Source organism: Streptosporangium sp. NPDC049248 (assembly GCF_040678965.1).
GTDB lineage: Bacteria > Actinomycetota > Actinomycetes > Streptosporangiales > Streptosporangiaceae > Streptosporangium > Streptosporangium fukuiense.
Genome location: NZ_JBFAQY010000029.1, coordinates 57672 through 115342 on the forward strand (window position 1 = coordinate 57672; position 57671 = coordinate 115342).

The 57671-nt window shown below is 69.0% G+C and carries 45 protein-coding genes (2 of these 45 cut by a window edge); 21 read left to right on the top strand and 24 right to left on the bottom strand.

Annotated features, from left to right (window positions below):
* The 3 genes from AB0K21_RS36005 to AB0K21_RS36015 form a co-directional block, all read left to right on the top strand.
* Positions 1 to 645, top strand: the end of a protein-coding gene (locus AB0K21_RS36005; protein WP_343973161.1) for a sugar ABC transporter ATP-binding protein. 849 nt of this gene lie to the left of the window's left edge; 645 of the gene's 1494 nt are visible here — the last part of the coding sequence; its start codon lies off the left edge, out of view; its stop codon occupies positions 643 to 645.
* Positions 645 to 1658: an ABC transporter permease gene (locus AB0K21_RS36010; protein ID WP_343973158.1), complete on the top strand. Its 1014-nt coding sequence runs from the start codon at positions 645 to 647 to the stop codon at positions 1656 to 1658. Before AB0K21_RS36005 ends, AB0K21_RS36010 begins: the two co-directional genes overlap by 1 nt.
* Before the next feature lie 151 nt (positions 1659 to 1809).
* Positions 1810 to 2739, top strand: a complete 930-nt coding sequence (locus tag AB0K21_RS36015; protein ID WP_364156289.1) for an aldo/keto reductase — start codon at positions 1810 to 1812, stop codon at positions 2737 to 2739.
* A 261-nt stretch (positions 2740 to 3000) separates the two neighbouring features.
* Here the strand turns inward: AB0K21_RS36015 and AB0K21_RS36020 are convergent, their stop codons facing one another.
* From AB0K21_RS36020 to AB0K21_RS36035, 4 genes are all read right to left on the bottom strand, one after another.
* Complete coding sequence (locus tag AB0K21_RS36020; protein WP_343973149.1) at positions 3001 to 3675, bottom strand: FadR/GntR family transcriptional regulator; 675 nt, start codon at positions 3673 to 3675, stop codon at positions 3001 to 3003.
* 37 nt (positions 3676 to 3712) lie between these two features.
* The gene (locus AB0K21_RS36025) at positions 3713 to 4729 is read right to left on the bottom strand and encodes an MBL fold metallo-hydrolase (RefSeq protein WP_364156292.1); all 1017 of its coding nucleotides are present in this window, start codon (positions 4727 to 4729) and stop codon (positions 3713 to 3715) included.
* Between the two features lie 25 nt (positions 4730 to 4754).
* On the bottom strand, positions 4755 to 5912 hold the full coding sequence (locus tag AB0K21_RS36030) for a steroid 3-ketoacyl-CoA thiolase (RefSeq protein WP_343973143.1): 1158 nt from the start codon (positions 5910 to 5912) through the stop codon (positions 4755 to 4757).
* Positions 5913 to 6039: 127 nt separating this feature from the next.
* Positions 6040 to 6648, bottom strand: coding sequence for a TetR family transcriptional regulator (locus AB0K21_RS36035; RefSeq protein WP_343973295.1), 609 nt, complete (start codon positions 6646 to 6648; stop codon positions 6040 to 6042).
* A 296-nt stretch (positions 6649 to 6944) separates the two neighbouring features.
* Between AB0K21_RS36035 and AB0K21_RS36040 the strand changes: the two genes are divergently transcribed.
* Genes AB0K21_RS36040 through AB0K21_RS36065 form a run of 6 tightly spaced genes read left to right on the top strand, consistent with a single transcriptional unit; the run spans position 6945 to position 13522 of the window.
* Entirely contained in the window at positions 6945 to 8555 is a 1611-nt protein-coding gene (locus AB0K21_RS36040) for a long-chain-fatty-acid--CoA ligase (RefSeq protein WP_364156297.1), read from the top strand.
* Complete coding sequence (locus AB0K21_RS36045) at positions 8539 to 9624, top strand: acyl-CoA dehydrogenase family protein (RefSeq protein ID WP_343973137.1); 1086 nt, start codon at positions 8539 to 8541, stop codon at positions 9622 to 9624. Before AB0K21_RS36040 ends, AB0K21_RS36045 begins: the two co-directional genes overlap by 17 nt.
* Entirely contained in the window at positions 9624 to 10778 is a 1155-nt protein-coding gene (locus AB0K21_RS36050; protein ID WP_343973133.1) for an acyl-CoA dehydrogenase family protein, read from the top strand. Before AB0K21_RS36045 ends, AB0K21_RS36050 begins: the two co-directional genes overlap by 1 nt.
* Positions 10775 to 11929 (top strand): OB-fold domain-containing protein, encoded by a 1155-nt coding sequence (locus AB0K21_RS36055; RefSeq protein WP_364156302.1) that lies wholly within the window; start codon positions 10775 to 10777, stop codon positions 11927 to 11929. The genes AB0K21_RS36050 and AB0K21_RS36055 overlap by 4 nt, the downstream gene beginning before the upstream one ends.
* On the top strand, positions 11929 to 12333 hold the full coding sequence (locus tag AB0K21_RS36060) for a MaoC/PaaZ C-terminal domain-containing protein (protein ID WP_343973127.1): 405 nt from the start codon (positions 11929 to 11931) through the stop codon (positions 12331 to 12333). The genes AB0K21_RS36055 and AB0K21_RS36060 overlap by 1 nt, the downstream gene beginning before the upstream one ends.
* A 16-nt stretch (positions 12334 to 12349) precedes the next feature.
* A complete protein-coding gene (locus AB0K21_RS36065) occupies positions 12350 to 13522 on the top strand; it encodes a lipid-transfer protein (protein WP_343973124.1) in 1173 nt (390 codons plus the stop codon).
* A gap of 127 nt (positions 13523 to 13649) precedes the next feature.
* Here the strand turns inward: AB0K21_RS36065 and AB0K21_RS36070 are convergent, their stop codons facing one another.
* Positions 13650 to 14711 (bottom strand): glycoside hydrolase family 19 protein, encoded by a 1062-nt coding sequence (locus AB0K21_RS36070; protein WP_364156305.1) that lies wholly within the window; start codon positions 14709 to 14711, stop codon positions 13650 to 13652.
* A 359-nt stretch (positions 14712 to 15070) separates the two neighbouring features.
* Between AB0K21_RS36070 and AB0K21_RS36075 the strand changes: the two genes are divergently transcribed.
* On the top strand, positions 15071 to 16054 hold the full coding sequence (locus tag AB0K21_RS36075; protein WP_364156308.1) for a helix-turn-helix domain-containing protein: 984 nt from the start codon (positions 15071 to 15073) through the stop codon (positions 16052 to 16054).
* A gap of 375 nt (positions 16055 to 16429) precedes the next feature.
* Here the strand turns inward: AB0K21_RS36075 and AB0K21_RS36080 are convergent, their stop codons facing one another.
* Positions 16430 to 18382: a hypothetical protein gene (locus AB0K21_RS36080; protein WP_364156311.1), complete on the bottom strand. Its 1953-nt coding sequence runs from the start codon at positions 18380 to 18382 to the stop codon at positions 16430 to 16432.
* Positions 18383 to 18671: 289 nt separating this feature from the next.
* On the opposite strand from AB0K21_RS36080, the gene AB0K21_RS36085 reads away from it, so the two are divergent.
* The 5 genes from AB0K21_RS36085 (at position 18672) to lgt (ending at position 23403) form a co-directional block, all read left to right on the top strand.
* Positions 18672 to 19889 carry an ABC transporter ATP-binding protein gene (locus tag AB0K21_RS36085; RefSeq protein ID WP_364156314.1) on the top strand — a complete coding sequence of 406 codons (1218 nt, stop codon included), beginning with the start codon at positions 18672 to 18674 and terminating at the stop codon, positions 19887 to 19889.
* Positions 19882 to 20544, top strand: coding sequence for an ABC transporter permease subunit (locus AB0K21_RS36090; RefSeq protein WP_343973111.1), 663 nt, complete (start codon positions 19882 to 19884; stop codon positions 20542 to 20544). The genes AB0K21_RS36085 and AB0K21_RS36090 overlap by 8 nt, the downstream gene beginning before the upstream one ends.
* Before the next feature lie 184 nt (positions 20545 to 20728).
* Complete coding sequence (locus AB0K21_RS36095) at positions 20729 to 21400, top strand: ABC transporter permease subunit (protein WP_343973108.1); 672 nt, start codon at positions 20729 to 20731, stop codon at positions 21398 to 21400.
* A gap of 36 nt (positions 21401 to 21436) precedes the next feature.
* Positions 21437 to 22357 carry an ABC transporter substrate-binding protein gene (locus AB0K21_RS36100; RefSeq protein ID WP_364156318.1) on the top strand — a complete coding sequence of 307 codons (921 nt, stop codon included), beginning with the start codon at positions 21437 to 21439 and terminating at the stop codon, positions 22355 to 22357.
* A gap of 143 nt (positions 22358 to 22500) precedes the next feature.
* Positions 22501 to 23403, top strand: a complete 903-nt coding sequence (lgt, locus tag AB0K21_RS36105) for a prolipoprotein diacylglyceryl transferase (protein ID WP_364156321.1) — start codon at positions 22501 to 22503, stop codon at positions 23401 to 23403.
* Positions 23404 to 23531: 128 nt separating this feature from the next.
* Here the strand turns inward: lgt and AB0K21_RS36110 are convergent, their stop codons facing one another.
* From AB0K21_RS36110 to AB0K21_RS36135, 6 genes are all read right to left on the bottom strand, one after another.
* A complete protein-coding gene (locus AB0K21_RS36110) occupies positions 23532 to 24164 on the bottom strand; it encodes a hypothetical protein (protein WP_364156324.1) in 633 nt (210 codons plus the stop codon).
* A gap of 194 nt (positions 24165 to 24358) precedes the next feature.
* Positions 24359 to 25093 carry an alpha/beta hydrolase gene (locus AB0K21_RS36115; RefSeq protein WP_364156327.1) on the bottom strand — a complete coding sequence of 245 codons (735 nt, stop codon included), beginning with the start codon at positions 25091 to 25093 and terminating at the stop codon, positions 24359 to 24361.
* Positions 25094 to 25281: 188 nt separating this feature from the next.
* Positions 25282 to 25983: a hypothetical protein gene (locus AB0K21_RS36120; RefSeq protein WP_364156330.1), complete on the bottom strand. Its 702-nt coding sequence runs from the start codon at positions 25981 to 25983 to the stop codon at positions 25282 to 25284.
* Positions 25980 to 26519: a hypothetical protein gene (locus AB0K21_RS36125; protein WP_364156333.1), complete on the bottom strand. Its 540-nt coding sequence runs from the start codon at positions 26517 to 26519 to the stop codon at positions 25980 to 25982. Before AB0K21_RS36125 ends, AB0K21_RS36120 begins: the two co-directional genes overlap by 4 nt.
* Positions 26520 to 26707: 188 nt before the next feature.
* Positions 26708 to 27268: an ATP-binding protein gene (locus AB0K21_RS36130; RefSeq protein WP_364156336.1), complete on the bottom strand. Its 561-nt coding sequence runs from the start codon at positions 27266 to 27268 to the stop codon at positions 26708 to 26710.
* Complete coding sequence (locus AB0K21_RS36135) at positions 27225 to 27665, bottom strand: hypothetical protein (RefSeq protein ID WP_343973083.1); 441 nt, start codon at positions 27663 to 27665, stop codon at positions 27225 to 27227. The genes AB0K21_RS36130 and AB0K21_RS36135 overlap by 44 nt, the downstream gene beginning before the upstream one ends.
* 175 nt (positions 27666 to 27840) lie before the next feature.
* On the opposite strand from AB0K21_RS36135, the gene AB0K21_RS36140 reads away from it, so the two are divergent.
* The gene (locus tag AB0K21_RS36140) at positions 27841 to 29190 is read left to right on the top strand and encodes a helix-turn-helix transcriptional regulator (RefSeq protein WP_364156340.1); all 1350 of its coding nucleotides are present in this window, start codon (positions 27841 to 27843) and stop codon (positions 29188 to 29190) included.
* Positions 29191 to 29674: 484 nt separating this feature from the next.
* Positions 29675 to 30256: a transposase gene (locus tag AB0K21_RS36145; protein ID WP_364156343.1), complete on the top strand. Its 582-nt coding sequence runs from the start codon at positions 29675 to 29677 to the stop codon at positions 30254 to 30256.
* A 230-nt stretch (positions 30257 to 30486) separates the two neighbouring features.
* Here the strand turns inward: AB0K21_RS36145 and AB0K21_RS36150 are convergent, their stop codons facing one another.
* The 3 genes from AB0K21_RS36150 to AB0K21_RS36160 all read right to left on the bottom strand — a co-directional run bounded on the left by AB0K21_RS36150 (position 30487) and on the right by AB0K21_RS36160 (position 40024).
* On the bottom strand, positions 30487 to 30960 hold the full coding sequence (locus AB0K21_RS36150) for a hypothetical protein (protein WP_364156346.1): 474 nt from the start codon (positions 30958 to 30960) through the stop codon (positions 30487 to 30489).
* 364 nt (positions 30961 to 31324) lie between these two features.
* Positions 31325 to 32713: an ISAs1 family transposase gene (locus tag AB0K21_RS36155; protein WP_364156349.1), complete on the bottom strand. Its 1389-nt coding sequence runs from the start codon at positions 32711 to 32713 to the stop codon at positions 31325 to 31327.
* A 141-nt stretch (positions 32714 to 32854) separates the two neighbouring features.
* Positions 32855 to 40024, bottom strand: coding sequence for a LamG-like jellyroll fold domain-containing protein (locus tag AB0K21_RS36160; RefSeq protein WP_364156352.1), 7170 nt, complete (start codon positions 40022 to 40024; stop codon positions 32855 to 32857).
* 951 nt (positions 40025 to 40975) lie between these two features.
* On the opposite strand from AB0K21_RS36160, the gene AB0K21_RS36165 reads away from it, so the two are divergent.
* Entirely contained in the window at positions 40976 to 41446 is a 471-nt protein-coding gene (locus tag AB0K21_RS36165) for a flavin reductase family protein (protein WP_364156355.1), read from the top strand.
* 266 nt (positions 41447 to 41712) lie between these two features.
* On the opposite strand, the gene sppA is transcribed toward AB0K21_RS36165, so the two are convergent.
* Positions 41713 to 43413, bottom strand: coding sequence for a signal peptide peptidase SppA (gene sppA / locus AB0K21_RS36170; RefSeq protein WP_364156358.1), 1701 nt, complete (start codon positions 43411 to 43413; stop codon positions 41713 to 41715).
* 257 nt (positions 43414 to 43670) lie between these two features.
* On the opposite strand from sppA, the gene AB0K21_RS36175 reads away from it, so the two are divergent.
* Complete coding sequence (locus AB0K21_RS36175) at positions 43671 to 43991, top strand: metalloregulator ArsR/SmtB family transcription factor (RefSeq protein ID WP_343973043.1); 321 nt, start codon at positions 43671 to 43673, stop codon at positions 43989 to 43991.
* Entirely contained in the window at positions 43988 to 44338 is a 351-nt protein-coding gene (locus tag AB0K21_RS36180; protein WP_364156361.1) for a VOC family protein, read from the top strand. Before AB0K21_RS36175 ends, AB0K21_RS36180 begins: the two co-directional genes overlap by 4 nt.
* A 77-nt stretch (positions 44339 to 44415) precedes the next feature.
* On the opposite strand, the gene AB0K21_RS36185 is transcribed toward AB0K21_RS36180, so the two are convergent.
* The 8 genes from AB0K21_RS36185 to AB0K21_RS36220 form a co-directional block, all read right to left on the bottom strand.
* A complete protein-coding gene (locus AB0K21_RS36185) occupies positions 44416 to 46455 on the bottom strand; it encodes a S8 family serine peptidase (protein WP_343973037.1) in 2040 nt (679 codons plus the stop codon).
* Positions 46456 to 46603: 148 nt separating this feature from the next.
* A complete protein-coding gene (locus AB0K21_RS36190; protein WP_343973034.1) occupies positions 46604 to 48199 on the bottom strand; it encodes a glycosyl hydrolase family 18 protein in 1596 nt (531 codons plus the stop codon).
* A 228-nt stretch (positions 48200 to 48427) separates the two neighbouring features.
* The gene (locus AB0K21_RS36195; RefSeq protein WP_364156365.1) at positions 48428 to 48799 is read right to left on the bottom strand and encodes a DUF1801 domain-containing protein; all 372 of its coding nucleotides are present in this window, start codon (positions 48797 to 48799) and stop codon (positions 48428 to 48430) included.
* A 79-nt stretch (positions 48800 to 48878) separates the two neighbouring features.
* Complete coding sequence (locus AB0K21_RS36200) at positions 48879 to 49268, bottom strand: VOC family protein (RefSeq protein WP_364156368.1); 390 nt, start codon at positions 49266 to 49268, stop codon at positions 48879 to 48881.
* A 107-nt stretch (positions 49269 to 49375) separates the two neighbouring features.
* Positions 49376 to 50119 (bottom strand): YafY family protein, encoded by a 744-nt coding sequence (locus AB0K21_RS36205; protein ID WP_364156371.1) that lies wholly within the window; start codon positions 50117 to 50119, stop codon positions 49376 to 49378.
* A 214-nt stretch (positions 50120 to 50333) separates the two neighbouring features.
* A complete protein-coding gene (glgB, locus tag AB0K21_RS36210) occupies positions 50334 to 52640 on the bottom strand; it encodes a 1,4-alpha-glucan branching protein GlgB (RefSeq protein ID WP_364156374.1) in 2307 nt (768 codons plus the stop codon).
* A gap of 159 nt (positions 52641 to 52799) precedes the next feature.
* The gene (locus AB0K21_RS36215; protein WP_343973025.1) at positions 52800 to 54011 is read right to left on the bottom strand and encodes a copper amine oxidase; all 1212 of its coding nucleotides are present in this window, start codon (positions 54009 to 54011) and stop codon (positions 52800 to 52802) included.
* A gap of 3 nt (positions 54012 to 54014) precedes the next feature.
* Entirely contained in the window at positions 54015 to 54689 is a 675-nt protein-coding gene (locus AB0K21_RS36220) for a hypothetical protein (RefSeq protein ID WP_343973022.1), read from the bottom strand.
* Between the two features lie 538 nt (positions 54690 to 55227).
* Between AB0K21_RS36220 and AB0K21_RS36225 the strand changes: the two genes are divergently transcribed.
* Positions 55228 to 57671, top strand: partial view of a M14 family metallopeptidase gene (locus AB0K21_RS36225; RefSeq protein WP_364156378.1) — the 5' portion only. The gene runs 4 nt beyond the window's last position; only the first 2444 of its 2448 coding nucleotides appear in the window; the start codon lies at positions 55228 to 55230; its stop codon lies beyond the right edge, outside the window.

Consider the following 57671-nt stretch of genomic DNA (forward strand, 5'->3'; position numbering starts at 1 on the left):
ATCGTCGGCCTGGCCGGCTCGGGCAGCAGCGGCAAGGTCGGTCTCGCCGAGACCCTGGTCGGCCTGCAACGGGCCGACACCGGGACGGTGACCGTCAACGGCACCGACATCAAGCAGGGCGACGTGCCCTCCGCACTCCGCGCGGGGCTCGGGTTCGTCCCCCAGGACCGGCACCACCAGGGCTTCGTCCCGCTGCTTTCGATCGCCGAGAACGCGACCATCCCGATCGCCCACAAGCTCGGCCGCTTCGGCGCGGTGTCCCCGGCCCGCCGCCGCGAGCACGGTGCCCGGATGATCGAACAGCTGGACATCAAGACGACGGGGCCCGACCAGCCGGTGGCCGACCTGTCCGGCGGCAACGCCCAGAAGGTGGTGCTGGCCAGGGCGCTCGCCGACGACCCCCGCGCGCTCGTGGTCATCAACCCGACCGCCGGGGTGGATGTCAAGGCCAAGCACTCCCTGCTCGGTGCGGTGGAGGACGCGGCCGACCGGGGTGCGGGGGCCGTGCTGGTCTCCGACGAACTCGACGACCTGCGGATCTGTGACCGCGTCCTCGTCATGTTCCACGGCAGGATCGTCAAGAACGTGCCGCGTGGCTGGACGGACAACGAGCTGGTGGCGGCGATGGAAGGTATCGACCACTGATGACCACGACGAAGACCTCCTCTCCCGTGTCGGCCGCCCCCCTGGGCCGCCGCATACAGCTCGGGCGGTTCCGCGACCTCACCCTGGTCCCGGTGATCGTCGTGCTGCTGATCGCCGGCTCCTTCGTGGACCCGATCTTCCTCACCCCGGGCAACCTGACCAACGTGCTTCAGCAGCAGTCGGCCCTGGCGCTGGTGGTGCTCGCCGAGGCGATGATCCTGATCTCCGGGAAGTTCGACCTGTCCCTGGAGTCCACGGTCGGCATGGCTCCCGCCGTCGGCGTGATGCTGGTCATCCCGGTGGCGGCCGGCGGGTTCGGCCTGGAGCTGCCCGGCATCCTGGCGATCCCGCTCTGCCTGCTGGTCGGCGGCCTGGTCGGCGCCTTCAACGGCTTCCTGATCATGCGGTTCCAGCTGTCGGCGTTCATCGTCACGCTGGCCATGATGATCGTCGTGCACGGACTCCATCTGGGGCTCACCCAGGGCAAGAGCCTGTTCGAGCTGCCCGAGTCGTTCCTCTACCTGGGCAGCGCCACCTGGCTCGGCCTGCCGGCGGCCATCTGGATCGTCGGCGCGCTCTTCACGGTGGCCATCGTCGCGCTCGGCTACTTCCGGGTCGGCCGCTCGCTCTACGCCATCGGCGGCAACGCCGACGCCGCCCGCGCGGCGGGCGTCAGGGTCGAGCGGGTGGTCTGGGTCGTCTTCGTCATCGGCGGGATCGTCGCCGCGCTGGCCGGCGTGCTGGAGACCGGTCGCCTGGGTGGCATCAGCGCCAACCAGGGCGTCGGCTGGATCTTCATGGCCTTCGCCGCCGCGGTCATCGGCGGCGTCAGCATGGACGGCGGCAAGGGGACGATCCTCGGTGCGCTCACCGGTGTCCTGGTGATCGGCCTCGTCGAGAACATCCTGACCCTGAAGGGCGTCCCCGGTGAGTGGAAGCAGCTGGTCTACGGTTCGATCATTCTGGTCGCCCTGATGATCAGTCGCCTGGCAGGCGGCAAGGCCCAGGACTGACGTGTCGCGGTCCCGCCCCTCCGGGCGGGACACGCGGAGGAGCGAAGTTCTCAGGGATGCGCGGACCCGGGCGGATACCTCGGACTGCGCGAGAGCCAAGAAGCATCACTCCCGTACCAGAAACATCAAGCCGTCCAGAACGGAGCAAGAGGTGCAGGTCAGCAGGTACGGCTTTGGCGCGGCCCCGATCGGGAACCTGTTCTCCGAGGTCGGCGAGGACGTGGCGCGGGCGGCGGTGGACACGGCCTACGAGGCGGGCATCCGGCTGTTCGACACCGCGCCGCACTACGGGCTCGGCCTGTCGGAGCGGCGGCTCGGCGCCGCCCTGGCGGACCGGCCCCGTGACTCCTACACCCTGTCCACCAAGGTCGGTCGCCTGCTCGTCCCGGCCGAAGGCCCCTTCGGCCGGGACGAGCAGGGCTTCGACGTCCCCGCCGACCTGCGCCGGGTGTGGGACTTCTCCCGCGACGGGGTCCGGCGGTCGCTGGAGGAGAGCCTGGCGCGGCTCGGCCTCGACGCGGTCGACATCGTGCTGATCCACGATCCGGACGACCACTGGGAGCAGGCGGTCGGTGAGGCGTACCCGGCCCTGGCGGAGCTGCGCGACCAGGGGGTCGTCAAGGCGATCGGGGTCGGCATGAACCAGGCGGGGATGCTCGCTCGGTTCGTCCGCGAGACCGGCGTCGACATGGTCATGCTCGCCGGGCGCTACACCCTCCTCGACCAGTCGGGCGCCGACGAGCTGCTGCCGCTCTGCGCCGGGCGCGGCGTCTCGGTGCTCGCCGCCGGGGTGTTCAACAGCGGCCTGCTGGCCACCCACGACCCGTCGGGCACCTACGACTACGCGCCGGCCCCCGGCCCGCTCCTGGAGCGCGCCCGCCGGATCGCCGCCGTCTGCGACCGGCACGGCGTCACCCTGCCCCAGGCGGCCCTGGCCTTCCCGCTCCGCCACCCGGCGGTCGCCACCGTCGTCGTCGGCGCCCGCTCCGCCACCGAGGTGACCCGCAACGCCGCCCTGACCGCCAAGCCCGTCCCCGAAACCCTGTGGACCGACCTCACCGCCGAGGGCCTGATCCCCTGAACGCATCCCGGTCCTTGGAGGACAGGCCGTCACGGGGTCCGGTCGGTTCACGGTGCGTCGAGGGCCGGCTCCGGGGGGAAGAGGCGGCCGGGTCTCCCAGCCGAGCGGTCATCGATTCAGTCCTCGGGGGGATCAATCGCGTAGCTGCCGGGTGACGGACGGGTCAGTGATCGTGGTGTCGGCGGCCAGCAGGAACGCCTTCGACAGGATGATCGACAGCATGCCGTCGCCCTCTTCGAAGGGGGCCACCGGGCGGGGGTGTCAGGCGAGGGCGTTGCGGAGCCAGTCCTCGACGCCGGCGATGTGGACGGTCGCCCAGGCGCGGGCGACCTCCGGCTGGCGGGCGGCGATGGCGTCGCAGATCGCGGTGTGCTGCTCGCGGGTCTTCTCCAGGGCGTTCTCCTGGGTGAGGCCCCTCCAGATCCTGGCCCTGGTGGTGGGTCCGGAGAGGCTCTCGATGAGCGAGCAGAGCACGGCGTTGCCCGAGCCCGCCGCGATGCGCTGGTGAAACTCCAGATCGTTGGCGACGAGCTGCTCGACGCTCGGGTCGACGGGCAGCGCGTCGAGGATCTTACGGAGTTCGGCCACCTCCGACTCGGACATGTACGTCGCCGCCATGGCGGTCGCCGCGGGTTCCAGGATCCGGCGGACCTGGAAGAACTGCAGCACCGTGTCGTCCTGGTGGAAGTCGACCACGAACGACATGGCGTCGAGCAGGAGTCTCGGCTCCAGGCTGGTCACGTACGTGCCGTCGCCCTGGCGCACGTCCAGCACGTTGATCAGGGCCAGTGCCCTGACCGCCTCGCGCAGGGAGTTGCGCGAGAGGCCGAGCCGGTCGGCCAGATCGGCCTCCTTGGGCAGCCTGCTGCCCGGAGCGAGCTCGCCGGACAGGATCATCTGTTTGATCCTGTCGATAGCGGCGTCGGTGACCGCCACTCCGCACCGTCCTCAGGTTTCGCCAGACATCCGATGTCTAGTGTATGGCGAACCGGACCGGGTCCACCCCCGTCACGCGGCGGATGATCCCGCGAGCCTCCAGGGTGCGCAGGTGCGCCGCAGCCTCCCCGGCCGCCATCCCGCGAAGCATGGGAGGAAAGTCCTCCCAGGGGCGGTTCCAGGTCATCCGCCCGGCGATCTCCCAGATGGTCAGCGGCTCCGCCGCCTCGGCGAGCAGTGCGGCCAGTAGTCGGAGCTTCTCCTCGTGGTGGATGCCGATCTCCGCCGCCCGAGCCGCCGTATCTGGAAATATCCATTCATGGGCGGGCAGGGCTTCGAGTTCGCCCAGACCCTTCACCTTCTCCAGCGACTCCAGGAAGTCACTGAGCGGGTCGATGTCCGCCCGGTCGTACGGGTAGATGCCGATGTGCGGGGTGATCGCCGGCAGCACGTGGTCGCCGGTGAAGAGCCGGTCGGCGTCCTCCAGGTGCAGGCAGACGTGGCCCGGCGTGTGGCCGGGGGTCCAGATCGTACGGAGCCTGCGCCCCGGCAGGTCGATCAGGTCGCCGTCGGAGAGAACGCGGTCCGGCAGCGCGGGCGGCTTCGGCCGGTTCCCGGTCACCTCCTCCACCTCGACGGTGCCCGCCCCCGCGCGGCGCAGCATGTCGGCCTGGAGGTCGCGGTGCGCGTCGCCCTCGACCTCCCGCATGAACCTGACCAGTTCGGCGTCGGCCTCGTGCATGGCGATCCACGCGCCGGAGGACTCCCTGACCTGCCCGGCCAGCCCGGCGTGGTCGGGGTGGAAGTGGGTGACGACCACCCCGCGCACGTCGCGTACGTCCATGCCGACCGCGCTCAGCCCGTCGCGCAGGGCCAGCCACGCCTCGGGGGCGTTCCAGCCCGCGTCGATCAGCACCGGCCCGGCGGGGGACTCGATCGCGTAGACCAGGGTGTAGCCGAGCGGGTTGCCGGGAATCGGGACGGGCACGCTCCACACACCGCCACCGGTGTCGAACGGACGCTGCTCGCTGTACGGCCTGCGGCGGGATTTCAAGGGTGCTGCTCCTTACCGGCGCCGATCAAAGGCGCTCCAGGACGGTCGCGGTCGCGAGCGCCCCGCCCGCGCACATCGATACCAGTGCGGTCGAGGAGTCGGACCGCTCAAGCTCGTGCAGGGCGGTGGTGATCAGCCGGGAACCGGTCGCGCCGACCGGATGGCCGAGTGCGATGGCACCACCGTTGACGTTGACCCGTTCCATGTCCGGCTTGTGCACCGATGACCAGGATAAGACCACCGCTGCGAAAGCCTCATTCACCTCGAACCTCTCGATATCTTCCATGGTCATCCCGGTAGCGGACAGGACTTTGGCCGTCGCGTCCACCGGCCCGTCCAGGTGGTAGTACGGCTCGGCGCCGACGAGCGCCTGGGCGAGGATGCGGGCCCTGGGGCGCAGGCCGTGCCGGGCGGCGGCCTCCTCGCTCATCAGCAGCACCGCCGCCGCGCCGTCGGAGATCTGCGAGGAGGTGCCCGCGGTGTGCATGCCGCCCTCGCCCATCACCGGCTTGAGCCCGGCCAGTCCTTCGAGCGTGGTCTCGCGCAACCCCTGATCCCTGCTGACGACGCGGGTCTCCCCGGTGGGCCGCCCGTCCTCGCCGAGGATCGGCGCGGTCACCGGGATGACCTCCCGGTCGAAGCGGCCCTCGGCCCACGCCGCCGCGGCGAGCCGCTGGGACCTGGCGCCGAACCCGTCCAGCCGCTCGCGGGTCAGCCCGCGCCGTCGCGCGATCCGCTCGGCGGCGGTGAACTGGTCGGGCAGGTCGATGGACCAGTCGTCGGGCCGGGGCCGGGCGGGCAGCACGTTGGAGCCGAGCGGCGCCCGGCTCATCACCTCGACGCCGCAGGCCACACCGACGTCGATGACGCCTGCCGAGATGAGCGCCGCGACCAGGTGCACGGCCTGCTGGGCGGAGCCGCACTGCGCGTCGATCGTGGTCACGCCCGCCTGGTAAGGCAGGCCGGCGTACAGCCAGGCATGTCGCCCGACATGACCGCCCTGCTCACCGGCCTGCGTGACGCACCCGGCGAAGACCTGTTCCACGGCGGCGGGGTCGATGCCCGCCCGGTCGATCAGACCGCCCAGCGCCGCGGCGAGGACCGCCTGCGGCTTCAGTCCGGCGAGCCATCCGTTGCGCCTGCCGATCGGGGTTCTCACGGCTTCGACGATCACTGCACCCATACGATCTCCTCGCCCGCCGGCTCGGAGCTCGCGGCCACCGGGCGACCGCTCCCGCTCGCCCTGCTCGCGCGTCGCTCCAGAATGTAGCTCTAGTCGCCTGTCAATGCGACTGTAACGGGTTCTAGTTTCACGCGGAAGGAGAGGGGTGGAAATCGGCGAGCAGGCGCTCGGCGGCGATCTCGATGCGCCGCTGGATCTGCTCGTAGGTGCGGCGCCCCCTGAGCATCTCCAGAAGTTCGTGCACCCAGATGCTGGACAGCGAGCCCGCGAGGGCGAACTGCTCCTCGGTGGCGGTGTCGACGGTGAGGTCGTCTCCGGCGACGCGGAGCAGCAGTCCGGTCATCCGGTCGCCGAACGGTGTCTCGACCTCGGCCATGATCAGCGAGCGGATGAGCGCGTCGGCGAGCTCGGGCTCGCGCATCAGGCCGCGGGTGGCGCGCATCAGGATGTCGACGGCCCGCCCCGAGGCCGCGGTGGCGCTGGGCGGGCGGCGCTCGATGCTGCTTTCGAGGAGATCGATCTCCTCGCCCACGACGGCGACGACGAGATCCATCTTGGAGGGGAAGTACCGATAGAGCGTTCCCAGCGCGACCCCGGCGCGCTCGGCGACGGTCCGCATCTGCATCGCCTCGACGCCGCCCCGCGAGGCGAGAGCGGCGGCGGCCTGGACGATGCGCTTGCGCCGCTGGTGCTGGCTCCTGGTGCGGACGCCCGTGGACGCCGGTTCGCTCTGCATGCCGGATGTCTTCTCGGTCGTGACCGGATCGAGGTCTCTCGGGACGGGCCTGTCGGCCGCGTGCGGGGTGACCGGCACGTCGGTGGACACATGCGGGGTACGCATGAGAACACGTTATCTGATTTCCGGATGCTCCGGTGGGTTACTCGCCGGTCACAAAGACGCCCCGCGCTTACATGGCATATGCGGTATCGCGGTTATCCGGTGGGGTGTTGTGATCGGCCGGCTCTGGACACAGAATAGAATCTGTTCTACTTTTCGGAGCAGCTGGCCTGGGCATCCTGGCGGGAGGCGCAATGTCCGAAGAGACACTGGCGGGGCTGCTGGCGCGACGCGCCGACGACGACCGGCCGGGACTGCTCTTCGAGGAGCGGACCTGGAGCTGGCGCGAGTACGTCGCCGAATGCCGGGCCCGCGCCGCCCTGCTGGACGCGCGGGGCCGGAACCTGCACGTCGGGGTGCTGTTCGACAACGTTCCCGAGGTGCTGTTCCTGCTGGGCGGGGCCGCGCTCTCCGGCCACGTGATCGTCGCGCTGAACACCACCAGGAGCGCCGCCGAACTCGCCCGCGACGCGGACGCGACCCATGTCGACCTGATCCTGCACGAGCCCGGATACGCCACCCTCGCGGCCGACCTCGCCGCGCTCCGCGATCCGGGGTCGGCCCGCTCCCGGCCGTCACCCGCCCCTTCGGCGGGCCCGGTCCGCGAGGACGCGCTGACGATGCTGATCTTCACGTCGGGGACCTCGGGACGGCCCAGGGCAGTGAAGATCACGCAGCGGAAGATCGCGGTTCCGGGGACGAGCCTGGCGGCGATGCTGTCACCGCAGGACGTCGTCTACTGCTCGATGCCGCTCTTCCACTCCGGGGCGATCATGGCCGCGTACGCCCCGGCGGTGGCGTCGGGGGCGGCGCTGGTGCTGCGGCGGAGGTTCTCGGCCTCCGGCCTGATGCCCGACGTCAGGCGCTACGGGGTCACCTACCTGCACTACGTGGGCAAGGTGCTCTCCTACGTGCTGGCCACCCCGGCGGAGCCCTCGGACGCGGAGAACACCCTCAAGATCGCGTTCGGCAACGAGGGCAGCGCCACCGCGGTCAGCCGGTTCGGGGAGCGCTTCGGCTGCCACGTCATCGACGCGTTCGGGTCGACCGAGACCGCGATCTCGATCACCCCCGCCCCGTCCGGGCCGCCGGGATGCCTGGGCAGGCTCCCCGAGGAGGTCGAGATCCGCGACCCCGCCACGGGGGAGAGGTGCCCGGTCGGGGTCTTCGAGGACGGGCGGCTGCTCAACGCGGGCGAGGCGATCGGGGAACTGGTCAACACCCGGGGACCGGGCCTGTTCGACGGCTACTACAACGACCCCGAGGCCGACCGCGAGCGCGTCAGGCGGGGCGCGTTCTGGTCGGGGGACCTGGCCTACGCCGACGCCGACGGCTACGTGTTCTTCGCCGGGCGGGGCACCGAGCGGCTCCGGGTGGACGGGGAGAACCTGGCGGTCGCGCCGATAGAGGCGGTCGTGCGCGAGTTCCCCGGCGTGGTCGAGGCGGCCGTCTACCCCGTGCCGGACGCCGCGGCGGGCGACCAGGTGATGGCGGCCCTGGTCCTGCGGGACGGCTTCGACCCCGAGGCGTTCGCGGGCTTCCTGGCCGGCAGGAAGGACGTGGGCCCCAAGGCCATACCTCGATATATCCGGATCAGTGAGGAACTGCCGCAGACCGCGTCCAACAAGGTCATCAAGCGGATCCTCGCCACCGAGGCATGGCACACCGGCGACCCCGTCTGGTGGCGTCCACCCGGGCAGGCGTCCTGGCGGCCGCTCACCCCCGAGGACGCCCGGGGCATCGACGACGAGTTCATCCAGCACGGCCGACGGCAACCCTGGAGCGCCAGTGGATTTCAATCTTGACGAGACCCAGACCGACCTGCGCGAACTCGCGGTCGACCTCCTCGGCAGGGAGGTGACCTCGGCCAGGCTCGAAGCCCACGAGAAGAGCGGCGCCCCCTACGACGCGGCCCTGTGGCGCTCCCTGGCCCAGGCGGGGCTGCTCGGCGTCTGCCTGCCGGAGGAGGCCGGCGGGGCCGGGCTGGGTCCGGTGGAGCTGGCGGTCGTCCTGCGGGAGATCGGCGCACACGTGGCGCCGGTCCCCGCGGAGCAGAGCCTGGTCACCGCGCAGGTGATCGCCAGGTACGGCTCCCGCGAGCAGCGCGAGGCACTGGCCCCGCTGGCGGACGGTGAGATCTCGCTGGCCGCCGCGCCGTCCGAGCCGGGTCGAGACCTCGGCGCCCCGCCCGCCACGACCGCGCGCGAGGACGGCTCCGGCTGGGTGCTGCACGGCGCCAAGACCACGACGCCCTACGCGGCCCAGGCCGCGAGGATCCTCGTTCCGGCCACCACGGGGACGGGCGTCGGCCTGTTCCTGGTGGACCCCGCCGAGACGACACAGCACCGGGTGACGCTCTCCACCGGTGAGCCGGCCGCCGCGCTGAGCCTGGCGGGCACTCCCGGCGAGCTCGTCGGCGCTGAGGACGGTGTCGCGGCCGACGGCCTGCGCAGGCTGGTGCTGGCCGGGAACATCGCGGTCGCCTCCGGAGTGCTGGCCGGAGCACTGGCGCTCACCACCGAGTACATCAGGACGCGCAGGCAGTTCGACCGGGCGCTGGCCGAGTTCCAGGCGGTCACCGTGCAGATCGCCGACGTCTACATCGCCGGCCGGGCGCTGGACGTGGCCGTCTGGTCGGGGGCGTGGCGGCTGGCCGAGGGGGCCGATGCCGAGGCCGACGCCGACCTGGCCGTCGGCGCGCTGACCGTCACCGACCAGGCGCTGCGGGCGCTCTACACCTGCCAGCACCTGCACGGCGGGATCGGCGTGGACGTGACCTACCCGCTGCACCGCTACTTCGCCTGGGGCAAGCACCACGCCCACCTGCTGGGCGGGGTGGAAGCCCGGCTCGACATGATCGGAGCGCTCGTCTGATGCTGATCGACCTGACTCCCGAGCAGCAGCGGCTCCGCGCCGAGCTGCGCGAGTACTTCCAGTCCTGTCTCACCGCCGCCGACCGCAAGAAGATCTCCACCGACCCGTTCGGCCACGCCTACATGGAGCACTGCCGCAACCTCGGCCGCGACGGCAAGCTCGGCCTCGGCTGGCCCAAGGAGTACGGCGGCGGCGGGTACGGCCCGCTGGAGCAGCAGATCTTCGCCAACGAGATCGCCCGCGCCGAGGTGCCGTACCCGATCATCACGGTGCAGACCGTCGGGCCGACCCTCATGCAGTACGGCACGGCGGCGCAGAAGGAGTTCTTCCTGCCGCGCATCCTGGCCGGCGAGTGCCACTTCGCGATCGGCTACAGCGAGCCGGGGGCGGGCACCGACCTGGCGTCACTGCGCACCACCGCGGTCCGCGACGGCGACCACTACGTGGTCAACGGGCAGAAGATCTTCACCTCGGGCGCGCACTACTCCCAGTACATCTGGCTCGCCGCCCGCACCGACCCGGACGCGAAGAAGCACCGGGGGATCACCATGATGATCGTCGACTGCGCCGACCCCGGCTTCTCCTGGACGCCCATCCTGACCATGGACGGGCGCCACCACACCAACTCCACCTACTACTCCGACGTCCGGGTGCCGGTGGACATGGTCGTGGGGGAGGAGAACAAGGGCTGGGACCTGATCGTCAACCAGCTCAACCACGAGCGGGTCACGCTCGGCCCGGCGGGCAACATCGCGCACACCTACGACCGGTTCCTGGCCTGGGCCCGCCGTACCGGCGCGATCGAGGAACCCGCGGTACGCAGGGCGCTCGGCCAGGTCTACGCCTACTTCCGTACCAACGAGCTGCTGAACTGGCAGGTCGCGGCCAACATGGACCTCGGCTGGCTGGGCGCCCCCGACGCCTCGGCCACCAAGGTCTACGGCTCCGAGCGGCTGCAGGACGTCGGCCGGATCGTCGGCGAGGTGCTGGCCCGGTTCGGCGACCCGTCCGACCCCGGCACCGCCGACCTGATGGAGCGCGTCGACCGCGGTGCCAAGGGCGGGCTGGTGCTCACCTTCGGCGGCGGCGTCAACGAGGTACAGCGCGAGCTCATCGCCATGCTCGGCCTGAGCCTGCCGAGGCCGCCCCGATGACCGCGACGGCGGAGCCCACCGGCCTGCACGAGCGGCTCACCGCCCTGGCCGAGCGGCAGATCGCCGCGGGCGAGGTGCTCGGTGCCGCGGCGGCGGACCCGGTGAACGCCCCGATGATCCGGCACTGGGCCGACGCCCTGGGGGACGCCAACCCGATCTACACCGACCCCGCGGCGGCCGCGGCCGGGGTGCACGGGCAGATCGTGGCGCCACCGGCGATGATCCAGGTCTGGACCATGCCCGGCGTGAACCGGGACCGCAGGCAGGCGGGCACCCCGGTCGACGCCGTGCTCGCGATGCTGGACGGCAACGGCTACACCGGTGTGGTCGCCACCAACTGCGAACAGACCTACCACCGTTACCTGAGGCTCGGCGAGTCCCCGGTCCCGGCCACCCGGTTCACCGGCCTGGCCGGCCCGAAGCGGACCGCGCTCGGCGAGGGCTACTTCGTCACCTGGAACGTCACCTGGTACGTGGCCGGCGAGGCGGTGGCCGAGATGCTGTTCCGGGTGCTGAAGTTCCGGCCCAGGGAGCGGGCGAAGGAGCCCGCGGGGAACGGGACGTCGGCCGCCAAGGGCGCGTCCGCGACCGGTTCGTCCGCGACCGGTTCGTCCGTGACCGGTTCGTCCGTGACCGGCGAGGGCGGGGCCGCGACGGACGGGAACGGATCGGCGGCCGGCAAGGACCTGCCCTCGACAGGCGAGGACACGCCCGCGGCGGGCGGGAACGACGAGGACGCGCCCGCTCGCAGGCCGTACCCGCTGAGACCCGCGGTCAACGCCGACACCGCCTTCTTCTGGGAGGGGGCGGCCGAGGGTGAGCTCAGGATCCAGAAGTGCGCCGACTGCGGCGAGCTCCGCCACCCGCCGGGGCCGGTCTGCCCCTCGTGCCGCTCGGCCGCCCGCACGCATGTGACGGCGAGCGGTGAGGGCGAGGTCTACAGCTACGTCGTCCACCACAACCCCCCGGTACCGGGAATCAGGACGCCTTTCGTGGTCGCGGTGGTGGAACTGCCGGAAGGTGTGCGGATCGTGGGCAACGTGGTGGACTGCGCCCCTTCGCGGGTGGGTATCGGTATGCCGGTGCGCCTGACGTATCGCCAGATGGACGACGAGCTGATCCTGCCCATGTGGGTCCCCCGGGAGGCGTGATGCGGACACTTACCGACGACGAGGTGCGGGTCGGAGCCGTCCTCCCCGAGCTCGCGATCGAGCTGACCCCCACCGTGGTCGTCTCGACCGCGCTCGCGACCATGGACTTCACCCCCGTCCACCACGATGTCGAGGGCGCGAGGGCACAGGGGTCGAAGGACATCTTCCTCAACATCCTGACCACGATGGGCCTCGTCGAGCGCTACGTCACCGACTGGGCCGGACCCGAGGCGATCATCCGCGGCATCAACGTCAAGCTCGGCGTCCCCGCGTACGCGGGCGACCGGCTGGTCTTCAGCGGTACCGTCCTCGCCTGCGAGGACGGCGAGTTCACGGTCGAGGTCCGGGGCGGGGTCAGCCTCGGCGACCACGCCTCGGGCACCGTCAGGTTCGCCCTCCCGTAGAAAGGCCCTCACCAGCGTGGTCTCCTTTTCCGGGAGTACGGCCGTCGCCGGCATCGGCGCGACCGAGTTCTCCAAGCAGTCGGGCCGGTCCGAGCTCCAGCTCGCCGCCGAGGCCGTGTTCGCGGCGCTCAACGACGCGGGCCTGGCGCCCTCGGACGTGGACGGCCTCGTCACCTACACCCAGGACGCCAACCAGGAGATCTCGGTGGCCCGCGAGGTGGGCATCGGCGACCTGTCGTTCTTCTCCCGCGTCCACTACGGCGGCGGCGCGGCCTGCGGCACCGTGCTGCACGCGGCGATGGCCGTGGCCACCGGGGTCGCCGAGACCGTGGTCTGCTACCGGGCGTTCAACGAGCGCTCCGGACGCAGGTTCGGCCAGCCCAACCCCGGGATCGGCGGCGAGCCCACGTCCCACGGCCTGGACCTGAGCTGGCACCTGCCGTACGGGCTGATGACCCCGGCCGCCTGGGTCGCCATGTTCGCCCGCCGCTACATGCACGCCTACGGCGCCACCTCCGAGGACTTCGGCAGGGTGGCGGTGGCCATGCGCAGGCACGCCGCCACCAACCCGGCCGCCTGGTTCCACGGGCGCCCGATCACGCTGGAGGAGCACCAGGCGTCGAAGTGGATCGCGGAGCCGCTGCACCTGCTCGACTGCTGTCAGGAGAGCGACGGCGCGGTGGCGTTGGTGGTCACCTCCGCCGAGCGGGCCAGGGACCTGCGCAGGTCACCCGCGCTGATCGCCGCCGCCGCCCAGGGGGCGGGCGCCGGCCAGATGACCATGACCAGCTACTACCGCGACGACATGACGGGCCTGCCGGAGATGGGGGTGGTCGGCGGCCGGCTGTGGCAGCAGTCCGGGCTCGGGCCCTCGGACATGCAGGCGGCCATCCTGTACGACCACTTCACCCCGTTCGTGCTCACCCAGCTGGAGGAGCTGGGCTTCTGCGGGCGCGGCGAGGCCCGCGACTACGTCGCCGACGGCGGCATCGAGATCGACGGCCGCCTGCCGGTCAACCCGCACGGCGGCCAGCTCGGCGAGGCGTACATCCACGGGATGAACGGCATCGCCGAGGCCGTCAGGCAGATCCGCGGCACCTCGGCCAACCAGCTCGCCTCGGTACGCAACGTGCTGGTCACCGCGGGCACGGGGGTGCCGACCAGCGGACTGGTCCTGTCGGCGGAGTGACCCGGCGCCGCTCGCGGCGGCCGGGCGGGTTCCGAAACGGAGCGGAGGCGGGGGCGGCACGGAGGAAGGGCGCGGCCGGTGGGCCGCGCCCTTCGTGTCACGCGTGTGGGTCGCACACGGGTGTCGGTCAGCAGCTCAGGTTGCCGCCCGGGGTGGTGCCGAGGATCTGGGTGAAGCTCTGGTAGGCGTTGATCCGGCTCTGCACCTGCGCCGGGTTCCTGCCGTCGCACTCCAGGCTGCCGTTGATGCTGCGGATCGTCTGGCCGAAGCCGTGGCCGTTGACCATCGCGTTGTGCGCCGTCATCGTGCCGGGGCCGTTCTGGGTGTTCCAGTACCACAGGGCGGTCTTCCAGGCCACCGCCGCGTCGTTCTGCACCAGGTTCGGGTTGCCGAGCAGGTTGATGCCGAGCGCGTCGCCCGCCGCCTTGTAGTTGAAGTTCCAGCTCAGCTGGATCGGGCCGCGCCCGTAGTAGGCCGCCTGACCGGCGGGGCAGCCGTAGGGCTGGCTCGCGTCGCAGTAGTGCGGGTAGTTCGCGGTGTTCTGCTCAACTATGTGGACCAGCCCGCCGGTCTCGTGGTTGACGTTGGCGAGGAAGGCGGCCGCCTCCTGCTTCCTGACGGTGTCACTGCCGGTCTTCGCGAAGCCTGGGTAGGCGCTCAGCGCGGCGGTCAGCCCGCTGTAGGTGTAGAAGGGGTTCCGGTTCGGGAACATCTGGTTGAACTGTGCCTGGCTCACCACGAAGCCCGAGGTGGGCGGGTCGGTGGGCGTCGTGCCGCCGCAGGTGTACGGGTCCCAGTACCAGTGGCTGATCACCGGGTCGTAGCCCGGGTTCTCGTGCACGGCGATGTAGTACCCGCCGTCGGTGTACTTGACGATGCTGCCGGCGACGTACCAGGTGCCCGCCGCCCAGTTCGGGTGGTCGCAGTTGCCCGTGGGCGGTGTCGTGCCGCCGCAGGTGCCCTTGTCGGTCCAGACGGCGGCGGTGCCCGGCCTCTCGTTCTGGGTCCACCACTGCGCGTACCAGTTGTGGCCGTTGTACGAGGCGGTCATGCCGCCGGTGTAGACGGCCGAGGAGCTCCACGCGGCCGCGCAGCTCTCGGCGGAGGCGGAGGACGTCGGCAGGACGACCGCGAGCACGCCGGTGACCGCCAGGGCGGCGAGGGCGGCCATGATGCGCTGTCTCAACACTTGATCACTCCCATGGGGGGAAACCGGATGGTGTGGGGTGTCCGGACGGTCGGACTTTCGCGCGGTGACGACCCGCGTCATCGCGTTCGCGCAGCTCATGCCTGGATCGGGCGGCTCCGCCGCGAGGCGCGGGATCGCCGGCCTGATGTTTCTCTTAAGAAAGTTTCCTAAGAGTTGTCGTGATACTAGCCTTGACAGATCGCTGTCACAACCCGTTCGGACGGTGAGTCCCGCCATCGCGGGCCGGGCGCGTTCCAAACGCGGGGAATCTCGCGCGCTGCCGGTTCACCGGGGCGCGATCCATCCGGTTAGCTATTAGATGTAACTTTTATCGGCATTTGGGGTGCCATTATTGCGGCATGTTGGAATCCCTCGGGCTCGATCCTGTGGAGGAACGCGTCTACCGGTTCCTGGTGACGACCGCGGAGGCGGACATCACCGACCTCATCGGGAATCTGGCCATCGATGCCGAGACGGCGGAGACGGTGCTGGTCTCCATGCGGGTCAGGGGGCTGATCAGAACGGTCTCTCCCGGCAGGCGGCGGTTCGCCGCGGTCGCGCCGGACATCGTGCTGGGCTCACAGCTCCTCCGCCACCAGCAGGCGCTCGACTGGGCGCGGCGCGAGGTGGAGCGACTGTCCGAGGAGTACCGGGACAACGCCCGCCGCCGCGACGCGGGCCTGCTGGTCGAGGTCCTGCCCAACCGCGTCGCGCTCCGCGAGCAGCTCGACCACCTGCAGGACAACGCCCGCCACGAGGTCCTCTACTTCTGCCGGGGTCGCGCGACCGTGATGCCCGCCGAGGAGAACGACGCCGAACCGGCCGCGCTGCGCCGCGGTGTCGACTACCGGGTGATCTACGAGCGGCCCCTGCTCAAGGAGCCCGGCATGCAGGCCAACGTGGCCTACGGCGTCAAGCTGGGCGAGCAGGCCAGGGCCGTGCCCTCGCTGCCGGTCCGGCTGACGGTCGTCGACCGGGAGATCGCCGTGCTGCCGCTGGTGCAGGAGACCGGGATCTCGGAACCGACGGCGGCGCTGGTCTGCGGCGGCCAGTTGCTGGAGGCGTTGATGGCACTCTTCGAGAGCTACTGGGAGCGGGCGACGCCGCTGCGGATCACCGAGGGGGGCGACCTCACCGAGGGGATGACGCCCTGCCCGCTCGGCCCCGACGACCTCTACCTGCTCTCGCTGCTGGTCGCGGGCGTGCCGGACAAGTCGATCGCCACCCAGCTGGGGATCAGCCAGCGGACCGTGCAGCGACGCGTCGCGAACATCACGGAACTCGCCGGCGCCCAGACCCGCACGCAACTGGCCTGGCGCGCCGCGACCGAACGCTGGCTCTGACCCGGTATCCGGCCGCGCCGCCGTCGCGAACGCCGTCGCGAACGGGAGACCCGGCGGGCTCCAGGAGCGCTACCGGGGCCCGCGTCTCCGAGCGGTGGGCCCGGCGCCGGGCCTACCGAGTCACGTCACCTGACGCCGTACGCGCGGAGTACGGTCTGCTCGACCGCGTTCCTGCCGCCCTTGCGGATCCTCTCCAGCGGCTTCTGCCCCCTGCTCGTAGGGGATCGTCGCGGCTGAAATCGGGGGCCGGAAGGCGAGGTCGTCCGCCGTCCAGTACTGCCACGGGCTGCTGTTCGTGGCGGCCGGTGGCACGACGGCCGGCGGGGCGCCCGTCTCGGCGGCGGTGACCATCTGCCCGAAGGTCCGGAGGAGGGACTAAGGGGTTGTGATCATCGGCACCGCGAAGAAGACGACCATGGCGATCGCCACCGCGATGATGAAGCCGACCACTTCCCAGGCCCAGTCGTGGTGGGAGACCTTCGCCTGCGCCTTGTGCCTGCGTGCCGCCCGGCGGCCCGCGCGCCTGCGGGATCCGGCCCGTCCGGAAAGACGGATTCCGCTCTCCGCCGTCCCGGCCTCGCCGGTCTCCGCCTCCGAATCGCCTCCCCGCGCGATCGTCGACTCGCTCCACTGCGCGTCGTACGACATCGAGGTGTGGTCCTGGGGCGCGGTGTGGTTCGGGGCGTCTTCCGGCTGGTCGACCCGCATGATCCAGCTGGGCAGGCGCAGCTGGGCACGGCCCGTCGGAGTGCTGAGATGGTCAGGCCGGGGAGACCAGGAGGGGAGGGTCGCCGGGTCCTCGCCCGAGGTCTCGTGCTGGGTCTCGTGCCGGGTCTCGTCGGCCTGGGCGTCTGTCGCGGTGCCGGTCGCGATGCCGGTCTCGGGGCCGGAGGGGGCGGCGTCCGCGAACCAGTCGACCTCGGCGGGCCGAACGGGGGCGGTGGCCCAGCTGGGCATCGGCGGTTGTGCCCGACCGGTTTCCGGGTCGGGGGCCGGTGCCGGAGTGGCCCAGGTGGGCATCGGCGGTTGTGCCCGACCGATGTCAGGGGTCTCCGCCTGCGCGGCCCTGACGGGGAAGAGAGGCCGGTGACGCTCGGCGTCGGAGAGCGCGTCGAGCTGGTCGGTCTGCAGGGGCCAGCCGGGGAGCGGGTGCGCGGTGGGGCGCGCGGTGGGTACGTCCTCCAGCACGTCCCCCGGCACGGGTCCGGGAGCCGGGACGCTCGCGAGGGGTATGCGAGGGGCCTCGACGGGTGCGGGGTCGGCGAGTGGATCAGTGGGCGGGGCGGCGGGCGCGGCCTCGGGGCGGGGCGCGGCGGCCACGAGCCTGTCGGTGTAGACGCGGGCCGCCCGCGCCTCGGGGCTGAGCGGGCGGAACAGGTTCTCCCGTACGGGGGGACCGTCGAGCACGTCCCCGGGGATGGGCGCCGACAGCGGCGCGGCCCGGCGCGGCCTGGGACGCTGGAGCCGGCGGCGAGGCCGCAGGGCCGCGGTGTCCAGGGCGGTGAGCACCGAGTCGCCGAGCTTGGGCAGCGGTTCGGTGCTGGCCTCGTGGGTGGAGACCACCTCGGGGTCCCTCGGCGCGAAGGGGTCGGGGAAGCGGTCGCCCGCCATGTGGTCCGGCGCGGGGAAGGCCGGGGCACCGGCCTGGGCACCGTTCTCCGGAGACGGTGGCGGCCAGGCGGGTGACGTCGGCCACAGTTGCCTGACCAGCGGGGACGCTGACCGCCTGCCGGCGGGGGCGAGCGGTGCCCGTGGTCCGAGCACGGCGGCGCGCAGCCCGGAGGGAGGGGTGGCCCAGGGGGCGAGGACGAGCACGTCGCGGACCGGGGCGACGGCGAGGGCGCCGAACACCTCGGTCAGATGCGCGGGGATCCGGGCCGAGGCCAGGGCGGCGCCCAGCGACTGGGCGAACCTGCGGCAGGCGCTCACCGTCAGCTCGTCGGCGGTGTCGACGGCCACGTCGAGCACCCAGGACAGCTCGGCGGCGTTCATCTCGCAGACGCCCGACAGGTACAGCACCTCGCGCTGGTGGGTGCGCAGCTCGCTCAGCACCCGCTCGACGAGGGCGGGGACCGGGTCCAGGCCGGTGACCGGGGGCGAGTAGACGATGTCGCGCAGGAAGATCTCGCGGCGGGCGAGCGCGTACAGCGCGGCGCGCGGGGGGTGGGTGTCCGTGACACTGGACAGAACGGTCACCAGGACGTCGAAGGCCGAGTCCGCGCTGCCCAACTGGTCGTGGGAGTAGGCGTACAGCCCTGCTGCGTGGCGGTCGTAGAGCTCGGCGATCAGTTCGCCGCGCGAGCGTTGACCGAGGAGCGGTTGGGTCACGGGACCGGCTTCCTCTGGTGGTTCGTCGAGCGTGGTGAAGAGCTGGGGCGGCTGTGAGGCCTGTGACATACGGTGCCAGAGGGGTCAACTCCAGCAATGTGGGTAATCATGTCAAGTCATGGGCACCTCCCGCACTACTGAATGCCCTTTTAGTGAGAAATACACATGTCGATCTACCCGGCAAAGCCGGGAAGACAGATCGGAGAAGTGGGGCATAGGCTGACCTGGGCCAGATTTTGGGGGCGGTTGGGGCAGGGGGCCGTAACCCGGCGACAACAAGAGGTTGTGCATGATCACATTCAACGGTGTCACCAAGCGCTACGCCGACGGCACCGTAGCGGTGGACAACCTGAGCCTTGAGGTGCCCACCGGGGAGATCACCGTCTTCGTCGGCCCGTCGGGGTGCGGCAAGACGACCTCCCTGCGCATGATCAACAGAATGATCGATGCCACCGAGGGCCGGATCCTCCTGGACGGCGTCGATGTCAAGACCATAGACCCGCCGACCCTGCGTCGGGGCATCGGCTACGTCATCCAGCAGGCCGGGCTCTTCCCGCACAGAAAGATCGTCGACAATGTGGCGACGGTCCCCCTGCTGCTCGGCTGGGAGAGGAAGAAGGCCCGCGACCGGGCGATGGAACTGCTGGAGCGGGTCGGGCTCGACCTGAAGCTGGCCGACCGCTACCCCTTCCAGCTCTCCGGCGGCCAGCAGCAGCGCGTCGGCGTGGCCCGCGCGCTCGCCGCCGACCCGCCGGTGCTGCTGATGGACGAGCCGTTCAGCGCGGTCGACCCGATCGTCCGGACCAGCCTGCAGGAGGAACTGCTGCGGCTCCAGGCCGAGTTGAACAAGACCATCGTGTTCGTCACCCACGACATCGACGAGGCGGTCAAGCTCGGCGACCGGGTGGCCGTCTTCCGGGTCGGGGGCCACCTGGCCCAGCTCGACGACCCCGCCACGCTGCTGGCCAGGCCCGCCGACGACTTCGTCCGCGAGTTCCTCGGCCGCGACCGGGGCATCCGGCGGCTCTCGTTCGTCTCGGCCGAGGGGGTACGGCTCCGCGCCGACCTGCTCGTCCCGGTCTCCACCGACGCCGCGTCGGCCTCGGCGCGCGCCGCCGGCGAGCCGTGGCTGGCCGTGGTGGACGCGGGGAACCGGCCGCTGGGCTGGGTCGCGGTCAAGGACCTGCCCGAGTCCGGCACTCTCGCCGAGTTGGAGCTCGCGCCGTACGGGACGTTCGTCAGCGGGCGCGACTCGCTGCGCGGCGCGCTGGACGCGACGCTGCTCTCGCCCTCGGGCAACGCCGTCGCGGTGGACGGCGAGGGCCGGGCGGTGGGCGTCGCCACCCGCGAGGCACTGGACGAGGCGCTGGCCGAGGTGGCGGGAAGTGTCGGCGGGTCCGCCGGGTCCGTCGGGAGCACCGGAGGTTCCGGCGGGCCCGTGAGGGGTGCGGGGAGTGCCGCTGGATCCAGCGGGTCCGCGGGAGGCACGGGGGACGCGGGTGAGTGAGGAACCCCTGGTCCGCTGGGACTGGATCGGCCGTAACTGGCCCACGATCCAGGGTCTGCTGGAGGACCACATCGTGATGGCGCTGGTGCCGATCGTCGTCGGGCTGCTCATCGCGCTCCCGCTCGGGCTGGCCGGAGTCCGCTGGCGCTGGCTCTACCAGCCGACCGTCGGCGTGATGAACGTGATCTACTCGCTGCCCTCGCTGGCCGTCTTCATCGTGCTCATCCCGGTCACCGGCCTCGCGACGCGGCTGACCGTGATGGTCCCGCTCACCTTCTATGCCATGGCGGTGCTGATCCCGGCGGTCGTCGACGGGCTCGGCTCGGTCCCCGACCACGTACGCCAGTCCGCGGTGGCCATGGGCTTCACCCCGCTGCGCAGGCTGCTCCAGGTCGAGTTGCCGATCGCGGTGCCGGTCGTGCTGGCCGGGCTCAGGGTGGCCACGGTCGCCAGCGTCAGCCTGGTCAGCGTCGGCGCGCTGGTCGGCAGGGGAGGGCTCGGCTACCTGTTCATCGACGGCTGGCAGCGGCAGTTCTACACCCCGATCGTGGTCGGCATCGTGCTGGTCGTGGTGCTCGCGGGCGTCGCCGACCTGCTGCTGATCCTGGCGCAGCGCCTGCTCACCCCGTGGTCACGGGCAAGGGGGTCCGCGTGAACCGACCGTTTGATCTCCTCGGAGACCCGGCCGGTGTGGTGGCCGTGGGTCTTGGCGGGGTTTCCAGTCGCAGCCTCGCCGAAGCCGGCGCCGGAAGTCGTACGTCACCGCATCCGGCGGGCACAGGTGGTCGACGATCCGGCGGGGTTCCCATCACCAGGTGGTCGTGGGTGAGGGAGGCCGCGTGAACTGGCTGATCGACTTCTTCGGCGACCCGGTCAACTGGTCGGGTCCGGACGGGATTCCCGCCCGGCTGCTCGAACACCTGGAGTTCGCCGGGCTCTCGCTGCTGCTGGCCATGCTGATCGCGCTCCCGCTGGGGCTGCTGATCGGCCACACCGGCCGGGGCGCCCTGCTGGTGGTCTCCATCGCCAACGCGGCCCGCGCCCTGCCGACGCTCGGCCTGCTCGTCCTCATCGTGCTGCTGATGGGGGTCGGCACCATCCTGCCGGTGTTGATCCCGCTGGTGGCGCTGGCCGTGCCGCCCATCCTGGTCAACACCTACGAGGGCATCCGCGGGGTGGACCCGGACCTGCGCGACGCCGCGTACGGCATGGGACTGCGGGGCGGGCAGGTGCTCGGCCGGGTGCTGGTGCCGGTCGCGCTGCCGCTCATCCTGCTCGGCCTGCGGCTGGCCGCCATCCAGGTGGTGGCGACCGCGACGGTGGCCGCGTACGTGGGCCTGGGCGGCCTCGGCCGCTTCATCATCGACGGTCTCGCGACCAAGAACTTCCCGAGCACGATCGGCGGAGCGGTTCTCGTAGCACTGCTGGCGCTTCTCGTTCAGCTCGGGTTCACCCTGGTACAGCGCGCAACGGTCTCCCCGGGGGTGAGCGAGCGCCAGACCATCCGATAGTCTCCATTACCCCCCGTTTTGGAAGGGAATAGCACCATGAAGCGCCTGTTCAGCACCGCGGCGATCCTTCTGTCCGCGGCGCTCACACTTACCGCGTGCGGCGGTGGAGACCCCCTCACCAGCGCGTCCCCGGCTCCCGCCGAATCCGGGTCCGCCTCCGAGCCGGCCGCCGGGAAGGTCGTCATCGGGTCGGCCAACTTCCCGGAGAACGTGCTGCTGGGAGAGATCTACTCGCAGGCCCTGGCCGCCAAGGGCGTCCAGGTCGAGGAGAAGTTCAACATCGGCAGCCGCGAGGTCCTGTACGACCAGGTCAAGAGCGGCGGCCTGACCATCCTGCCGGAGTACATCGGCTCGCTGCTCGCCTTCGTCGACAACACCGCCACGGCGAAGTCGAAGGACGACGTGGTCGCCGCGCTCAAGGAGAAGCTCCCGGCCGAGCTGGAGGTGCTGACGCCCGCCGCGGCCGAGGACAACAACTCGCTGACCGTCACCAAGGAGACCGCCACCAAGGAAGGTCTCACCACGATCGAGGACCTGGTCAAGGTCGCCAAGAACTACGCGGTGGGCGGCCCGCCGGAGTTCAAGAGCCGCCAGGAGAAGAACTTCAAGGACACCTACGGCCTGGAGTTCAAGGAGTGGAAGAAGACCGGCGACGCCACCGCCGACGCCATCAAGGACGGCACCGTCCAGGTCGGCAACGTCTTCACCACCGACCCGAAGATCATCATCAATGACCTGGTCTCCCTCCAGGACAACAAGAGCGCCTTCGCCGCGGAGAACATCGCCCCCCTGGTCAACAAGGCGGGCGTGAACGACACGGTGAAGACCACCCTCGACGCGGTCTCCGCCAAGCTGGACACCGCCGGCCTGGTCGCGCTGATGAAGCGCGTCGCGGTCGACAAGGACGACGCCGAAGCGGTCGCCAAGGACTGGCTCACCCAGAACGGCCTGCTGTAACGATTCCCCCGACCGGCCCCGGACGTCCCGTCCGGGGCCGGTTCGCGTTTCGGAGAACGGGGGAGACCGCTTCTCGACCTCAAAGGTTCGCGATCAGGTCACGAAGGCGGCCGGGTGGCCTGGTGTTGGCTAGCCTCACCGGCATGCCTCTCGCCTCGATTCCCAGTCCTTCCGAAGGGGTCTGGTATCTCGGGTTCATCCCGATCCGGGCCTACGCCCTGTGCTTCATCATCGCGATCGGCTTCGGCATCTGGCTGAGCGAGCGCCGCTGGCGCGCCCGCGGCGGCGAGAAGGGCACGATCGGCGACATCGCGATCCCCGCAGTGATCTTCGGCCTGATCGGGGCTCGCCTCTACCACGTCATCACCGACTGGCAGACCTACTTCGGCCCGCGCGCGATCAAGGAGCCCTACCAGGCGCTGTTCGTTTGGGAAGGCGGGCTCAGCATCTGGGGCGCGGTCGCTATGGGAGGCCTGGGCGTGTGGCTGGCCTGCCGCCGCCGGGGGCTGTCCCTGGGCGCCGTGGCCGACACGGTCGCGCCCGGTATCGCGTTCGGGCAGGCGATCGCCCGCTGGGGCAACTGGTTCAACCAGGAGCTGTACGGCGGTCCGACCACGTTGCCGTGGGGCCTGGAGATCGACCAGGCGCACGGCGGCGAGCCAGGCGTTCTCTACCACCCGACGTTCCTGTACGAGTCGCTGTGGGACGCGGCGCTCGGTTTCGGACTGATCCTGGCCGGCAGGCGGTTCACGCTGCGCCACGGCCGCCTGTTCGCCCTCTACGTCGCCGGCTACACGTTCGGGCGGTTCTGGATCGAGGGGCTGCGGATCGACCCGGTCGGCGGGGTGGACCACGCGGTGACGCTCCTGGGGCTGCGGATCAACCAGTGGACTTCGATCGTGCTGTTCATCGGCGCGTTGGTCTACCTCTGGGTGACTCGCGACAAGGACACCGAGGAGACCGTGGTGCCGACCTCACGACACAGGGCCCCGCACGAGGAGAACGGCGGGCAGGTCTCCGATCCTGACGCGACCATCACGCCGTGATACTCGCGAATACCGCTGTGGCAAATGCGCGCTTCGGGCTTTCCCCACTGGAGCGACATCCGCGCCTCGTCGCGGACTCCGGCGGAGAGAAGACCGTGGACGGAGCGCGGCGCCGACACTTACACCGCCTAACCCGCTCCCCCTTGCTTGGAGTCCGGCCAGTGGTGCGCCGAGCGGCCGGAGGCGGAGACGATGGCCGCGCCGTCGAGTTCGACGGTCGTCAGTTCGATGCCGCCCAGCGGCCACTCCACGGCGAACTCGAAGTTCTCGGCCGGGGGCAACGGCCACAGCCACAGCCCGAAGCCGCTGAACCCGAACTCGCCGCCGCGCATGCCGCTGCCCATCGGAGACCAGGACAGCTGAGGCCCGACCGGCGGATCGCCGGAGGTGCTCTTCGGGGGCCGTGCCCATTCGAGGGCGGTGGCCTTCGTGCCGTCGGCGAACCGCACGCCCAGCCGCAGCAGCGAGTCCGGCCGGTTGCCGCGCCCGAACGCCTGGGCGATCGGGGCCCCGGCCAGCTGCACGTACCACCAGTCCTCACCGGACAGGTCACCCTGCCTGGACACCACCTCCACATTCAGCATGCAGCCGGTGCTGAAGACCCGGATCGTCGGCAGGAGCACCACGACGTTCGCACTCCGGGCCACCACCCGCTCGACCGCGAGCACCGCTCCGATCTCCAGGGAGGACGGAGCCGACCAGGGCGGGAGCTCGGGGCGGGCGACGGGTTCCTGTTCTGTCGGTACGGGATCGAAGAACATCACTTCACGCTACTTAAGAACCGCCGATGCTGACAGGCGTCTTGTCGGCCCGGTGAACCTCGGGTAGAGCACGCCTTCGGCGACCCCCGCGCGGGCGGCGACCTCGTTCGGCGACGAGGATCACGTTGCGGGCCCGCTGAACGACCGAAAACCTTGCTCTGGCGAGTGCCCAGGGGTGCGGATCGGTGGCCGGGTCACGCGCCGAGCAGGCCGCGCACCCGGTCCGCGAACCAGCCGGGCCGTTGCAGCGGGATGCCGTGTCCGCAGTCCGCCACGATCTCCAGCTCGCTGCCCGGCAGGGCTTCGTGCAGCACGCGGGCCGACTCCCGCATCAGGCCCCGTTCACGCCCGCCGGCGAGGATCAGCGCCTCGCGGGGGAAACGCGACCAGGCGGGCGGCGGCGTGAAGCGCAGGTTCTCGCCGACCGCGGCGAGCAGAGTCTGCTTCGAGACGCTCGCGGACGTGCGGACGTAGTCGTCGAGCAGCGGGTCGGGGATGAACAGCTGCTTGGCCTGCAACCTGGCGAACCACCGCTGCCGGGCGAGCCCGGCGGTGGCACCGAGCAGGCCGAGGGTGAACCCGGCGGCCGCGATGGGCTTGGCCTGCGCGCTGACCACGACCACGCGTTCCACGAGCTCGGGCCGGTGTGCGGCGAGCAGGACCGTCAGCTGCGCGCCCAGGGAGAACCCGGCGACGGAGACGCGACCGCCCACGTCGTGCAGGAGTTTCGTCAAGGCTTCGGCGGTGCGGGCATGGGAGTGATACGTCTCGTCCGCGCTGCGGTCGTGGCCGGGCAGGTCCGGGACGATCACCCGGTGGTCGTGCGCGAGACGTTCCCGCACCGGCTCCCACATCCAACCGGCGACACCGCCACCGTGCAGCAGGAGCACGGGCGGCGCGTCGGCGGGACCGTACGTCTCGACATGCATCTGGAACCGCTCCCGTCGCGTCGGCCGACGACCATGATGGCAGAGGGGGGTCGTCCGGCCGACGGCGCGCCCCGTCCGGTGCTGGTGGCGGTCCCCGCACCGGTACGGACGCCGGATCCGGGATCCACCTGGGGGTGGAGGACCTCGGCCAGGCCGCCGCAGACAAGGACCGGATGGCCGCGCCGAAGCTACCGGGAACGCATCCGCTCTGTGCGCGCTCCGTGCCGGCCGGTGTGGAGTGAGAACGTTCGAAGCATGCCGACGGCCAACACCGGGATTCCGACGATCCAGCAGATCAGCCCCGTTTTGAAGCCCTTGTTGACGTGCTCGCCGTTGCCCTGGACCTCGGGTGCGAGAGCTGAGGCGATCACCGGAAGCAGGAGCAGCGCGACACCCGCGAGGGCAAGTGCCGCACCGGCCAGGACCGACTGTGCCCGCCGGTACGGACGAGCCACCAGCAGGGTCAGGATCACGGCACACACCACGGCAGGCAGTACCACCTTGCCCGTCCAGTGCAGCAGCATCGTCGTTCCGTACCACCGCTCATCGGGAATCGACTCCTCGAAGTACACCGCGGGGGCCGGCGGACCAAGGAGATCCCTGATCGTCCCCAGCAGGCCGCCACCGATCAGTGCCCCGATGAACACGGCCCATCGCCATCCGGTCCGCGAACCACCGGCCAGTGCGACGGCGACACCGACGGCGGCGAGCAAGCCGAGCAGCACGCCCTTGCTCGCTCCGTTGGCGAACGGCACCCACTGGTTCCACGGGTAGTTCTGCACGGTGACGGCCGTCCACGCGCCGACGGCGCCCCAGATCAGGACGCCGACGGCGATCCCGATGGACAGCACATCCCTGATGCGCTCCCTGTCGATCAGGTGATCGTTCATCCTGTCCGAGCACTTTCTCGCCGTAGCGGGATGCGCGGAAGGAACGCGCTGAGCATGAGGACGAGTTCCAGCACGAGCAGAAACAGCGCGATATAGAGACCGGGGCGTACGTCCGCGCTGTAGCCGGGTAGATGCAAGCTGAACAAGTCGTCCCGGGAGATGTATCCGATCTGCTCTTCGGGTTTGGTGGAATCATCGAGCGGGCGTAACTCGGATATCACCTCGATCTCGTTGGAGAACGTCCCTCCGACCGAGTAAACGCTCAACCACTGCCACGTCGTGAGGACGACGCCGAGGACGACGAGGGTGAGCGCGGCAGGCCGGCTCCATCGTGACGCGGTAGCAACGCCGCGCAGGTTCCACAGCAGCGCGGCGGCTACTCCCAGCAGCACCGCGACCGACCAGGCGGTGGAGGCCTGCCAGGCGTTCACCGTCGACTGCTCGGTGCGGTCCCCGTACTCATCCGAGACCGCCCAGGTGATACCGAACCACTCCCAGAAACTCACCGCGAGCAGCAGTACCGCGACCCCGAGCACACCCCATTCACGAGGCCCCCATCGAGAAGCACCAAGATCAGCTGACATGAGGGGTAAGTAAACACCAAATACGGGTTTTGCGGAGTGGATGTGACAATAAAGGCTTTCCTGACCGATGGTGTCTCAGTGTCATCCCGCGCACATGTGCTTTCCGGGGTTTTCGTGGGAATTCTTCTCCTGGTGCTCGCTCAGCAATCCGGCGCTGCCCCGGTTGAGCGGAGTTCGAACCAGGTGACGGTTCCGGTGGAGTCGCGGTGAAAGCCCCAGCGGGTGGCGAGGTCGTTGACGAGGAGGAGTCCTCGGCCGCCGGTGGCCCCTGGGCCGGGCTTTCTCGTACAGGGAATCTCTGAGGTGCCGGGGTCCTGGACGGTGATCAGTGCGCCGTAGGGGAGGAAGGCGACCGTGACGACGAACTCTCGTGGCGGGTCGGCCGGTCCGGTGTCGAGTGGTCGGGCATCGAGTGGTCCGCTGGAGTGTTCGACGGCGTTGGTGGCGAGTTCGCTGGTCAGGAGTACGGCGTCGTCGTGGAGTGGGTGGTCGTCGCCGAGGAGTTCGGCGACGAAGACGCGTGCGGGCCTGACCTGGTCGGGAGTGGCCGCGAACCGTTGAGAGATGACGGGCGTGTGGCCCAGGGGTGCCGACCAGCCGGGGATCCGTCCCAGGTGCGGTGACCGTACGGCGCCGTCGGCCGTTGTGCGGAAGCGGTCAGCGAGCACGCCGACGAGTACGGCCAGGAGTCGTGCTGCCATCTCGGTCACCTCCCGTGCGCGCGATCCTGTTCTGCTCGGGGTTTCTGGCGCCCTTGACGTCCGTGCTGCTTTCGGGGCGCGGGGCTTCTGCCCTGGAGAGGGGGTGGTTGGGCTGGCCGGGGGCGAGATGGGGACAGAAGTTTTCGATGTGCTGCATCTGGGCGGCCAGTTCGGTGGGAGTGTCGGCCTCGATCAGGCCGACGTGCTGTCGGCACCAGGCGGGGGAGAGCGCCCACCAGTGTCCGGTGGCCTTGCCGTACCAGAAGTGCCAGCCGGTGAACCGCAGCGCCAGCGCACGCGGAACCCGGTCGTATCCGTCGTCTCGCGATGTGCACTGCAGAAGCTCGGTGGTCTGGCAGGGATCCATGGTGATCACTGGTGAGGGATCGCCCGACATATCTTCTCCCGGTGAGATCAAGTAACTCTGTGTAATTCCCTTCCAAGAGAAGCGCAGCTGGGTGACGATGAAAGGAGCCTCGTAGGGGCCCGCGTCGAGGGCCGCCTTGAAGGCCAGGTCAGTCGCGAGGGGGCCGCTTCCTGGCCTACAGGTGGTGAGCGAAAGGAGCCGGGGCGTGGAGGGTCTGACGATCGAGGAACTGATCAAGCAGTCCAGGCAGGCCAAGGGCCTCACTCAGGCGAGCCTCGCCGACCGGCTCGCCCGAGCTTCAGGGCAGTCCACGATCACTCGCAACGAGATCTCCCGCTGGGAGCGCGGCAGGCGGTTGCCCCTGGCCTGGCTGCCGTGGTTGAGCATCGTGCTGGATCTCCCGCTGGCTCTACTGGACCAGGCGGTCGTGCTGTCCCGCGCCAAACGACTGGGCGTCACCCCGCCCAGCGTGAACGGTGATCGTCTGACACTGTTCAGCGACGGCTGGACGCGCGAGAGCAACGAGGCGATGGCCGCCGGGCTGGTCATCGAGAGCGAAGCCATGTCGGAGGAGTCCGCGCTCCGCGTCGCCCACGAGTGGCTGATCGTGGAGCCGCCACAGCTCCATGAGATTCGGACGGGACGCCGTGTCGGTCACTCGTTGGTCGGCAAGATCGAGACTCGGGTCGACCATTTGCGGCACCTCGATGACTACGTGGGCGGTACAGACCTGCACACGCTTGTCTCTCAAGAGCTGGAGGCGACCGCCACAGTCGCCAAGGAGGCCGCGTACCGCGAGGACGTGGGCCGCCGACTTCTGAAAGCGGTGGGAGAGCTCTGCCAGCTCGCGGGATGGGTGGCCTCCGACGCGGGACTGTACGGTCGCGCTCGTACCTATTACGTCAAAGGCATTCAAGCCGCGCATGTCGCTGAAGATGAGCCGACGGCGGCCAATCTGCTGTCCTCGTTGAGCTACCAGATGGCCAATGTGGGAGACCCCAGGGAAGCGGCCATGATGGCCCGTACGGCGGTCAAGGGCGCTGAGCGATCAAGCACCCCGCTCACCCGCGCCCTGCTACTGGAACGGGTGGCCTGGGCACACGCCAAGGCCGGAGACTCAGCGATCACCGAACGGGCACTCGGCGAGGTCGACCGGGTGTTCGAGCAGCACGAAGACGGCGATGATGACCCGAAGTGGGTCTACTGGCTGGACCGAGGTGAGGTCGACGTGATGGCCGGCCGGTGCTTCACCGAACTCGGCCGCCCGCTCAGGGCCGAACCGTTGCTCACCCAGGGCATCGACACCTACGACGCCACGCACGCACGGGAGGTTTCGCTCTACCTGAGCTGGCTCGCCGATGCCTACGCTCAGGCCCGCGAGATCGAACAAGCCACCGAGGCCGCATCGAAGTCGTTGAACCTGGCGGTCAAGGTCAACTCAGCCCGCGTCACCGACCGCATAGAGACCATCCGGTCCCGCCTCCGGCCCTTCGCGGACACCGCCGCGGTTCGAAGATTCGAGGACCTTTACCAATCGACGGTAGACGCGATCTGACCAGTCGAAAGTCGAGCGGCCATTACTGGGGCACGCAGGAACGACGCCACGGGGCGTGGTCACGCCACCGGCTCGCTGCCGAGGCGGTCACTCGACTCAGGGCTCGCCAGCGCACCAACTACTACGAGATGTGCACCAGCCAGACCAACGTCGACATCCACGGGGTCGCTGTCGCGGTCGAACTCGGTGACGGTCCCCAGGCGGTGAGCCGGGGAAAGACGGTCCGACTCCCAAAGGGCCTACAGGCCAATCGCGTTGGGTACCACCACCTCGACTACGCCCGCGCCCTGCTCTGGTGCGGCCACCGCGAGGCCGCCACCGCCGAACTGGAACACGCCGAGAAGGCGGCCCCCTCCTCATCCGCAACCACCCCATGGCCCGCAAAGCCGTACGAACCCTGCTGGACCTGGAGCGCTACAACTACAGAGAACGCATCCGCCGCCTCGGCGTCCGCATGCACATCCTTTGAAACATCCGGTCTCTGATGTGTCATGAGCCTGGGATCGGTGAGGCGATCCTGCGTCTGCCGGCCACAGCCTGGACCCCGCCCTACGACGCCGACGGTCACACGCGGTCAGGTGAGTGGGTCGCTGAGATCACCGGCATGCTGAACCTGGCCTCCTGGCCCAGCGGAATGCGCGTCATCGTCCGTAAAGAACGCTCGCATCCGGGCGCGCCCGCGCTTCACCGACCCAGACGGGCACCGCTTCACCTGCTTCGTCACCAACACCCCTGGCGGGCAACTTCCCGAGCCGAGGATCGCATTCGCACCGCCAAGGACACCGGCCTGCGCAACCTGCCGCTGCACGACTTTACCCAGAAACAAATCTGGTGCGAGATCGTCGCCCTGGCCTGCGAACTCATCTCCTGGATGCAATTGCTCGCCCTGAACGGCCCCGCCCGCCGCTGGGAACCCAAACGCCTGAGACTGAGCATGTTCGCCATCGCCGGGCGCCTGGTCCGCGGCGGCCGACGGCTCCGGCTGCGCATCGCCGCCCGATGGCCCTGGGCACCGCAGATCATCACCGCCGTCACCCGCCTGCAAGCCTTACCCGCACCAACCTGACCAGCACCAATCCGCCCCACCAACCAAGAAAGGAGCCCGGGGTCCGTGGAACCCCGCCTACCCGGCGTGACAGCCGGGCCACCACGCTGACCAGGAACCGAAATCAACTCTCAGCCGGATGCCTCGGCCAACCACACGAAGATCGTGAAAGATCGAGGCTAGTCAGCGGCGAACTCGAACGGGAGTCTTTGGTAAACAAGGAAGAGCGGCGTTAGTGACCTGGCTGTGTCTCAGCAGGGCCAGGTAGAGGCACTTACTATGTAGGTGCCCTTTGGCTCCGGGCTGAACCAGATATCGAGAGTGATCTCTGTGCCCTCGACCTCTTTGATGATGCATCCCAGCTCTTTAGTGGAGTGCTCAGCGGGGGTGATCTTCCAGCCGTTGCGCTGGGCAAGGTCCCGATAGAAGGATTCGATGGCTTTGGACGAGCTGTGCTGCTCTGGCGGGCGGTAGGAACGGCTGATAGTGGGATAGTGGTCGTCGGTGTCGCCGCATTCATGGTCGCGCTCTCCGAGCGGGACGGCGCCAGTTGGGGCGGCATCCAGGACGTCGAGCGGCGTCAGGGCCGCTTCGACACGGTCGTACAGCTCGTCGCAGATCCTACGATGCTCCCAGATCTCGGAGATCAGAGGAGCGGCAGCAATACCGGCTACTACGAGAAAAGCCACGGCCACCATCAGTGGCCAGCGAAGCGCCCTTTTCATGATAAAAACCATAGCGGCTTCAATGACCTTACGAAATGAACTTCGAGTTCTTTTTAATTTAAACAGCTGGTGAAGAAGGCCGGGCTGAGGTGAGATGAGCCTCCGGTGAGACGGAAATCGACGCGCTGACCGACGCTGAGTGTCGGTTAGCGCCGGCTGGGGCTAATAGGGTGCAGACGGCACGGTTCGCGCGCTGTTCAAGCGTCGCTGGCAGATCTGTCGAGCGGTCGGTGGTCCGCCACCGCATTCACCCCCGCGTTTGCGCGGTGGGCGAACGCGCTGTCGCAAACTATAAGCCATTTTTATCTTGTAGACCATCCAGGGCCCCGGCGTTGATTCACTTTGTCCCGGTTCGTCGGATTGATCAGATGGTGTAGACGGCGAAGGCGTCGTCGTGGTCGAGGAGGTCACGGCGGGCATGGGCGATGTTGGCGCGGTCGGCCAGGCGCATGGTGCTGATCGCCAGGTTGCGGAAACCAGCCAGGGCTCTGGGTGCGGTACCTGTCCTGAGCTGGGAGTGATCCTCCCGGAAAGTTACGTCGCGGACCCAGTGGAGCCGATTTTCCACCGACCAGTGCGCCCGCTCGTAATGGTTGAGATGAGCGGGCCCGGCCGCTTCAGCGGGCAGGCTGGTGATGCCGTACACGATTTCCTTGCTGGTCCAGACGCCGTCCAGGTCGCCGACGTCGCGGCGGAGCCGGAAGGCTTGGCGGGCACCGGGGAACAGGGCGTCGTCTGCTTCGGCGGTGCGGATGGTGCGGCGTTCGGTGCGGTCGTGCCCGTGATCGTCATCGATGGCGGTGGGCGCGCTCCAGTCGGCATCCGGGCCGGTCAACAGAGCCTGGGCGGCCGCGCGGGCCAGCGGCTGGTTACCCTTCAAAATGAGGATGTAGTGGGCGTCCAGATGCTGGGTGATCAGGCGGGCGGTGGCCTTGGTGGTGTGCAGCGCGTCCAGGGTCAAGACCGTCCCGGCCACGTCCAGCCGGGCCAGCAGAGCACGGGCGGCGGGTCCCTCCCCGCACTTGTCGGCGACCTGGCATTGGCCCAGGATTACGCCGTGCTCGTGGCTGATCGCCCCGACCAGGAAGACCCGCCCGCCCTGCTCGGTCCGGGCGCCGCGACAGGCCTTGCCATCCAGGGCGGCGCCGGGCAGCAGCCCGGCCGGGGCAGGATGGGTGACCTGTCGCTGAGCTGCGCGCCGCTGCTCACGCTCGACCGGCCCAGGGGGGTGGGGAATCCGCGGCGCCGGCGCCGCCCGGCGCACCACCTCGGCCACATAGCCGCTGATCGCCACATCCAGCGCGTCGGCGTCCAGGTCGGCCAGGACCCGACGGAAAGTCCGCTCACTGGGCACGACGAACAGGCCGGTGAACGGATCGCGATAGGCGCCCAGCCGCTCCAGCACCGCTTGCGAGGTCCGGGCGGCCCACTGCCAGATCGCCGCGACGCTGTCACCACCGACCACGAGCGTTGCGCACGCCGTCAACGTCAAGATGACCACCAGCGGATGCCGCAGCCCGCAGGCCGAGCGCCGCTCAGGCACGGCCGCCAATCGGCGCATCAACGCCGATTTCACCGCGACCGGATCAGTCGCCAACTCGGCTTCCCACAATGCCAGGTCGGCGAACTGGTCAAGACATGGGACGAGGCGAGAGCTGGTCAGGGAAGATGGGGACACGAGCGCGACTCCTGCGGCGGTCTTCGGATTCGAGACCTGAAAGATCAGCAGAAGTCGCGCTCTTTCGTCTTCCACCTGGCCAAACGCTCAACGTCGGCATACCGCATCAGAACCCGGGAACGCCGGGGCCCTGGTAGACCATCGGAGCCAATTGCTGCTTGGCGTGAAAAGCCTCATTCATTTTCTCCATGTCTGTCGTGAAGTGTTCTCCGTGAACTACCTGCTCGGATAGGGGGCTACGTATTTACAATTCACTATTTGTGCTTCCTTTGAGGCGGGAAAGCTGAAGCTCCTGCCGCACATTTGAGCCATCCCACCCGCAAATGCTTTTTGCATGAAGGCCTCGTTCGCTTTTTGCATGCATCCACCCAGGAGGTCTTGTGCGCCAGGGCCATAATAGCGGGAACTGCATTTGTTGTATTCGGCATTCCGGGTGCCGAGAGCCCCTTTGTTTTGCTCGTAGTACTTGACGGCTAGATCGTTTATTGCTCGGTCGAACTGGCTGTCCAAGGCGCGCCTATTCCACTCCTTGACGGCATCGTCATATTCTTTGGTCCCCTTTTTGTATTTATGGGGAGGAGTAAGGTCGGAAAATGCAAAACTTTCATGTATTTCTGCAACTTTTTTTGCTACGTCGCAGCCGAGACTCCAGCATGTCATGGCCATGCCAACGAAGTGTCTCAGAACATTTCTTGCCCAACCTTTGGACGTCTTGCCGTCAAAGTCCTTTATGCGTTCGTTGACAAACTCATCGGCCATTTCTGCAATGTTTTTTACTTCCGAGCACACTTTAAGAGCGAATTCGGCCCGACAGGCTTCGAACTCATTTTTGAATTTTACTGCACTGTCGGGGCCTGGACTTAGTAGCATGCCTGTACCGAAAGCTCCTCCATTTGCTTTTTTAGAGTCGGATGACTTTATTTTTTTCCACAGGGCTTTGAGAGTCTTCTCGTCATCCACAAAATCGGTGAAAACCTCGTAGAGGTCCCGCTCCTCTTTGGTCGCCTTCCAAAAGTCGCTCGGTGCCGGTTTTCCGTTAGTGGTGTATCCAATTCGTTGCGCCTCGTCATTTGAGAGCCCGGGATTCCATGGTTCCCAGTCCGGGAGTCCGTCGCTTCTATACAGGCCCGAGCCGTCGCCACCCCACGCGTTGTACGGCTGTCCCGGCTTTGGCCAGTTAATTCTCGTAATATCGAAACTCTTGGCGGAGAGCTTGTCGATGTGGGCGCTCATGTACGCGTTCATATCGAAGGACTGCCAGCTGGAGCTACCAGTTGTGCCGGTGATGGAGCTCGCGTTGTTGATCTGGATGGAGCTGTGTCCGGTTGGATCGCTATGGGTGAGGGGGCCCGCGTTGGCGTAGGTGTAGCGGTTGGCCTGGACCGATGGGTCGGGGTTGAGGGTGGCGGTGTCGCGGGAGGTGAAGGTGCCGGTGCCGGGTTGGTACCAGCGGGTGTGCATGTTGACCTTGCCGGTGTCGGGGTCGGTGTACTCGCCCTGGTAGCCGAGGGCGCGCTGGGTGCCGGAGCGGTGGGTGACGTTGCCGAAGGGGTCGTAGGCGGTCGAGTCGACCAGGGAGGTGCCGGAGAAGGTGGCGACCAGGTCGCCGTGCAGGTCGGTCATGGTCGCCAGGGCGGGGCCGGCGCCTTCCTGGAGGCTGAGCAGGCCGCCGAAGGGGTCGCGGCCGTACTTGGCCTGCAGGGCGCCCGCGCCGTCGGTGGTGGCGACGAGGTCGTTGCTCAGGCCGGAGTAGGTGAAGCGCTGCTGATCGGCACCCTTGGTACGCGACGTCATCCGGCCCAGGGCGTCGTAACCATAAGAGGCGTCACCGTCGTTGACGAGGCGGTCGAAGGCGTCGAAGGTGAGGTTGCGGGTGACGCCGGCCTTGGTCTCGGTGGCGGTGGTGCCGCGCGGGGTGTAGGTGTAGTCGGTCCCGGCACCGGAGGTCAGCCGGTTGCGCTGGTCGTAGACGAAGGTCTCGGCTCCGGCCTTGGTGCGGTTGCCGGAGGCGTCCCACTCGTAGGCGGTGACGGCACCGCCGGGGGCGGTCCAGGAGGTCAGGCGTCCGGCGCGGTCGTAGCCGTAGGTGTTGGTGCCCGCTCCGGCGGTGCCGGTGGTGGTCTTGGAGGTGAGGAGATCGTCCTTGTCCCACCCGTAGACGATCTTCGACAGTTCGGTGCCGGAGCTGTTCTTCACCGAGTGCGAGGTGAGCCGATCGACGGCGTCGTAGTCGTAGGTCTCGGTGTTGACCGGGTTCGCGGAGGTCTTGGTCTTGAGCCGGTCAGCGTTGTCGTAGCCGTAGGTCCAGGTGCGTCCCGTCACCGGGTCGCTCGCGGTCTTGAGCCGGTCCGCATCATCCCAGGTGTAGTTCGCCGTCCCTGCCGGGTCGACGCGCTGGGTGGGGTTGCCCACGGCGTCGTAGGTGTAGGCGGCGACCTGGTTGGTGGCCTTGGACACCTTGGTCAGCAGGCTGCGGTCGTTGTATTCGAGGGTGTAGTCACCGATCGCGGTGAGGCGGCCCGCTGCGTCGTAGGTGAGGTTCCGCGTCGGGGTGGTCACCGAGGCACCGCTACCGCTCTCCTCGACCACCTGGCCCAGCGGGTCGAAGGTACGGTCGATGCGCACCCCGCCCGGCTGCAGGGTGGCCACCGCGTTGCCGGAGGCGTCGTAGACGCTGGTCCAGGTCCGGTCGGCGGCGTTGGGGTAGGCCGTGGTGGCCGGTTCGATGACCGACTCGACCAGGCCGAGGGTGTTGTAGCCGGCCCAGGTCGCGTTGCCCCGGCCGTCGGTGGTGCGGGTACGCGCCCCGGTGGCGTCGTAGCCGAACGTCGAGGTGATCGACGTGCCCGCGGAGACCGGCTCGATGAGAGAGGTCATCCGGCCCAGCGCGTCGAACTGCCGCTGGGTGACGTGCCCCTCGCCGGAGGTGGTGCTGGTCGGGTTGCCGGCCGGGTCGTAACCGAAACCGAGGGTGCGGACGACGCTTCCGGTGCTGGTGAGGTCCTTGGTTGCGATCTTGCGTCCGGCGAGGTCGTATTCGGCCTCGGTGGCGTTGCCCAGCGCGTCAGCCACCTTGGTCTGCCTGCCGAGGAGGTCATAGGCGATGGTGGAGGTGTGGGTGAGCGGGTCGGTTACGTCGGTGACCTCACCGGCGGCGTTGACCACATAGGTGGTGGTCTTGGTCCCGGGGGCGGGTGCGATGCTCTTGGTGAGGTTGCCTGCGGTGTCGTAGGTCAGCCTGGTGGTGTGCGCGGCGGTGGTGGGGGTGCGCTCGATCTGCGTGCTGGTGATCTTCCGGCCCAGATCGTCGTAGGTGGCCTCGGTACGTGCCCCGGTGGGGTCGATCGCCGCGAGCTGCTCGCCCAGCAGGTCGTACTCCGCCACTCGCACGCCGCCCGGCCCGGAGGGGCCGGGTTCGGTGACCTTGACCGGGCGTCCCAGCGCGTCGTAGACGGTGGAGGTGACGTAGTTGCGCGGGTCGGTGACCGTGGTCTGACGGCCCGCCGCGTCGTAGCCGAAGCTGACCTTGGGGATGACGGCGCTGCCACCCGGCGGGGTGTAGGACGGGGCGATGGCCGAGGTGAGACGTCCGGCCTTGTCGAAGGTCGAGGTGAGCGTCCGTCCCTCGGCGTCGACCGTGTGGGTCGCCAGCCCGATGCTGTTGTAGCCGTACTTCTGGGTGGGGCGTCCGTCGGCGGCGGACCCGTTCTTTTCGATCTTCACCTGGGGAGCCTTCGTTTCCACGAGTTGACCGGCGAGGTCGTAGCGCATCGTGGTGGTGAAGTCGGCGGCGGTGGCACCGGAGGCGTTGCCGCGCGGGTCCGTGGTCGCGGTCAGCAGGCCGCGGTCGTCGTAGGTGCTGGTGGAGACCAGGTCGTCGGCCCCGTTCTCCACGGTCTGCCGGGTCACCAGGTTCAGCGCGTTGTAGGCGTAAACCGTGGACTCGGTACGGGTGGTGCCCGTACCGGTGAAGGTCTTCTGGGTGACGTTCCCGACCGCGTCGTACTCGAAGGCGGTCTTGCGTTTGAGGGCGGCCGGGTCGAACGTGGTGGAGGTGAGGCGGCCGGCGGCGTCGTAGACGTAGTCGGTGGTCGCCTTCCCGCCGCCGGTGACCTGCTTGACGAGGTTGCCGGCCGCGTCGTAGGCGTTGGCCTCCAGCACCACGTCGGCCGGGGTGGTGGAACCGTTCAACCGGACATCGTCACCGATCACCTCCGACAGGCGGTTGTCGGTGAAGTAGGTGTAGGCCGTCTTGCGGCCCATCGCGTCGACCTGACCGGCCAGTCGTCCGCCGGGGTCGTAGGAGCGCGACTCCAGCACCACATCCTGCGGGGCCTGCGGGCTGACCGGGCTCCCGGTCCAGTTCTTGATCGTGGTGGAGGCCGGCTCGCCGCGCTTGGTGTAGGCGTAGGTGAGAACGGTGCCCAGCGGGTCGGTCGTCGAGACCTGGGCGCCGGTGACGTCCCAGGCCGAGCGCACCACGCCGCCCTCGGGGTCGGTGACCGTCTCCACCCGGCCCTTGGCGTCGTAGGTGTAGGTGGTCGTACGGGCGGGGTCACCACCGGTCAGGTCGGCCACGGTGGTGGTGAGCTGGTTGCCGTCGGCGTCGTAGGTCAGCGTGGTCTTGGCGGTGTGGGTGACGTCGGTGACCTCGTTCTTCACCCCGGGCTCGGTCCGGGTGAGCAGGCGCCCGAGGTTGTCGTAGCTGAACGTCGTGGTGACCCCGGTGGGGTGAGCCTCCGACACCTGGGTGTTGGAGGTCACCCGGCCCAGCGCGTCGTAGGCGAGCTGGGTCTTCAGCCCCGAGGGGCTGGTCTGCTCGGCCAGGTCCCCTGCGGCGGTGTAGCGGTAGGTAGTCTCGTTGTTCTTGGAATCCTTGGCCGACTTGCGCAGGCCGGCCGGGGTGGTGCCGCCGCCGACGGCGGGTTCGGTGCCGTCGGTGTAGGTGAAGGTGGTCGAGCGGCCGCTGGGGAAGTCGGTGGTGGCCGGGGTGGTCTGCTTGAGTGTCTCGCCGTGCTGGCTGTACTCCCACTTGGTGGCGTAGGTGTTGTCGGTGGCGCTGGAGGAGCGCGCGTCCCGCGAGGCGATCGGCCGGTCGTTGCGGGGGTCGAACTGGTCGTTGGTGTTCAGGTAGTACGCGTGGTGCTCGGTCCGGCAGCTCTGGCACTGCTTGACCCCGACAAGGTTGCCTCGCTTGTCGTAGAAGCGCTCGGTCGCGTTGCCGTTCGGGTCGGTGACCTTGCTGAGGAATCCGCCGGTGTCGTACGCGTAGGTGGTGACCTTGAGAAGCTGGTCGGTCTGGCTGACCAGGCGGTAGCCGCGCCAGGCGTCGTAGACGTATTTCAGGGTCTCGTTACGCGGGTCGGTGACCGTCACGGTGGACTGGCCGGTCGTCCGGTTGTAGGCCAGGGCGCCGATCTGCCAGGTGCCCCCGTTGGCGTCGATGTGGGTGGTGAGCCGTTCGGTCGCCGGGTCGTAGGTGTTGGTCGCCCACACCCGCCCCGACGGCAGCGTGATCTTCGTCAGCTTGTTCGGGGCCTCGACCCGGGCGCCGTAATGGGCCGCAACCTCGGCCGCGGTCAGCGGCCGGTCATAGGCCGCGACCTCGTCGACGGTCCCGGCCAGCCCGCCGCCGATCCGGGTGATGTCACGGTTGTCGGCGACTATCGGCTGGGTCAGCGTTCCAACGGGGAGACCGTCGAGGTAGAGGGTCTGCTTGTCGGCGGCGATGCTGAACGCCAGGTGGTGCCAGGCGCCGTCGTTGACCGCCGCGGCCGAGACGATGGGCGAGGCCGTTGACCGCAGCGAGGCGCGCAGCTTGCCGTCGGTGCCCACCTGCACCACCGGGGTCAGCGAGCCGCTCAACTCTCCCGAGGAGATGAGGCGGCCCGTCCCGGTGGACTTGAACCACAGCTCCACCGCTCCCTGCTGGTATATCCGTGGCATGAGGCCTGCGGGCAGTTCCACATAGCCCGAGCTCGTCAGCTCGACCGCGGTGTCGGTGCTGCCGGCCAGCGCTCCCGGACGTCCCCGGGTCGCCCCGGAGTAGGAGGCCGGACCGGCGCCCCAGCCCAGGTCGGCCGCGTTGCCGGAGGCCTCACCCAGCCGCCAGTAACCGAACGGGTCGGCGTCCTGGACCGAGCTGCGATACAGCGACCCGGCGCCGTACTCGAAGCCGGTACACGCGGTCGTCGGCGCGCAGACCTCGGTCAGGCGGTCACCGGTGTAGGAGTAGGTCCAGGTCAGCGGTGCTCCGTTGACCGGGGCGGTGGACACGGTGGTGACGTGGTCGCCGGTCCAGGTGAACGACAGGGACCTGCCGCCGGTCGCGGTGACCTCACTCAGCTTGCCGTCAGTGCCGTAGGTCAGCTCCTGGCTGCGGCCCCGGCTGTCGGTCGCTCTCAGCAGACGACCTTGGGCGTCGAAAAGGTAGGTGGTGGACGACTTGTCCATCAGCCGCCAGCCGCCCCCGGTGACCGTGGCCAGGGTGGCGTAGGTGCCCGGCGGCGGCTGGAAGGCCCCGCCTCCCTTGTCGGCGAAACGCACCGTACGCCCGTCGGGGTAGGTCACCAGGAGTGCCTCGAAGCCCCGGATCGTCTCCGGCACGATCCGCATGTCGAAACGGGTCGACCAGCCCGCCCCGAACGCGCCGTCGCGCCGGGGGTCCATGCTGTTGTAGGAGCGCACCACCGACAGGGGCGGCCCCGCGGCGTTGACCACCGCGTCGGTGAAGGTCGTCGTGTAGTTACCGGTGGACTGGTAGAACTCCTGGCCGTTGATCCCTCGGGCCGACAGGTTCGAGGTGATCGTGGGCTGGCGCACTCCCATGGTGAAGGAACGCGTCGAGGAGTAGGCCCCCTGCCCGCCGATGGTGGAGGCGTCGGTGACGTACACCCGCCACCAGTACTCCTTGCCCCACGCCAGTAGCCCTTCGGGCAGCGTCCATCGGCCGGACAGTCCGCAGCAGATCCAGTCGTAGTCGTCGGAGTTCACGCAGTCGCCTGACATCGACGGATTGTCACAGACCTGGAAGTCGAAGCCGGCGACGCCGCCGTCCCACGATGTCACCGTTGCCGACAGCGTCGGCTGCAGCGTCATCACCAGTGCCTCGTCGGCGGGGGTCATGGAGGTGACCGTCGGAGCGGGGGGCAGCGGACATGCTCCCCGGTCCGCCCACACCCACGAGAAGTCGTTTTCCGGCCGTGTGGTGTTCGCGTACCCGGGGATGGCCTGAAGCGCCTCCCAGATCCGGCCGGCCGAGGCGACCCGCTCTCCCAGTGCGACCGCGTAGTTGGAGCGCCATGGTGAAACGCTTCCGCATGGAGGGTCCGCGAGCGCCTGCATCGACAACGCGGTCTGTTCTCGCTGTTTTTGCTGTTTCTTCAACAGGGAAGGAGCCGTCGTGCTGGAAGGCGCCGGTTCCTTGACAAAACGACCTTCGAGCGGCAGTGCCTTCTTCGGTGCGGCGACTTCCTTCGAAGGGGATTTCACCCGCGCCGTTGTCGCCGTGCGGTCCGTTCCCACGAGGGAGGGCAGACCGGCTGCCGTTCCGGACAGTTGAACCGGTGCCGGCTCGCTCTGTATGGCAAGGGACCCGATGGCCGGATTCAGATCGGCCACCGCCGACTCCGCCTGTAGGAGCAGAAGCCCGGGGATCAGCGTCACCAAGATGGCGAGGGTTACGCCGGTTGAAGAGCGAGACGAACGACCCCATGACAACAAGCGGCGCATACGCCGTCATCCTCCGAACACGTCAGCGCGAGAACGGGCGTCCTCGCGTTACCCCAGTCCGTCAGGGAGCCCGAACAAGACCGGAGCTGACGGTTCAGAGTGCATCAAATGCAAGCAAACGATCAGAAAGTACATATAGATCACTTAAATCCGCAAGATCTATATAAGGAACAAATAACGGGCGTGATGGTCAGGTTTGGGGAGACGAGATATCGAACACGTGAGTGATATGTGACGGATAGTCGCGGAGTGACGAGACAAAAACGGTGACGCGGGGAGTGGGTGTGATCACTCTTGGCCACCTCGCACTGTTCGCCTTCGAGGGTTTTTTCTGAAATCCCAGATCACGCCTGGTAAGAAGCAGTGGTGGCCATGAAAAAGCATCCGAATGGGTGGTCAGGGCCTATTTTCGGACACTCGATGACGGCAAGGGCGTCACTCCGCCAGTGACCGGGGGTGATGGGGAGATTGTGTCCGGAAGCGGTCAAGGGTGATCCCGCCCGATGTCGTCACTGTTCTACCTGGCGGAACCTTGATCAGCCGCGTGCGACCACGGCTTTGCCGGGCGGATGTCCCGCCTACACCAGGCTCCGGGATGATTGCCGCATGAACGAGTTCGTCGAGGCCATGGCCCAGGTGGTGACCGGGGTGACGATCGTCACCGTGAAGGACGAGCGGGACGACGTGGGGGTCACGGTCGGCACGTTCACCTCGATCTCGCTGGACCCGCCGCTGGTGATGGTGAGCCTGGGCAACACCGGATACCTCAACGAGCTGCTGCTCCGGCACGACCGCTGGGCCGCCAGCGTGCTGTCGGCCGGGCAGAAGACGATCGCCAGCCGGTTCGCCACGGCAGGGCGTCCCGGTGCCAGGCTGCTGCTCGCGGGCATGCCGCATCACCGGGGTGAGCGGAGCGGGGCCCTCATCGTGGACGGCGGTGTCACCGCGCTGGAGGCCGAGACGGTCAAGGTCGTCCCGGCCGGAGACCACACCCTCTTCGTCGCCAAGGTCCTCGGGGTCGACTACGTCGACGCGTCCGTTCCACCGCTGACGCGCTACCGGAGCCGCTACCGCTGACCTGGTGGTCCGCCGCTCGCTCTTTCCGTACGGGAGGCGCGGAGCCGCTACCGCTGAACCGGCGGGCCGTCGCTCGCTTCCGTACGGGAGGCGAATGTCGCACGGTCGGAGTCGCCACCGCTGATCCGAAGGGCCGCCACCCGATCCGGGTGGCGGCCCCAGCCGAAGCCGCCGGACGCTCTGTCCGAACGCGGCGGCTGCTCAGCGAAGACGATCAGTCCGCCGAGCCGAGCGGTCCGTACGGCCGAAGCGCGCGGGAGACAACGTCAGCGGATCGTCCACGAGCCCGGCAGGATGAGCGGCCCGTACGAGGGCAGGCCCAGTTCGCCCGCGAGATGGGCGAGGGGGCCCCACGCCTCCACGCGGACCCGGGCCAGCGCGGCGGCCTTGTCCTCGCTGGACTCCGCGGGGCGCAGCCGCTCCAGCGGGTTGAGCTTGGGGTAGGCGCGCACCGGGGCGTCGGCGGGCAGGCCGGCCTTCCTGCGGGCCACGGCCAGCGCGTCCTCCAGGCCGCCGAGCTCGTCGACGAGCCCGTTCTCCAGGGCGTCGGCCCCGGTCCAGACCCGGCCCTTGGCCAGCTCGTGGGCGCGCTCGCGGGTCAGGCCGCGACCCTCGGCGACCTTGTTCACGAAGTCGTCGTAGACCCGGTCGAGCCAGGCGTTGATCCGCACCCACTGGGCCTCGGAGAAGGCGTTCGTGGGGGAGAACATCCCGGAGTTGGCGCCCTCGCCGACGATCTCCGAGGTGACGCCGATCTTCTCCAGCAGGCCGCCGATGACCGCCTTGCCGCCGAACACGCCGATGGAACCGGTGAGCGTGCCCGGCTGGGCCACGATCACGTCGGCGGCCATCGAGACCATGTAGCCGCCGGAGGCGGCCAGGTCGCCCATCGAGATCACGATGGGCTTGCCGGCCTTGCGGGTCAGCACGACCTCGCGCCAGATGGCGTCGGAGGCCACGTACGAGCCGCCGGGGCTGTCGACCCGGAAGACGACCGCCTTGACGCTGTCGTCGCGGCGGGCCGCGCGCAGCGCGGCGCAGATGGTGTCGGAGCCCATCGCGCCGCCGCCGCCCATCGGGCTGCGGCCGCTGCGGCCGAGCCGGATCGCGCCGTTGCCGCGGACCAGCGCGACGGCCTGTTCGCCCGGGTGCGGGAGCTTCTTCGCGGTCAGCGCCTTGGCGTAGCGGCCGACGTACAGCAGCAGCGAGTTCTCGCCGACCTCGTGCTTGACCTCGTCGTAGACCTCGTCGCGGTAGGCCATCCGGTCGACGAGCCCGGCCTCGACGGCCTCGGCGCCGATGAACGGGCCCTGGTCGATCAGCTCGCGCACCCTGGCGGGCTCCAGACCGCGCCCCTCGGCGACGCCCGCCACGACCTGCTCGGTGACCGACTCGGTGATGCGGCCCATCGACTCGCGGTGGGCGTCGGTCATGTGGTCCTGGGTGAAGGTGTTGGCGGCCGTCTTGTACTCGTGCCGCTGGCCGAGCTGGTACTCGACGCCGAGCTTGCCCAGCGCGCCGCGCAGGAAGCGCTGCTCCATCGCGACGCCGGTGAGCCCGACGTCGCCGGACGGCTGGAGGTAGACCCGCTCGAAGGCGCTGGCCAGGTAGTAGGGGACGGTGCCCCCGCTGAACTCGCCGAAGCTCTCGGCGAACGCGACGGTCAGCTTGCCCGAGGCGCGGAAGAGGGCGACGGCCTGGCGGAGCTCCTGGACGACCGCGAGCCCCGGTGACTGGGTGCCGATCTTGACGATCAGGGCCTTGACCCGGTCGTCCTTCCTGGCTCGCTTGAGCCCGGCCAGCACGTCGGCCAGGCTCGTCTTGCGCATCGCGAGGATGGCGCCCAGCGGATCCGCCGGGGCGCCGTCGGTCAGGCCCTCGGTGAGGTCGAGTTCAAGGACCAGCGGGGCGGTACGCCGCTGCTTGAACCGGTCGACGGTATCGATGATCACCTTGGTCGCGTCCATGCCCTTCACCCTAAGCGACACATACCAGGCTTATGCGGATCGGCGTAGGTTCGTCGGCTTTCCGGGTAGGCGGGGCGGTGAGGCTTGCCGGTGTCCCGCTTTCACCGGGCTTGCCGGACGTTCGGCTGCCTGCCGGGTACGCGGTGAGTGGTCCCTAACCGGGGATGCGCGGTGTGGCGAGGTTCACCCGCCTGCCGGGGCAACGCGTGTGACCGGCCGCTTGCTATTTCGGATTAATCCGAAATAGCATCGCCGTCGTGATCGAGCCGGATGATCTCGATGAACTCCTGCGCGCCGTGGCCGGCAGGCACCGTCGGCGTATCCTCTCCGAGGTCTGGGAGCGTGAGCGCGGCGCGGGAGAACTGGCCGACGAACTCGGCCTGGCCCCGGCCAGCGTTTCGGAGCACCTGAAGGTGCTGCGCAAGACCGGCTTGGTCACGATGAGAGTCGACCGGACGTATCGGCTCTACCGGGCCTGCCCTGAACGGCTTCACCGGCTTGCCGACCTGCTCGTGCAGGCTTTTCCGGCCACCGTCCAGGCCCGGGACGGCGAAGAGACCCAGGAGGACATGACATGAACGAGCAGACTGTGCGCCCGGCGAACGCGGTGGCGCATTTCGACATCGGCGGCCCGGACGACGCGGACCTGCACCGCTTCTACGGCGATCTGCTGGACTGGCAGGTCGACCGCAAGGGGCCGGGGTACGCGCTGGTTCAGACGCCCGGCGGGCTGGGCGGGGCGATCGTCGAAACCGAACAGGCCGGCGTCACCCTGGGCGTGGTGGTCCCGGACCTTGAGCAGGCGGTCCGCCGTGCGGCCGAACTGGGCGGCGCGGTCGCCATGCCGCCGACCGACAACGGCTGGGTGGTCAAGGCACAGGTCAAGGACCCGGCCGGCAACGTCCTCACCCTCATCCAGGCATGAGCGCCGCCACCGCGACGGGCGGCGGCTGATCGGGGTTGAGGAACAGCCACCGGTTGTTTCTCAACCCCGATCACGTACTAGGCAGCCCGGCGGGCGTTCACCTTCTTCTTGAGCAGCGAGGTGGACGCGGCGGGAGTGGTGCCCTTCAGGCGCTGCTTCTCCACCGAGGTGAGGACCGTCTTCAGCGTCGCCGTCTCCTTGATCTTCGCGGTGAAGTTCACCCCGCCGTTCGCCCAGTTCAGCCAGGCGGCCAGCAGTTCGCCCTCCAGCTTGGCCTTCGACGTCTTCTTGGCGGGCTTGAGCACCTTGTACGCGGTGCCCAGGGTGGAGGCGCGGGTGATCTCGGAGAAGACCTTGCTGGCCTTGCTCACCAGGCCGAGGTAGCAGCCGAGCGTCGCGTCCGGGATCGTCCCGGAGCCCCGGCTGATCTCCGTCGCCCACTGCGCGACGGTCAGCGTCTTCGTGGACTTGCCGCGGGTGCACACCGTGGGGGCCGCAGGGGGAGTCGTCGGGGGGACGGTCACCGTCACGGTGACCGTCACCGTCGGCAGCGGGATCGGCGTCGGCACCGGGTCGGTCGGCGTGGGTGTGGGCGTGGGACCCGAACTCGGTTCCGGGCTGGGCTCCTCCGACGGGTCCTCGGACGGGTCCTCAGGGGAGTCGGCGGAGTCGGGGGGAGGGGTCCGGGTGATGGGATCGCCGGGGGTGCCCCCGGCGATCGCGGCGTTCAGGTCGAGGCGGGGGGTGGTCACGCTGCCGTAGGTGATCGGCCGGCCCGCGGTCTTCAGCGCGGCCTCCAGCGCGTCCGGGGCGCCCGGCGCCTTCTGGGCCATCAGCGCCAGGGCGCCGGTGACGAACGGGGTGGACATCGAGGTGCCGCTGTAGACCTGGTGGCCGCCGCCCGGCACCGCGGAGTCGATGTCAAGGCCGGGAGCGAAGAGGTCGAGCACGGAGCCGTAGTTGGACCAGTAGGGGATGGTGTCGTCGTCGCCCGTCGCGCCCACGGTCACCGCGCCGGAGAGGCAGCCGGGAGCCCCGGCGCCGGACAGGCCCTCGTTGCCGGCGGCGGCCACCACGGCCACCCCCTTGGCGCGAAGGTCGTCGATCCTGCTCTTCATCGACGCCAACTCGGGTTCGGCGTCACAGGCTCCCTCGTACAGGCCGCCGCCGAGGCTGAGGTTCACCGCGGCGATGTTCGTGCCGCCCTCCTTGAGCTTCGCGACGTGTTCGAGGGCGAGCAGGATGGTGGACTCGAACGCGCTCAGGCAGGCGCCGCCCTCGTCGTCGCAGTCGTTGAACCTGCTGAACACCTGGACCGCGACGATGTCCGCCTCGGGGGCGACGGCGTGCGCGATGCCCGCCACATGGGTGCCGTGGTCGCAGAGGTTGACCTGCTCGTGGACGCAGGCGGGGGTGTTGGCGTCGGCGGATCCGGGGTCGCTCGTCTGCCCGTTCGGGCAGAGGGACTGCGCGCCCTCGTCCGTCGCGGAGAAGCAGGCCTGACCCACGACCCTGCCCCCGAAGTCGGGGTGGCCGGCGTCGATCCCGGTGTCGATGACCGCGATCGTCTGGCCCGCACCCTTGGTCCCGGCGGCGTGCGCCTTGTCCGCGCCGACCACCTGCAGGCTGGAGGCCAGCGAGCCCAGCGAGGTCAGCGCGGCGGGGGAGTAGACGCGGTCGCGGCGGATGGACAGGACGCGCGGGTCCTCGGCCAGTTTGGCGAGCGACTCGCCGCTGCCCTCGACCACGATGAACGAGGTGTCGGAGGGTTCGAGGACGACCTGGGCATCGGGGAGTCGCTCCGCCTCCCCGGCGACCGGCGCCGCCGCCTCGGGGGCCGCCAGCTCGACGATCACCCGGGTCCCGTCGCTCTCCGCGGCGAGCCCCGTCTCCAGCTTCGGCTGGGGTTCGCCGTCACCAGGCTGGGTCTCGCCGTCACCGGGCGGGAGTTCGCCGTCGGTGGGCGGGGCCGGCACGTCGGCGGGCGCGCTCTCATCCGGGCCGGGGGACGGACTCGCGGAGGCGCCCGGGGGAGCCGGAGGGTTCTCGGCGAGGGCGGGTACCGCGGGTGCGATGGTGAGGACCAACGCCAGGGCCACCAGGGCTCGAACTCGCACACGTCCTCCGGGGGGATCAAAGGGCGTTTAGGAGTCTAAACAGCCATATGCGACGCGTGAATACTTTGCCCCGGATTTTGAGGATCTTCTCAGGAACTGCTCGACCCCCCGCGGCGTGACGCACACGGAGGGTCGAGTGATTGGGATATTACTTGAGACCGTTGGACATGGCGGTGATGAGCTCACCGTTCGCGGTGTCGCCGCTGGTCTCCCAGAAGAACGCGCCGCCCAGGCCCTGGTTCTTGGCGTAGGTCATCTTGCCGGTGATGGTGGCGGGGGTGTCGTAGCCCCACCACTGGCCGTTGCAGAAGCCGTAGGCGGTGCCGGCGACGGTGCCGGTGGCCGGGCACTTGGTCTTGAGGACCTTGTAGTCCTCGTTGCCCTGCTCGTAGGTGCCGGGGGCGGGGCCGGTGGCGGTGCCACCGGGAGCCGCCTGGGTCACGCCGGTCCAGCCGCGGCCGTAGAAGCCGATGCCGAGCATGAGCTTGTTGGCCGGGACGCCCTTGTCCTTCAGCTTCTGGATGGCGGCGTCGGAGTAGAAGCCGGGCTTCGTGGAGTTGGGGAGGGCGGTGAGGGGCGAGTGCGGAGCCGTCGGGCCTTGGGCGTCCCAGGCGCCGAAGAAGTCGTAGGTCATCGGCATGAGCCAGTTGAGATTCGAGACCGCGCCGGCGTAGTCGGCGACGTCCATCTTGCCGCCGGTGGAGCCGTCGGCGGTGATGGCCGCCGTGACCAGGTTGCCGGTGCCGAACTTGGCCCGCAGCGCGGAGATCACGTTCTTGAACGCGTTCGGGCCGCTGTTGTCACAGGTGAGACCGCAGGAGTTGGGGTACTCCCAGTCGATGTCGATGCCGTCGAACACGTCCGCCCAGCGCGGGTCCTCGACCAGGTTGTAGCAGGAGTCGGCGAACGCGGTCGGGTTGGCCGCCGCCTGGGTGAAGCCGCCGGACCAGGTCCAGCCGCCGAAGGACCAGATGACCTTGATGTTCGGGTACGCCTTCTTCAGCTTGCGGAGCTGGTTGAAGTTGCCGCGCAGCGGCTGGTCCCAGGTGTCGGCCACGCCGTCGACGCTCTGGTCCGCGGTGTATGCCTTGTCGTAGTCGGCGTAGGAGTCGCCGATGGTGCACCTGCCGCCGGTGGTGTTGCCGAAGGCGTACAGGATGTGCGTCAGCTTGCTCGCCGAACCGCTGGTGACCAGGTTCTTCACGTGGTAGTTGCGGCCGTAGACGCCCCACTGGGTGAAGTAGCCGATGAGCTTCTTGGCGGAGGGGTCGACGGTCGGGGTCACGGTCGGCGTGGGGGTCGGGGTCACCGTCGGGGTCACCGTCGGAGTCGGCGTGGGGTCGGGGCCGCCGGTGCCGTCGCAGCCGGCGCCGTTCAGCGTGCAGTTGAGCACGCCGGACACCCCGCCGGGTGCGCCGTTGAAGCCGAAGCTCACCGAGGCACCCGCCGCCAGCGCGCCGTTCCACGACTTGTTGACGAAGGTGTAGTGGTTCCCGTTCTTGGTCAGGTCCGCGTCCCAGGCCGAGCTGATCGACTTGCCGGCGGGGAGGTCGAATTCGACCTTCCAACTGGTCAGCGCGCTCGTGCCGGCCTTGACGACGACCTTGCCCTCGAAGCCGGAACCCCAGTCGGTAACGGTCGAGTAGGTCGCGGTGGCGGGTGTGGCGGCCGTGGCGTTGCCGATCCCCAGCGGAATCAGCAGCGCCGCCGCTGCGATGAAGGAGCCGATGGTAATTCGTCGCAAGGGTCGCTCCAGGTCAGAGAGTGCCTAGCCCCCGTATTCATAGGAAAGTTTCCTATTAATTTCTTGAGCGTAGGTTCTCCTTCGTCGACGGTCAATGCCTCGGTCGCGGATATAAGGCCGATTTAAGGTTTTGGGAGAAGCGGCGGTGGAACGGGTGGCGCGGGTGAGGTCCAGGTGGAAGCGTCTCGCTCACCTGACGACCCCTCTCATGACCCGCTTTGGGAGCGTTCACCTGCTCCCACGGTGATCGATCGCCGCGTCGATCAGAGCGATGATCTGATCGGTCGGCAGTTCACCGGCCCGTTCGACGACAACGGAGCGGCCCCGGCGCCCGGAGACGGTGAGGAGGCACGCGGGATCGGGCAACCGCGCGCCGTGTTCGAAGAACAACGAGACGGTGCGCTCACGGGGAAAGACACCGCAGAGGTAGCCGGCCCGCGGATGGCGGTAACCGAAGCCGTGCCAGCCGGGCCAGACCTTTTCCCGGGCGTCGGGAACCGTAGAGATCACCAGGTCGCGCAACCACAGGGCCGCGGTGACAACCGCCGGGTCATGCCCCCTAAGGAGGTCCTCGACGGTCAGATCATCCTGCTGTGCCATCTGATTCCTTCTGAACGTGTGGGTGGCCCGACAGGAAGGGCTGGGCAGGGAAGGGGATCCTCCTCCCTGCTGCTGGGGCTCACGCCAGGGTAGGAGGAGAGAACACCCCGAACAGGTTGCCGGCGGGGTCGCGTAGATAGGCATTCGCAGGCCCATCGCCGGAGGCTGCGTGCTGGAGCACCACCGTGCCGCCGAGCCGTTCGACCGACGCGCACACGGCCGCCACATCACGCACCGCGATCGAGAACACGGCGTGCCCCGAGTTTGTGCTGCCGACACCCAGGATGCCCCCGACCGGTGCGCCGCCGTGCCCGGTGGTGATCAGCCGGTAGTCCATGCCCGCCTCGTCGGCTTGCTCGTCACCGGTGATCTGCCAGCCGAACAGCTCACCATAGAACCGCCGGGCACGGTCTGGGTCGTCCGTGGCGATCTCGAACCAGGCAACGGATCCATATGCGGGCGTAGTCATAATCATCTCCTGGGAAGGGGCGGGTGTACCCGTCCGAGCGGGCCTGGCGGCCATCTTTCCCTGCCAAGGCGACAGCCCTATGTCGGTGTTTTGACACGCAACGACTTTCACTCCCAGGAGGGAGTCCAAGTGGTCAGCTCCGATACGGACGGCTCTGGCACGGGGAACCGGCCGGTGAGGCTTTCCGAGGTGAGCTCGGCGCGAAGCATCCGGTCGAGCCGGAAGGCGCGGGTGTCCTGCCGTAGTCGGCACCACCCGGTCAGATACCAACCACGAGGGCCCGCCACCAGAAGTCCCGGCTCGACATCGCGGCTGCTCCGCTCCCCCCGAGTGTCGCCGTATTCGATTCTCAGGACCCGACGTTGCCGGATCGCTTGCCGCACCGTGTCGACGATGGCCGATTCCATTGGGACACCACCGGGAGGCAGGAACAGGCGCACGGTGGCGGCGAGCGCGCGAGCCTGCTGTGCGGCGGCGTCGGGCATCGCGGCCACGATCTTGCGTAACGCGCTGCGGGCGTCGCGGGCGAAGGGGGTATGGTCCGTGTTGCTCAGCGCCACGGCCACGGCGACGACTTCCGCTGGGGTGAAGTTCAGCGGGGGCAGGGTCATGGCCTTGTCCAGCGCATAGCCTCCCCCTCTGCCCTGCTGGGCACTGATCGGCAGGCCGGCCTGCTGTAGGGCGCTGATGTCGCGCTCGATGGTCCGCGTGCTGACCTCGAAGCGCTCAGCGAGCCGTCGAGCGCTGCGGCCCCGCGGGGCAACCGCTCTCAACTCCTCCACCAGCGCATACAGCCGATCCATTCGATTCACGGCGTCGAGACTACGCTCAGGGTCTGTAACGAAGGTCATCGCAGGCATCGGCGAGGCTTCGAAAGCCGGGGGTTCGGCGGGGCCGGATGTTGAGTTCGGTCATCTTGCCGGTCGCGGCCGGAACCAGGGTCGGCCCGTCGATGTTCATGACGAAGAACGCCTCGGTGCCCGCGCCCGGCGGGATGCCGGTCGCCGATGACGCGGCCTCCGCGCTCCCGGCGGCGACCCCGGCTGTGACGGCGGGGTCGTGTGATCAGGCCGGTTCGGCCTCCTCGCGTTCCTTCGGCTCGTCGGCGGGCGACTCGGTCGCGGCCCGCCTCTCCGGTCGCTCCCGTACGATCCGCACCGCGCGCTCGTCCGCCGCCGGTTCCGCCGTGGACTCCACGGGGGACTCCACGGCGGACTCGGACTCACCCGGGTGGCGCAGCCAGAGGGCGCCCAGCGGCGGGACGCGCAGTGTGGTGGAGTACGGCAGGCCGTGGCGCTGCTCCTCGACGGCCTCGACGGCGCCGAGGTTGCCCACGCCGCTGCCCGCGTAGTCGTAGGCGTCGGTGTTGAGCACCTCCTCCCACCGGCCGGGAAAGGGCAGGCCGAGACGGTAGTTCTCGTGCGGGGCGCCGGAGAAGTTGGCCACGCAGGCCACCGCCGAGCCGTCCTCGGCGTAGCGGAGGAAGGAGAACACGTTGCCCTGGGCGTCGTCGGCGTCGATCCAGCGGAACCCTTCGGGGGAGGCGTCCACGCTCCACAGGGCGGGAGAGTCCTTGTAGACCCGGTTGAGGTCGCGGACCAGCCGCTGCACCCCCCGGTGCCCGTCGAAGTCGAGCACCCACCAGTCGAGCCCGCGCTCCTCCGACCACTCCGAGCCCTGGCCGAACTCGCCGCCCATGAACAGCAGCTGCTTGCCCGGGTGGGCCCACATGAAGGCGAACAGCGCGCGCAGGTTCGCGAACCGCTGCCACTCGTCACCGGGCATCTTGCCGAGCAGCGACCCCTTGCCGTGCACCACCTCGTCGTGCGACAGCGGCAGCACGAAGTTCTCCGAGTACGCGTACATCAGCGAGAACGTCATCTGGTGGTGGTGGTACTGGCGGAAGACCGGCTCGTGCCCGAGGTAGGCGAGCGTGTCGTGCATCCAGCCCATGTTCCACTTGAACCCGAAGCCGAGCCCGCCCAGGTGCACGGGGCGTGAGACGCCCGGCCACGCGGTCGACTCCTCGGCGACGGTGACGATGCCCGGCGCCTCCCGGTAGGCGACCGCGTTCATCTCCTTGAGGAACTCGACCGCGTCGAGGTTCTCCCTGCCGCCGTACTCGTTCGGCGTCCACTCGCCCTCGCGCCGTGAGTAGTCGAGGTAGAGCATCGAGGCCACCGCGTCGACGCGCAGCCCGTCGACGTGGAACTCGCGCAGCCAGTACACCGCGTTGGCGACCAGGAAGTTGCGCACCTCCCTGCGGCCGAAGTCGAAGATGTAGGTGCCCCACTCGGGGTGCTCGCCCCGCGCGGGGTCGGCGTGCTCGTACAGCGGGGTGCCGTCGAACCTGGCCAGCGCCCAGTCGTCCATCGGGAAGTGCGCGGGCACCCAGTCGACCAGTACCCCGATGCCCGCCTCGTGCAGGCTGTCGACCAGATGGCGGAAGTCGTCGGGAGAGCCGAAACGGGCGGTCGGCGCGTAGTAGGACGTCACCTGGTAACCCCAGGAACCGCCGAACGGATGTTCGGCCACCGGCATGAACTCCACGTGCGTGAACCCCATGTCCACCACGTAGTCGACCAGTTCGACGGCCAGCTCCCGGTACGACAGGCCGGGGCGCCAGGAGCCGAGGTGCACCTCGTAGACGCTCATCGGCTCGCGCACCGCGGCGCCGCCGGCACGGCGCCGCATCCACTCCTCGTCCCGCCAGCCGTACTCCGACTTCTCGATCACCGACGCGGTCGCGGGCGGTGTCTCGGTACGCCGGGCCATCGGGTCGGCCTTGGCCCGCCAGATCCCGTCCGAGCCGAGGATGCCGAACTTGTAACGGTCGCCGGGGCCGAGACCGGGGATGAACAGCTCCCACACGCCCGACCTGCCGAGCGAGCGCATGGGATACGCGGTGCCGTCCCAGTGGTTGAAGTCGCCGATGACCCGGACGCCGCGGGCGTTGGGCGCCCACACGGCGAAGGCCGTGCCCTCGACGTCCTCGTGCCGGATGACCCGCGCGCCGAGGGTCTCCCAGAGCCGCTCGTGGCGCCCCTCGCCGATCAGGTGCAGATCCATCTCGCCCAGCGTGGGCCAGTGCCGGTAGGGGTCGTCCGTCTCGTAGGGCTCGGCATCGGGGTAGGCGATCCGGAGCCGGTAGTCGGGGATCTTGTCGAGGCCGGGGATCGTCACCGCGAAGACACCGTGGGCCACATGCCTCATGTCGTGGGCCCTGTCGTCCACGAGGGCCTGGACCTTCTGTGCCAGCGGGCGCAGCGTCCGTATCGTCACGCCCTCGGGACCCTGGTGCGCCCCGAGGATCGAGTGCGGATCATGGTGCGCTCCGCCCGCGAGCCGGTCCAGGTCCAAGTGCGCGTTCATGAGTCAACTCCCGTAGATCGATAGCCCCTACCTTGCCCTACCCGGGTCTCTCAACCCATGCCCTTGTCCACTATCACCATGCGTGTGAGGAAAAGGTGCGGAGCCGAATGGGAGAAAAGTGACGATCGCCGGCTATGTGGAGCGTGCCGGAACCGGGCGTCAGTACGGGTTCTTGGCGGTGACGTCGCGGGGGGTGATGCGGAATCCCTGCCAGTGGCTCGGCATCGGGTCGGCGTCCTCGTCGCGGGGGACGTGGTGGTAGCCGACGTTGACCCACAGGACCGGGTCGGTCAGTCGCTCGCCGTTGGTGTAGCGGTCGACGGACTTGGCGCACCGGGGGGTCGGGTTGACGCTCGCCAGGCGCTCGCAGGAGCGGTAGTCGGTGACGTAGAGATCGGCCCGGGTGAAGGCCTCGTCGGCGGGGCCCCGGTACTGGGCGCTGTCGGAGTTGTTGATCTCCCAGGAGACACGGTGCCCGTCGGCGTTGCGCACCTTGCGGTCCACCACCCGCCACCAGCGCATCGGCCTGCTGACGGCCTTGGCCTCGGTGCCGAACGTCGTCCGCTCAAGCCGCCGGTTCGCGGTGCCCGAGCCGCTGAAGTCGTACTGCTCCACGACGTCGTCGGCCCGGCCCGCCACGTCGAAGTCCAGGCGCCAGAAGATGTTGTGGGTGTGGCTCGCCTCGAACCTGTCGTCGCCCACCCCGATGGGCCAGCCGTGCTCCGGCGTGGTGGTGAAACCGGCGAGTGACCCGGTGGCCCCCACCCGCGGGGTGATCGCACCGTCGTCGGAGAAGGCCCATTCGGCCAGGTAGGTGTACCAGCCGACCTGGAAGGCGGCGAACACCACCAGGTCACGCCCCTGGGCCGTCAGGTTCGGCTGGTCGGGGACCGACTTCAGGTACGCGTGGCCGCGGGCCCTGGTCGTCACGCAGACGAACTGCTCGCGACGCTCGCCGAGCGGGCAGTCGGCCGCCCGGAGCGGGATGGCGGTGTAGCCCAGCGACCCGATGTCGTGGTAGCGCGGCCGGCCCCTGTCGTAGGGCACGTGGATCTGGGCCAGCGAGGTGCTGCGCAGCACGGCGATCGCCCGCTGGTTCCTCGGTGTGTAGACGACCCTGGTCAGGGTCAGCCCCTCGACGTTGCGCATCTCCCAGCAGAGCTGCCAGCGCGCCCCGTTGGGCAGGGTCTTGTCGATCCGGTACGGCGCGTTACACGGTGCCGTACCGGGCTGCGCGGCGGTCGTCTCCGCCGTCTCGGCCGGGGCGCCGGACGGCGCGCCGGGCGAGGGGAGCGGCGGTATCGGTGCGGCCTGGGGGGCGGTGAGGGTTCCGGCGAGCAGGGCGCAGGAGAGGGCGAGGCGGAGGAACACTGATCACCACTCCAGGGTGTGGATCTTCTTGGCGGACAGGTCGACGACGAGCCGGCTGGTGTCCAGCCAGGTGCCGTCGGGCAGCCGGACGAACAGCCGCAGGCACCGGTGGGCCTCGCACTGCCTGGCCGGTCCCTTCTCGCCGGACGGGGTGAAGATCAGCCCGCGCAGCCCCAGATCCGCCGCCGACCCCAGCCGTCCGCCTCCCGCCCCGGCGTACGCCTCGCGTGCGACCTTGCCGTATCCCGGGTGGGCCAGCAGGAGCCCGGCGGCCGTCGTCTCCTCCTCCTTCGACGGCGGCGGCTGCACCCCCCGCGCCACCGTCTCCCGTACGACGGTGCCCCGGCCGAGGTCGACGGTCCGCACGATGAGCCTGTCACTGCCGTAGTCGTAGAGATACGCGTCGGCACGGCGGCGGTCCGAGACGTCCTTGTCGTCGTCGCGCTCCACGTAGAGCAGCTTGATCCGCCCCGCGGCCAGGTGCGACCTGGAGCCCGCCGACGCGATGGCGGTGGCCTGGGCGACCTCCTGACCGGTCAGTGGATCCTCCCATGCGGGCATCCGCGGGGCGGACCGCGCCGCCTGCGACCCCTGCTCGCCGGAGACGAACAGCAGCGCGCCGGCGACGACGGCCACCCCCGCCCCCGCGATCGCCGTCACGATCAACCTTCGCCCCATGAGCGCCCTCTTTACTCACCGTTGACTTTTCATTGCGAAGGGTAGCGATCGGGGAGGGGGAGGGTGGGTCTAAAGGCGTATTGCGTTTTTGGTGGGTGTTACCGAGGTTTGCGGAACTTGATGGCCTTTTGCTCCGCGAGGCCTGGGGGAACCGTCCCGGCCGTCCGGGGTGCTTCACCGGCGGGTGCCGATCCGGTCGGCGGTGGGGGTGGCGGGGTGCCGATCGCCAGGATCGCACCCGGTTGCGATAGCGACATACGGCCACTAATGGTCATAAATCGCCCAAACACCCATCAATTACGTGATGCACTTACTTGACAGGCTATTGATCTTTGCTATATACCACAGTTCTGGGCTGAATGGCATAAGTCACATATAACCTTCATGTGAATATTTGCTTACAGAATTTAAGTACGCCTGATATGCCGTTTTGGGGCCTTGACGAATATTCGACCTCTAGCGAGGATTCTTGCCAATTGCGCACTTCATTCCAGAATGACCAACTATCTGGGGTGTGCGCGAACTGGAGGAATTTTTCATGAGGAGCCCCCTCAACGGGAGGAGAGCCGGTCGCGTCGCGGTCGTACTCGCCCTGCCCCTTGCCCTCAGCCTCAGCGCGATGCCGGTACTGGCCGATCCGGCGCCGCAGACCAGTGAGGTCGCCCCCGACCGGCAGTCCAGCACAGAGCAGAACGGCGTGGCGCTGCTGCGCGTCATCGTTCCCGACCAGGAGTCCGTCGAACGGCTCAACGACATGGGCGTCGACCTCGCGGAATACAAGAAGCCCGTCGACGAAGGCCTGGAGGTGCACGCGGTACTGAGTCCAGAAGAGGCCCAGGGACTGCGCGACCTCGGCATCGACGTGCGCGACGCCATCTTCGACCAGACCGATGTGGCCGAGAACAGGGTCGCACGGCAGGAGGCGCTCGCCCAGGCTGCGGAGGCGGCGGCGGACGTCGACACGCTGACCCCGCTCCGCGCCGAGTGGTTCACCAGCCTCGACAACGAGCACTTCCTCTCGGTGGAGGTCAAGTCGAGCGCCATCGACGCGCAGACCGTGCTCACCGCCACCTGGGACAGCGGAAAGGACACGGCCCCGGACTCGGGCGGCACCACGACGATGTCGCGCTTCACCGACGCCGGCCAGTACATGTACCACCGGTTCAACTCGCCGCTGGCCCTCACCGCGGTTCCCACCAAGGTCACGATCACCAGCAACCGGGGTGGCTCGGTCACGGTTCCGGTGACCAAGTGGCTGGGTGAGAAGCGCAAGGCGCCGAGCAAGCACTACGTCGCGGACTTCGTCGACCGCTACATGGACCCCACCGAGCTCACCGGCCGGATCACCGCCCTGGCCGCGGAGTTCCCGAAGATCACCCAGATCGTCGACCTGCCCAACAAGACGAACGGCTACCGCCGGGCGGCGCAGGCGCAGTTCGGCACGGCCACGGCGAGCACGTTCTACGTGAGCTCGAAGGCCTACGGGCACGAGGGCGGCAACGACATCAGTGTCGCCCTGGTCAAGCCGGACACCGCCTCGGCCGCGCTGAGCGTCTCGGTGAGCGGTAAGGACGTCGTGGTCAACCTCGGCACGGACGCGTCCGCCGCGATCAACAGCACCGCCAAGGCGGTGGTGGACGCGCTCAACGGTAACGCCGCAGCGTCGGCGTTGCTGACCGCCGCCACCTACCGGGGCAACGCCGGCGCCGGTCTCGTCGCCGCGGCCGCGGCGACGAAGCTGACCGACAACCTCAAGGCGCCGGCGACCGTCTCGCGTGACCCGTTCCAGATGAAGGCGCTGCGCATCGGCAAGAAGCGCGACGGCTCGAAGGTCGGCGTGTTCCTCTACTGCCAGGAGCACGCCCGCGAGTGGGTGACCCCGCTGGTCTGCCTGGAGACCGCCGAGCGGCTGGTGCGCAACTACGCCAAGGACGCGGAGACCAAGAAGCTGGTCGACAACCTCGACATCTTCGTCATGCCCACGGCCAACCCCGACGGCGGCCACTACAGCTTGTACGACTACAACTCGCAGCGCCGCAACATGACCAACCACTGTGATGTGACCAACGGCGACCCGGCCCGGCGCAACTCCTGGGGCGTGGACCTGAACCGTAACTTCTCGGTCGGCTCGGTGTTCGACGGCTACAACGGCGCCTCGACGACCTGCACCAGCGACACCTTCGCGGGCCCGGCCGAGCTGTCCGAGCCGGAGGCGCGCAACCAGGTCTGGCTCACCAACCAGTTCCCGAACATCAAGTTCGCGATGAACACGCACTCCTACGGCGGCTACTTCATGTGGCCTCCGGGCGCCTACAAGACCGCGGGTCGCGAACTGCTGCCGCGGGTCGACTACGGCACGGAGAACTACTTCTGGAAGGCCTCCGACCACATCCTCTCCGCGGTCCAGACCTGGCGCGGTACGGGGATCTGGCCGGGTCGCACCGGTCCGGTGACGGACGTGCTGTACTCCGCGGCCGGTAACAGCGCCGACGAGCACTGGTACAACCGGGGCATCATCGGCTGGGACTTCGAGGTCGGCGCGGACGTCTACAACCCGGAGACCAAGCGTTTCCAGGCGGTCGGCTTCCAGCCGCCGTTCGCCGAGGGCCACGAGGAGGCGATGGAGTTCGCCGCCGGTCAGATCGGCATCCTGGAGATCGCCAGGTCCTTCTCCGACGACAAGAAGCAGCCGAAGTCGGAGCTGAACGTGACGGGGCAGACCGGTACCTCGGCCACCTTCACCTTCAAGACCGACGAGCCCGCCAACGTGTACTACACGCTGGACGGCAGCCGCCCGACGCTGAACTCCACCAAGCTCGTCGCCGCCGGAATGCGCGAGAGCGCGCAGCAGATCACGATCGACAAGACCACCGAGGTCCGCTGGTTCGCCGTCGACATCGCCGGCAACGTCGAGAACAACTACAAGCCTGACGGCAACGGCAAGAACTACCGCAATGAGAAGGTGAAGGTCGGCGACGCCCG

Coding starts and splice junctions, on each gene's coding strand:
- AB0K21_RS36010 (WP_343973158.1), top strand. CDS start 645: ATGACCACGACGAAGACCTCCTCTCCCGTGTCGGCCGCCCCCCTGGGC.
- AB0K21_RS36100 (WP_364156318.1), top strand. CDS start 21,437: ATGAAGCGCCTGTTCAGCACCGCGGCGATCCTTCTGTCCGCGGCGCTC.
- lgt (WP_364156321.1), top strand. CDS start 22,501: ATGCCTCTCGCCTCGATTCCCAGTCCTTCCGAAGGGGTCTGGTATCTC.
- AB0K21_RS36130 (WP_364156336.1), bottom strand. CDS start 27,268: ATGGCAGCACGACTCCTGGCCGTACTCGTCGGCGTGCTCGCTGACCGC.
- AB0K21_RS36200 (WP_364156368.1), bottom strand. CDS start 49,268: ATGACTACGCCCGCATATGGATCCGTTGCCTGGTTCGAGATCGCCACG.
- AB0K21_RS36220 (WP_343973022.1), bottom strand. CDS start 54,689: ATGGGGCGAAGGTTGATCGTGACGGCGATCGCGGGGGCGGGGGTGGCC.
- sppA (WP_364156358.1), bottom strand. CDS start 43,413: ATGGACGCGACCAAGGTGATCATCGATACCGTCGACCGGTTCAAGCAG.
- AB0K21_RS36205 (WP_364156371.1), bottom strand. CDS start 50,119: ATGACCTTCGTTACAGACCCTGAGCGTAGTCTCGACGCCGTGAATCGA.
- AB0K21_RS36135 (WP_343973083.1), bottom strand. CDS start 27,665: ATGTCGGGCGATCCCTCACCAGTGATCACCATGGATCCCTGCCAGACC.
- AB0K21_RS36055 (WP_364156302.1), top strand. CDS start 10,775: ATGACCGCGACGGCGGAGCCCACCGGCCTGCACGAGCGGCTCACCGCC.
- AB0K21_RS36030 (WP_343973143.1), bottom strand. CDS start 5,912: ATGGGTGCAGTGATCGTCGAAGCCGTGAGAACCCCGATCGGCAGGCGC.
- AB0K21_RS36115 (WP_364156327.1), bottom strand. CDS start 25,093: ATGCATGTCGAGACGTACGGTCCCGCCGACGCGCCGCCCGTGCTCCTG.
- AB0K21_RS36035 (WP_343973295.1), bottom strand. CDS start 6,648: ATGCAGAGCGAACCGGCGTCCACGGGCGTCCGCACCAGGAGCCAGCAC.
- AB0K21_RS36165 (WP_364156355.1), top strand. CDS start 40,976: ATGAACGAGTTCGTCGAGGCCATGGCCCAGGTGGTGACCGGGGTGACG.
- AB0K21_RS36060 (WP_343973127.1), top strand. CDS start 11,929: ATGCGGACACTTACCGACGACGAGGTGCGGGTCGGAGCCGTCCTCCCC.
- glgB (WP_364156374.1), bottom strand. CDS start 52,640: ATGAACGCGCACTTGGACCTGGACCGGCTCGCGGGCGGAGCGCACCAT.
- AB0K21_RS36085 (WP_364156314.1), top strand. CDS start 18,672: ATGATCACATTCAACGGTGTCACCAAGCGCTACGCCGACGGCACCGTA.
- AB0K21_RS36195 (WP_364156365.1), bottom strand. CDS start 48,799: ATGGCACAGCAGGATGATCTGACCGTCGAGGACCTCCTTAGGGGGCAT.
- AB0K21_RS36050 (WP_343973133.1), top strand. CDS start 9,624: ATGCTGATCGACCTGACTCCCGAGCAGCAGCGGCTCCGCGCCGAGCTG.
- AB0K21_RS36040 (WP_364156297.1), top strand. CDS start 6,945: ATGTCCGAAGAGACACTGGCGGGGCTGCTGGCGCGACGCGCCGACGAC.
- AB0K21_RS36110 (WP_364156324.1), bottom strand. CDS start 24,164: ATGTTCTTCGATCCCGTACCGACAGAACAGGAACCCGTCGCCCGCCCC.
- AB0K21_RS36145 (WP_364156343.1), top strand. CDS start 29,675: ATGTGTCATGAGCCTGGGATCGGTGAGGCGATCCTGCGTCTGCCGGCC.
- AB0K21_RS36120 (WP_364156330.1), bottom strand. CDS start 25,983: ATGAACGATCACCTGATCGACAGGGAGCGCATCAGGGATGTGCTGTCC.
- AB0K21_RS36180 (WP_364156361.1), top strand. CDS start 43,988: ATGAACGAGCAGACTGTGCGCCCGGCGAACGCGGTGGCGCATTTCGAC.
- AB0K21_RS36075 (WP_364156308.1), top strand. CDS start 15,071: ATGTTGGAATCCCTCGGGCTCGATCCTGTGGAGGAACGCGTCTACCGG.
- AB0K21_RS36150 (WP_364156346.1), bottom strand. CDS start 30,960: ATGAAAAGGGCGCTTCGCTGGCCACTGATGGTGGCCGTGGCTTTTCTC.